The organism is Pseudomonas sp. BJa3, assembly GCF_026343815.1.
Classification (GTDB): domain Bacteria; phylum Pseudomonadota; class Gammaproteobacteria; order Pseudomonadales; family Pseudomonadaceae; genus Aquipseudomonas; species Aquipseudomonas soli.
Genome location: NZ_JAOXMC010000019.1, coordinates 57,672 through 115,342, shown reverse-complemented (window position 1 = coordinate 115,342; position 57,671 = coordinate 57,672). Strand labels below are relative to the sequence as shown.

Sequence of the window (57,671 nt, the reverse complement as noted above, 5' to 3'; positions counted from 1 at the left end):
CTGCAGGCGGCCAGCCTGAACAACGCCAAGGGCACCGTGCAGGCCAAGAGCGCGATCACCGCGCAGACCACCGGCCTGCTCGACAACCAGGGTGGCAAGCTGATCGCCCAGGACGGCGCGTTGACCGTGACCGCCGACACCCTCGACAACCGCGGCGGCATCCTCGCCAGCCTCAAGCAGGCGCTGGGCGTGCGCACCACCGGCGTGCTGCGCAACGGCAGCGACGCCACTGGCCAGCGCGGCATCCTCCAGGCGCTGAGCCTGGATGTGCAGAGCGCCAGCCTCGACAACCACGGCGGGCGCATCGCCGCGCTGGGCGGTGACGCGCTGATCCGCACCGGGCAACTGGACAACCGCGATGGCGGCATCTCCGCCAGTGGTCTGCTCAAGGTCACCGGCGCCAGCCTGCTCAACGGTGGCGACGCGCGCGGCGAGATGGTCGGCCAGCGTATCGACATCGGGTTGAGCGGCGCCCTGGACAACCGCTCCGGCATCATCGAAAGCGCCAGTACTCTCGCCATCACGGCTGCCAATCTGGACAACCAGAGCGGGCAACTGCGGGCACTGGGCACCAGCGGCACTACACGATTCCAGATCGGCGGGCTGCTGGACAACCGCAACGGGACCCTGGAAACCGCCAACACCGATCTTGCCCTGGTCATTGGCGATCTGCTGAATGCCGGGGGCAGCATCACTCACCTCGGCAGTGGCGATTTCGGTGTCAGCAGCCAGCAGGTCATGGCGGCGGGAGGCCGCCTGTTGACGCACGGCACCCTGAATCTCAGTGCCGACGACTGGGTCAACAGCAGCGTGCTGCAAGCCGGCACGCTCAACCTCGATGTCAAAAACTTCACCCAGACCTCCAGTGGGCAACTGCTGGCGACGAAGGCGTTGCTGGGCAAGGGCGGCAACTGGCTCAATGATGGGTTGATTGCCAGCGATGGCACGCTGAGCCTGACCTTGGGTGGTACCTATTCGGGCAACGGCCGACTGACCAGCCTGGGGAACATGACCCTGTCTGCGGCGCAGATGAGCCTGGGCACCGCCACAAGCATTGCCGGTGGCGACAGCATCGTTGTCAACGTCGGCAACCAGCTGAGCAACCTTGGGCGCTTGTCGGCGGTCAACGACCTGACGATCAACGCCGGCAGCCTGTCCAATTACGGGGCATTGGCCGCGTCGCGCAACCTGAACCTGATTGCCCAGTCCGTCCACAACGACCAGGCTGCCGATGGCAGTCGAGGCTTGCTGTTCAGTGGCCGGGACATGTCGATGCGCACGGCGGATTTCAGCAACCGTTATGCGGACGTCTACAGCCTGGGCAATCTGCTGGTCGCCGGCGTCAGCGCAGGCAGTACTGCGGCAACCTTCCTGAACAGCTCCGGGACAGTCGAAGCGGCCGGTGACATCAACCTGCAGGCAGCCAGCTTCGTCAACAAACGCGACAAGTTCAGCGCCAGCCAGCAGATCACCGACGGCTACATGACCATCTACTGCGTCCAGCATTGCAAAGGGTCGCGGTGGGTGAGGGGGCCGGTGCACATCTACAAGACCCAGGAAACCGTGGTGCTGGAAGATTCGCCAACGGCAACCCTGGCTGCCGGGCGTGACCTGACCATTGGTGGGGGCAGTGTTCTCAATTCTCGAAGCGTGATCTCGGCGGGCAATGATCTCACCATCACGGCCAGCAGCATTACCAATGAGGGCGAGCGTTCCAGGTCGGGAACCGTTGGCAGAGAGGTGGGGGCTGGAACCAAGGTTCCCACGGCGTACTTCTTCCAGTTGATCAACGAGGTAAACGCCTACAACCAGGCCCACCCTCGTTCTGGACCGTTCAATGAAGCAGCCTTCAAGGCCCTGGTCGCGAAGTTCGACCCCGGGATGTTTTATGGCATCAATGAAGCACTCACGCTCAAGGACGATAATCAATTCATTGCTCCGGCGCTGATCCAGGCTGCAGGCACGGCGAAGCTCACCGCGGCAGGCGACGTCAACAATATCGTTGTGCGCAGGGCGCCGGAGGCGACCAGCAGTCGTGCGTTCGATACCCAGGTAGCCAGCGCGACACAGCCCACGGTGGTCAACCTGAATGCGCAGTTGCCACCCGATCTGGCCCAGCGACAGGTAGACCCGACCACCCTGCCAGGCTTCAGCCTGCCGGCCGGGCAGAATGGCCTGTTCCGCTTGAGTGGCAAAGGCAGCGATGCGGCAACCGGGCCCACTCAGGGCTGGACATTGGGCAACGCCACCGTCGGCTCTCATGAGCGTCAGGGGCTGGCCAGCTCCCGGCCGGGCGTGATCCAGGCAGTGGATGCTGCCGCATCCAGGGTGAGCGAGCAGGCAATCGATCGCATTGCCCACCAGCGCGTCGAGTCGGCGGCCAAGGCCAGTGCCATCGGGGTCAACGCGCCTGTGGCCGAGGCAGTGGATAGCGGCGTTCGATCGCCAAACCCAGGTGCGCAGGCACTTGAACTGAGCGCGCAGGATACCGGAGTCAGTGCCCCGCCACGGATACCGGGCATCACCCGCCTGCCCGACAGCCAATATACGAGCAAGCCGCACAAGTACCTGATTGAAACCAATCCGGTGCTGACCGACCTCAAGCAGTTCATGAGCTCCGACTATCTGCTCGGCAATCTGGGCTATGACCCGGACAAGAGCTGGAAGCGCCTTGGTGACGGCTTCTACGAGCAGCGCCTGATCCAGCAGGCGGTGGTGGCGCGTACCGGCCAGCAGTTCATCGATGGCCAAACCTCTGGCGAGCAGTTGTACAAGCACCTGATGGACAATGCCATCCGCAGCAAGGATGCGCTTGGCCTGAGCGTTGGCGTCGGCCTGAGCTCTGCGCAAGTGGCGGCGTTGACGCACGACATCGTCTGGCTCGAAGAGCGTGAGATCAATGGTGAGCAGGTACTTGCACCTGTGCTGTACCTGGCCCATGCCAACGGCCGCCTGGCACCTGACGGTGCTTTGATCGCCGGGCAGGATGTTCAGCTGATTGCCGGGGAAAACCTCAACAACATTGGTACGCTGCGTGCCTCACGCAACCTCAGTGCCACTGCGGGCAAGGACCTGACGAACAGTGGCTTGATCCAGGCAGGTGGTCGCCTGGACCTGTTGGCCGGCAACAGCCTGGTCAACAGTGCCGGCGGCATCATCAGCGGGCGCGATGTGAGCCTGACCGCCGTCAATGGTGACCTGATCAATCAACGAGACCTGACGCGCACGGACAACGACTACGGTAGCGTGCGTGAGCAGAGGGACCATCTCGACAGCATCGCCCGCATCGAAGCCAGCAACAGCCTCAGCCTCAAGGCGGGCCAGGACATCAACAACGTCGGCAGCGTGATCCAGAGCGGCGGCGACTTGTCGCTCAGTGCCGGTCGTGATGTGAGCCTGCTGTCGGTCGAAGAACGTCAAGGCTTCTACACCGAGCGCCAGCGCAGCAACACGGTGCAGCAGCACGGCGCCACGGTGACCGCCGGCCGCGACCTGAGCATCGGCGCCGGCCGCGACCTCACCGCCGTGGCCAGCCAGATCGACGCGGGCCGCAATCTCACCCTGGCCGCAGGCGAAGACCTGAACCTGAGCTCCGCCGCCAACGAAGCCCACAGCTTCAGCCGCAGCAAAAAGGTCACCCAGTCCAATGACCAGGTCACCCAGGTGTCGACCACGGCCAAGGCCGGCGGCGATGTGTCGCTGTCCGCGCGCCAGGACATGGCCATCGTCGCCAGCCAGGTCAAGGGCAAGGGCGATGTCCACATCGACGCCGAGCGCGACCTGACCATCGCCTCCGACCAGAACGAGAGTGCTTCGTACTACCTGAAGAAGAGCAAGGGTTCGTTCGGTCGCGGTAGTTCCAAGCAGCAGGAGAGCTACCACAGCACCAACGTCGCCTCGGTGATCGAGGCCGGTGGCGACCTGACCGTCAACGTCAGCAAGAAGGACGATGGCGGCATATCCCTGGACGGCGGCCGCGATGTGACCGTGATCGGCAGCCAACTCAAGGCCGGCGGCGATGTCATGCTCGGTGCCACGGGCGATGTGGCGGTGTTGTCCGCTGTAGAGGAGCACGGCGAGTACAGCAAGAAGACCAAGTCCGGCTTCCTGGGCCTGTCGAAGAGCGGCAAGAGCCAGCTGCAGACCCGCGCCACACAGGTGGGCAGCGAGCTCGATGCCGGCAACGACATCGTTATCGCCGCAGGCAGCGATGTGCGCCTGCGCGCCAGCGAAGCGAATGCCGGCAAGGACGTCGAGCTGCGTGCGGGGTTGGTGGACAAGGAGGGTGACATCAATCTGGTGTCGGCCAACGATACCGCCTACAGCCACTCGGAGCAGTACAAGAAAAAGACTGGGCTCTCGGTGTCAGGGGGCTTCATCTCCGTGGGCTCGGCGAAGAAGGCCGGCCAAGAGGCGCAGAGCAGTACCAGTGTGGGCAGCCAGTTGACCGCCGTGCAGGATGCCAGCCTGACCGCCGAACGCGATATCAATGTGACCGGCAGTGGCATTGCGGCAGGGCGCAATGTCAGCCTTAACGCCGGGCGCGACGTGAACGTGGCAGCTGCGCAGAACGAGCACAGCGAGCACCAGTGGTCGAGCGAGAAACGCACAGGTTTCGGCGTCTCTGGCGATGACAATGGCGTCAGCCTGTTCCTCGGCAGCGAGCAGCAGAAGGCCAAGGATCGCCTGGAGCAGCAACTGGCCGCCGCCAGTCAGATCCAGGCAGGCCAGGACCTGGATGTTCGCGCCGGGCGTGACATCAACCAGACCGGTTCCGACTTCAAGGCCAAGCACGACATCAATCTCGAAGCCGGTCGCGACATCAACATCGATGCCGCCCGCGAGCGTCTGCTGGTGGAGCACGAGCGCGAGCAGAAGAGCCAGGGTATCGGGGTCACGATCAACCATAACCTGGGCAACACCAAGGACGCGATCGAGGGCGCGGGTAAAGGTGAGAACGGTGTCAGCCAGACTTCCAGCACCTTGCGCGCGGTCGACGCTGTCAGTCAGTTCTTCGCCGGGCCTACCGCCGATGTGAAACTGGGTACCACCAAGCAAGGCAGCCGCGAGCGGGTGGTCGAGGAAAGTCAGCGTGGTTCCACCCTGGATGCCGGGCACGACGTCAACGTCAAGGCCGGCAACGATGTCACCATCAAGGGCGGGCAGTTGCAGGCGGGGCGGGACATCAGCATCAGCGGTCGAGACATCAACCTTGATGTAGCCAAGGGCAGCTTCAGCCAGGAAAACCAGCAGACCAAGAGCTGGGGTGGGATCCATGGCGGGACCACTGGCGGGATCAAGCTGGGAGCGGGTGGCAGTTATGGCGTCGCTGATCAGGACAGCATGCAGGGTACTTCGTCAGCGAGCCAACTCAACGCTGGTCGTGACGTCAAGCTCGATGCCAGCCATGACGTGAACATCATCGGCGGGCAGGTCCGTGCCGGACGCGACATTGACGTCGCTGCTGCCAACGACGTCAACATCCGCTCGGCGCAGAACGACAGCAACAGCCAAAACACTCGTCATAACGGTGGTGGCGAGGCAGGGTTGGCGTTTGGCGAAGGCAAGGTCGGTTTCTACGCCAGTGTCGATATCGGCAAGGGCGACCTGAAGCGTGAAGCCGAGCAGCAGCAACAGGCGTTCCTGTATGCCGGGGACCAGCTGAAGTTCAGCAGTGGCAAGGACACCACCATCGCCGGAGCGCAATTGCGTGGCGATGAGGTGATCGGCCGTGTGGGAGGCGATCTAAAGGTTGCTTCCGTAGCGGATACCGGCAAGGTCGAGGGCAAGGAGTTCGACCTGAGTGCAACGGTCTCCGTAGGTGTCGGCGCCAGTGTCAGCGGTTCGGTGGGCTACGGACAGACGACTGGCAAGACCAACTGGGTCCAGGAGCAGACACGCATCACCGGGGGGAACAAGGTCGACATTCGCACCGAGCACCACACCCAACTCGATGGCGCGTTGATCGCCGCCGACAACGGCAACCTCAAGCTCGACACGGGTACGCTGGGTTACAGCGATATCGCCGGCAAGGACAAGGAGCACGGTTATTACCTCAACGTCGGCGGCAGTTGGTCGCAGCCAAGCGGCGGCAAGTCCGAAACCCACGGCAACCTCAGTGGCTGGGAGTATGAAAAGGACCGCGAGCAGATTGTCCGTGCCACGGTGGGTGCTGGCGAGGTTACCGTGCGCCAGGATGCAGAGACTGGCAAGGACTCGGTAGCCGGGCTGAATCGGGATCTGGACAAGGCTTACGAGATCACTCGGGACAGCGAGTCGCGTACTGATTTGTATGTGTCGGATACCTCTGTCAAGGCGGTATTGAACCCGAAGAAAACCCTGGAGCAGTGGCAGAAGAGTGCGGCCAAGTATGGTGAGAACAGTGAAGAGGCCTTGCAGCAACTGGGTGACCTGTTCCTGACTGTAAAAGCACTGGGCGCAGGGGTTGATGCCGATGCGGTGAGTCTTGCCGTGGGCATGGCTGCATTCACTCGTCAGTTGGGCAGTCGCAACGAAGAAACACGTAGCGCGGTGGTTAATACCGTTCTGGGCAGGATTACCCAGGGCTCATCGGGTAAAGAGTTCGACGCGGTTGCCCAGCGCCTGATCGACTTGGCAGGTAACGACCCACAAGCGGCCCTGAAGGTGTTGGCCGCCCTGGATTCCGCCAATCATCAAAAAGACGGGCGAACGAACTTCGTGCCCGTTGCTGCATTGGGGGCGGCCCTGGTTGCGGGGCTTGGTGTATCACTGAGCTTGAGTCAGGGCTCGCCAGAGCGCCAAGCGGATATGCGCGCCGCCGCATCGAGTATGTTCGATGCCATCGAGGCATCCACTACGGACATGAGCAAGAGAGCGGAGTTGATGGTAGTGCTCTCCGGTCTTGTCTTTGGGGGTACTGTCTTACCAATCCATGAGCTTGACCCGCGGGCGAAAATCTACGAAGGGATGCTGGCTGAGCAAAATCGCCAGAACCCGTCCAGTGGAGGGTTTGCAGAAGGCGGGCAGGTGACAGTGACTCCGCATACCGGCGGCAAACAGCTTGATGGACAGTCAGGTAGTGGAACCTATGTCACCCCGGAGCATCAGCAAAACCCAGGGCTGGTGTTCAATGAAAACGCTGGTAGTCAGGCACAGCATCCGTGGGTCACCAAGGGTGACGATGTTACGACGACGGTGATTGAGCAAGCTTTGAAGGGGGATGCTGTGGTGAGCGCGCAAGGTTTTGTTTCTTTGCCTGCAATTCAACGATATGTTGATCGGTTGCTGAAGGGTGAAAAAGCCCCCCCCATTAAAATGGATGGTAATGTGATCGTTGATGGAAACCACCGTTACATTGCTGCCCGGCTTCTGGGGCTGGTTCCGGAGATCGTGCCAGGGCATCTGCCTCCTAATAAGACTGGATTGACACGCCCAGTGAACGAGTTAAAGATTGATAAAGACGATTGGGGTAACCGATGATTACTATCAGTTTTGAGACCGGCGAATCAATGCCTTTGGACTTGGAAAAGCTCGAAGGGGCAGATTTGGCCGATATGAAGCTTCACAGAGCTATTTTTGATGCTAAGGATGCTAGTTCAGCAGATTTTACAGGGGCCGATCTTAGAAATGCATCGTTTATTGATGCTCGGTTGGAGGCTGTCGTTATGCAGAAGGCAGTATTGGCTAATGCGCTATTTGTCAGGGCTTATTTACGGAAAGCTGATTTTTTGGGGGTGCTGGCAGTTTACGCTAATTTCAGTGATGCATATTTGGTTTCCTCTTGCTTGAAGGATGGCAATCTGGGGAGCGCATGTTTCCGTGGTGCGAACCTGTGCGGCGCTGATTTTCGTGGAGCAAGGTTGGAAGGAGCGGAATTTGCCTCCGCGATTTTCGATAATGAAACTCTATGGCCAGAGGGGTTTGATGCTGAGGGTCAAGGTGCTATTCGAAAGTTAGATTTATGATGTGTACTAGTGGCAGAGTGACTGGAGTAAAGTCGCAGTCTGATCTGGGTTGTTGTCTGGCAGAGGTTGCAGCAAATCCTGATGACTCTAATAGTCAGTGAAGTGTTGAGTGCAGGCAGTAGTAAGAAAGGGTGCAGATATATTTGTTCTGCTCTGATTTCCGCATTTGCATGGCTAGTACAACGCGAAGCCTACAGAACATTATGGAAAAGGTAGAGTTGATTCATGCTTTGATTAAGGAGGGCAGGGCGGGTGATCTTCTCGCTTTCGTCGAGGGGGAGTCTCCGTACCTGACCGATGCTTCTCAGGGGGTGCCGGAATTACCTGGGCTGAGAAGAATCTGGGTGCTTGTTGTAACGCATCTCAGATTTGTCACGCGGTATGGAAAGGTGACGAAGCCTCAGATCGCTGATGGCCAAGTGCTGTCGCCCTATCCTGCAGAGTTCCAGGTGTGGTTGGCGGCAGGTGCACCGGGTATAGCATTCGAGGACTTGCAGGCCTATGTAAGAGAGCATCCACTTGATTGACAGATCTGTAATAGTTGAAGAAAAACGGTTGACGAAGGGAACGGATTTATTTGCCCTGCTCTAATTTCTGCTTTTGCATAGCCAAGGCGAAGGTGAAGCCTGGTGTTTAAGGTGTCGGTGGAGGCGCCGGGTACTGGAAACTGGGTGTGTCGAATTTCAGAAGAGGGGACAGATTTATTTGTTCTACTCTAATTTCTGCCTTTGCATGGCCGAGACGACGTTGAAGCCCGTTGCTTAAGGTGTTCGTGAGGAAATCACGTGCTGGAAGCCGGGGCGTCAAAATTAGAGTATGGAAAATAAATCTGTCCCCTTTTTGCTGAAAGTAGTGATGGCGATAAAGTCATCGGGATTGATATTCCGTTTCGTCCGGTCAACCCTGGCTTTCCGCCTAACCAAGCCGTGGTCGATGCCATGAACAGTGATCTCATCAAGGGTATGGTGAAATGCACGAGTACAGATTGTTCAGAGATCGCAATCAAGCTGTTAAAAGCTGCAGGTGGGGAGGGTAAAATCATAGAGGTACGTCCGCTTTCAATTGCTGGGCTGAACGTCTATGAAAATGGGCAGACCGAGCCGGATCAATGGTACCATCAAGTGTATACGGATGATCGTTATGTCTATGATCCTAGGCTTTCTAAACAGCCGATACCAAAAGGTGATTGGGAAAAGCATATTAAAGGACTAAATAGTGACGGAATAAAGATCTCTGAAAAGTTGAAAGGGCTCAGGTGATGGGTATAAGTGCAAAGCGTGAAGGGCGCCCAATTTTAGAAGTCATTGAGTGTTTGGGAGAGACGGAATGGCGTAAAGGGGCTGCCAGTGAGTATGTTGTAAAAACACATGCCGGGTTATTTATCAGGAGTCAGGTTCAATATCCTCCATCAATTTGTTTTCGCTTCGTTGATGAGGATGTTACGGCTGTTGCTGAGTTAATCAAGTGTGTGGATATCTATCAGGGGCTTTTGAAGTGGGCGATGATCGGCGAGGGCAGAGAGGATGGGCGCCATAGTTGGGTTATTGCACCTCAGCGTTTATTTGATGTGACGGAGCAGGCAAATCAGGAAGGTGAAACTGCGAAGCAGTTTCTGGCTAAAAATGATCCTGGTTTCGGAAAGCAGGCATATGAAGATATGGCGGGGCTTGCCGCGCACATGAAGCGTTTTTTTAAGATGGACTAAAGGCAAAGTAAGGCGAGTTAATTTGTGTTGCTATAATTTATGCTGTTTTATGGTTGGGGTGACGGCGAGACCTAGTGCTTAAATTGTGGGTGGAAAGTGTTGATTGCCCTGAAGTGGAACGTTGCAGATAAGCCGACGAGGGACAGATTTATTTTACCTGCTCTAATTTCGGTCCCTGCAGATGAAGGGGCCTAGCAGTCATGCAGGGGCGGTAAAGATTAGAGTGGTGAAAATAAATCTGTCCCGAATGGCACTGGGTGGTGGCTTCACGGCAAGGGCAGGGGAAGCTTCCCGATTAACCCGTTCGATACCAAAACGGTATATGAAAATCCAGCCGTTCGAGATGGGAAACATCCAGTCACTGATGGCTACAATGGTGCTGATCAGCGTGACATCATCACGCATACGGGGGGCAGCAGTTGGACGGCGTCGTCGTCAATGGAAGTTATGTAGCGCCGATTGACCAGCTCAACCCAGGCTTGATGCTGAGCATCTTTGCCGACGAAGAGATCGCCAAAAACACAGTGCCAACTATCAGTGACCAGACCCGCTTGGATGACAAGGCGGGAAAACTCGGCTCTGTGTTAAGGGCTAAAATAGCGAAGGATGGAGAATTCGCTAGCGAGGGTAAGATGGTGTCTCGCTTTGATAATCATGGGAGGGAGCCTGGTGCTGTAGATGTGAATGCTTATATGGGGTGGGTAGAGATATAATTCTGATGGGGCAAAAGGTTGAGTGTTTCTATAAGGCGGTTGGTGAGTATAGATCTGCATATGTTAATTTTGTTGGTAATAACTCTAGGGGTGCGGCAAAGTTTGGGTTTGTTGGGATAAATTCTGACGGAAAAATAACAGCAATACATGTTCAAGGTGGTGAGGATATTTGGAAGGCCCTGAGCGGTAGTGCTACGGGAAAGGTTGTAAGGGAAGTCCTGGAATGATAGCTGAAGCTCAGGTGGTAAAGTGGCCTTGCGAAACTGAAGGTGAGGTTGTACTACGTCTCGGACGATGGGGGGTTATATGTTTTGGGTATTGCAGTTTGTCCGCAGAAGTAGAAAGTGGCAAGGTCTACAAGGTTGACATTACGCCAAATGTCATGGGTGATTATGATGTGGTAAGGCTGGAAGGTGGAAGTGAGCATGGTTTTTATTCGCTAAATGGATATGCATATTTATTGAAGGGGAAGCTTTCTAAGGGTGGGCTTGAGATTGAGGGGGTTGTGTTTGATGATGATGTGTTTGAAAGTGAATTTTTTTATTTGGATGGTTGTGATGTTAGTTGGGTGGTGGATAGGTTGGATGTTGAGTTTTAAGAGCGGATTATGTAATTTTTTGGTGGAAAAGGGGGGCGGATTTATTTTTCAACTCTAATTTCTGTCTTTGCATGACCAAGACGACGTTGAAGCCCGCTGCTTAATATGTCGGTGAGGAAATCACGTGCTGGAAGCCGGGGCGTCAAAACTAGAGTATGGAAAATACATCTGTCCCCTTTATGTTTCTAGGGACGCGGGGAGGGAGATCGCTATCCAGCAGGTTGTGTGACTTATACGTTGCCAGACGGTAGAGCTGCAAATTGGGGCGTCGATGGTAAGTTTATTGGGTTTAGGTGAGTGAGGCCATGAACGGTTTAGTGTTTGAAAAAGTTGGTGATGTAAATAGTAATTTTCCTTATCTGTGCGTATACAAGGAGGGAGGTGGCGGGCCCTTTATGGAAATTTCCGTAAATTCAGCTGGGGAGTTAGCGTTTGTATTTTACTCAAGTTCTAATTATGTTTCACTTACTGTCGAAGAGTGGCGGGAGATTTGCGTGCGAGGAGAGAGGTTTCATCCGGAGGCATTAGAGAATGGTGATTAAATTAGCGAAGGATGAAAAATAGGGAGTGGCAGAAAAGGGCAGATTATTTGGCTGCTCTAATTTTTTCTTCTGCATGGCTAAGACGACGCCTAAGCCTGCTGCTTAGGGTATTGGTGAGGACTTCGAGCGCTGGGGCGGGTGTGTCGAAGTTGTAGCCTATAAAATAATATCGTCCGCTTTTTGATCTCAAATATTAATGGAGTCAAGTAATGCTTGCCGACCTAATGAAGATGTTGCCTCCGCCGGATTCTCCTGCTTACCCTAACCCCGACTGGACGAGGGTGGAAAATGATCATGGCATCCGTTTACCTGCTGACTACAAGGCTTTCATCGAGCGTTTCGGCGCGGGGTGCATCGACGATTTTTTGTGGGTAATCGATCCATTCTCCAGCAGTAGAGATCTGAATTTTGATAAAGGCGATTACTTTCGTGAATCTTATGCGGTGATGAAAGCTAAGTTTCCTAGCGACTATCCTAGGCCTGGCTACCCTGCTGAGGGGGCATTCTGGCCTTGGGGATTCACCAAAAATGGCGAGACTCTGGTGTGGATCGTCAAAGGCGAACCAGACTCTTGGTCCGTCGCGCTCCACAGTGTGGACCAGGGAGAGGAGGATCTAATTGCCTGTGGTTGTATTGAATTTTTATGCAAACTATTCAGAAGAGAGATTCACTCATGTATTTTGCCAGAGGGTTTTCCCAGTGCAGGGGTAGTCCCTTATCGTTTTGTGCCTTTCAAGTGAGAGTCAAGTGATTGCAGGTGATCCGGATAGGTTCGCCGTGCAGTTCCAGGTAATTGATGCGTGGAATGTGCAGGGTGACAGTTGGCGAAATGGTGTGCTTTGCGTGTATGCCGGTGGAGTACGTATTTTCGATGCTGTAGAAGCGTTGGAGTTGCGTTCAGCGCTGAGTTTCTTCTCCGGTATCCGATTGCCTGACTCTACTGCAGATCTAATGTATGAGGATCGAGAAGTTTTCGACAACGCCAGGGCCTACTTTTCGGGGGGGATCGGCGATCTGCTACCAGGAATCGCAGATTTTTCGGCTACTGAAGCTGAAGATTCTGGTTTCATGATGTATTTCAAAATGGAACGGGATGGCGATCGACTGGTTTGGTCACGGGATGATGGGAATACAGTAGAAGGTTTAAAGCTTGAGACAGGTACCGTGGCTGCTGTCATCGAACAGCTTAAAACGTGTAGGTTGTAGCGTTCAACCACGACAGCTTCGCACGTGACTTTGCTGTGACAGCCTCGCCGTTCTGGTTTTTTTGCATCTGGAGCAAGGATAAGAATCGGAATTTCCTTATTCCTTGTAGTCCATTTCCGAAGCATGCTTTTACCGCCTTTCAGCCCTTGCCCCAGGCCACCTCGGCTTCTAGTCTCGGCCAGCCGCTGCCAATTCAGTGGCCGGTTTTGACAGACCGTCGATTGTTGTCCTCGTGTGCATTCGCTCAATGGCGGCTGTACGTGTGGGCACCTAGTGTGCGCCGAGTGCCAACAATCTCGGTCTGTCAACCCGCGTACAGCTGCCACCCGACTGTTTGACAGCAGCTCAGCTGACAGCTCAACCCTCAACCATTGTTGGAGTACGAGCATGCTGAAGATTGTCCCCGATCCACCTTCCCCCCAAGACCACGCCCACTTCCTCGAAGACACCTTGGTACGCGCCATCGAGTACGCCTTCTGCGCCCTCACGGTGGCCAACCAGGCCGTGCAGCTCAAGCCCAGGTCGCCCGGCGCGATCCTGATGCTGGCCGCCGCCCACGAGATGGAGGCGGTGCGCACGTTGCTCGAATCCGCCCTGACCCAGGTGCAGCATTCGGCACAAGCGCCGAGCGAGCCCCGCACGCTGCACTAGCCGACGACGTTTTCAGGGAGGTCGAACATGACCACAGACAATGGCAAGACCCAGCTCACGCCGGGCAAGACCCGTTTCTACCAGGGCGAGGGCAAGGATGCCCAACCGCTGTTCTGCATCGAGCCTGGCATCCCATGCCAGCATGCCCGCGAACAGGCGTCGGAGCTGATGGACTACGTGCGGCACCTGACCTTGGTCGGGGTGATGGATGAAGACCCGCGAATGGTCTGGGCTGCGCACTATCTCAGCGCGTTGGCCAAGGCGTTGATGGATGATGCGGAGCTGGGGATGGCGCACTGACCGCAAGGCTCGCTTGCACCTGCGGGGTGGGATTGCCAGCAGTTCCCACTCCGTGGCCCTGGCGCACTCCATTCGAATGTGCTGAAAATTTTTTTCTGGCCCCGTCCGCTCTATCTCAATGGTCTTGGCTTGGCCTGCAAGAGAATCCCGAAAAAACTCAATGATGGCAAATTGACGCCAAAATGATGGCCAAATAGTATCCGCGCCAGTTTGCAGCGCTTGTGCAGCCACGCTCCGAGCCCCAACCGACTTGCTGAACCAGACGATTCGCCCGGCGCTTTCGCCCCTGGGCGTGCATTTGAATGCCTGACCCGCGAGATTTGACATGGACGTCCGCCTGTTTGCCTTCCTGGCCCGCCAACGCTCGGCCGTAGTTCAGCCCCGTGAGCACTTCTGCGGCTTGCCCAAGCGCGGCCTGGCGTTCCTGCTGGCCAACGCCATGTTCTGGCAGCCGCTGTGGGCACAGGCCGCCGAAGGCGTGGTGGTCAGCGGGCCGGGCACCAGCCTGGGTCAGGCGGGCAACGGCGTGCCGATCGTCAATATCGCCGCGCCCAACGGCAGCGGCCTGTCGCACAACCAGTTCAGCGACTACAACGTCGGCCAGCAGGGGCTGATCCTCAACAACGCCACCGAGCGTACCCAGGCCACCCAACTGGGCGGCATCATCCTCGGCAACCCGAATCTGCAGGGCACCGCGGCCAACGTCATCCTCAACGAGGTCAACGGCGCCAACGCCAGCCAGTTGCGCGGCTACACCGAAGTGGCCGGGCATGCGGCCAAGGTCATCGTCGCCAACCCTCACGGCATCACCTGCGATGGTTGTGGTTTCATCAACACGCCCCAGGTGACCCTGAGCACCGGCAAACCGCTGCTCGATGGCCATGGCGCGGTCAGTGGCTATCAGGTGGATGGCGGCAGCGTTGCGCTGGAAGGCGCCGGGCTCAATGCCGACAACGTCGAGCGCTTCGACATCATCACCCGTTCGGCACGCCTGAATGCGCAGTTGCGCGCCCGTGAGCTGAACGTCATCACCGGGCGCAACGATGTCGACGCCCAGACCCTGGCCGCGACCCCGCGCGCCGGCAATGCCGCCGACGCGCCGGCCCTGGCCATCGATTCCAGCGCCCTGGGCGGCATGTACGCCGGGGCCATTCGCCTGGTGGGCACCGAGGCGGGTGTCGGTGTGCGGCTGGCGGGTGATGTGGCAGCCAGTGGCGGCGATATCCGCCTGGACGCCAACGGCCAACTGACCATGACCCAGGCCAGCGCCAGTGGTGCGGTCAAGCTCCAGGCCGCAGGCATGGACCTGCAAGGGCCGGTACACGGCGCCGCCGAGGTGGAGGTGCGCAGCAGCGCTGACCTGACCTCGCGCCAGGCCATCACCGCCGGCAACCGGGTCAGCCTTCAGGCGGCTGGCACCTTGGCCAACCTCGGTGTGATCGAGGCAGGGGTGAATGCTGACGGCAGTCGCAACACCGTGGGTGATGTGAGTGTCGCCAGTGGGCAGTTGCTCAACACCGGCAAAAGCATCGTCGCCAGCCGCGACCTGGCCGTCCAGGTGCAAGGGCGCCTGGACAACCGCAGCGGTACCCTCAGTGCCGGGCAGGACAGCCACATCGCCGCCGCCAACCTGGACAACAGCGCCCAGGGCAGGGCGCTGGCGGGGCGCAACCATGTTGTGCAGGCCAGCCAGTCGCTGGGCAACCAGGGCGGGCTGGTCAGCGCCGGCCAGACCCAGAGCGTCACCACGCAGACCCTGGACAACCGCAATGGCGAGCTGTCGGCCCAGGCGCGCAACACCCTGCGCGCCAATCAGCTGGACAATCAGAACGGCAAGCTGAGTGCCGGCCAGGCGCTGGACATCGCCGTCACCGGGCAGCTGGACAACCGCAGCGGCACCCTCGCGGCCGGGCAGGACCTGCAACTGCAGGCCGCCAGTGTCGACAACCGCAATGCCGGGCGCATCGCCAGCGACGGCCAGGCCACGGCGCGCCTTGGCCAGCTCGACCAGCGTGGCGCTGGCCAACTGCATGGCGCCAAGGCGCTGACCCTGGACATGACGGACGGCCACCTGGACAACAGCGAAGGTGGCCTGCTCACCACCCCGGGCCAACTGACCCTGCAACGACTGGGGACGGTCAACAACCAGCGCGGCGAGATTTCCGCCGGCCAGGCCTATGCGCTGGTGGCGCGGCAGCTGGACAACAGCTCCGGCAAACTGCTCGGCGGCAACGACCTGCAGGTGCGCATCGCCGGACAACTGGCCAACACCGCCGGGCTGATCGCCGGCCACGAACTGACCTTGAACGCCGCGACCCTGCTCAGCCAGGACGGCACCCTGCAGGCCCGTGGTGGCCTGCAATTGCAGGTTGCCGGCCAACTGGACAACAGCCGTGGCCGGGTGCTGGCCGAACGGAACCTGGTGCTGCAGGCCGGTAGCCTGGTCAACCTGCAAGGGCAGGTCGCCGGCAACGGCAGCCTGCTGCTTACCAGCAACGGCCTGGATAACCGCCAGGGGCGCATCAGCGCCGCCCAGGGGCTGACACTGGATCTCTCGCGTGGCCACTGGAACAACGGGGGCGGCACGCTGCAAAGCCCGGGCGCCTTGCTGCTGCGCAACCTGGCCACGGTCGGCAACAGCCACGGTGAAATTTCCAGCCAGCAAGCCTTCGTGCTGGAGGCCGACAGCTTCGACAATCAGGACGGCAAGCTGCTCGCCGAGCAGGGGCTGACCCTGCGTATCGCCCAGTTACTGGACAACGCCCGTGGTCTGGTCTCGGCCGAAGGCCTCAACCTGCGGGCAGGCAGCCTGCTGAACACCGACGGCAAGCTGAAGGCGCGTGAGGCAACCCAGCTGCACCTGGATGGCGCGCTGGACAACCAGCGTGGCGAGATCAGCGCCGCCGACCTGCAATTGAGCGCGGCCAGCGTCGACAACCGAGCCGGGCGCCTGCAGGGCGACCGGCAGCTGACCATTGCCAGCACGGGCGCCGTGGATAATCGCGACGGTACCGTGGTGGCCGCCGAGCGCCTGCAACTGGGCAGCGCTGCGCTGACCAACGATCGCGGCCAGATCAGCAGCCAGGGCCAGGCCCAGGTCAGCAGCGCCGGCCTGGTCAACGCCGGCGGGCAGATTTACGCGGCACAGGGGCTCGAGTTGAACGCCGGGCAGGTGGACAACACCGACGCCGGGCGTATCCACGCCGGCCAGTCGCTGGTCGCCCGCATCAACGGCCTGCGCCAGGCAAATGGTGGCCAGCTGTCCAGCGGCGCGGACCTGCGCCTGGACCTGAACCACGGCCTGCTCGACAACCAGGGCGGCTTGATCAACGCGCCCGGCGTGCTGCTGTTGCAGCAGCTGGCCCGGGTCGACAACCGTGGCGGCGAGATTTCCAGCGACCAGGCTTATACCCTCACCGCCGAGGCCCTGGACAACCAGGGCGGCAAGCTGCTTTCGCAGCAGTCGCTGACCCTGCGTATCGCCCAGGCACTGGACAACGCCAAGGGGCGTATCTCCGGGCAGACGCTCGATTTCCAGGCGGCAAGCCTGGGTAACCACGCGGGTGTTATCGAGGCTCGCCAGGGCCTGGCCCTGTTGCTCGGCGGCGATCTGGACAACCGGCTCGGCCGCCTGGCCGCGCAAGGCGACATCAGCCTGCAGGCACGTGACCTGGACAACCGGGCCGGCGTGGTCAGCGGCGGCCAGGCCGTCGGTTTCAGCGGCCAGCGCCTGGACAACAGCGGCAAGGGGTTGGTCACCGGCAAGGGCCCGCTGTTGCTGACGGCCGACACCCTGGTCAATCGCCAGGACGGCAAGTTCACCAGCGGCGCGGCGTTGGCCCTCAAGGCCGGCCAGCTGGACAACAGCGAACGCGGGCATATCGGCGCCCACGGCGCGGTGCTCGCCGAAGTCGGGCGTCTTGACCAGCATGGCGGTGGCAAGCTGGCCAGTGACGCCGACCTGACCCTGGACCTGGCGGGCGGCCACCTGGACAACCAGGGCGGCCTGATCCGCGCCCCCGGCCAACTGCTGCTCAAGCGCTTGGGCAGCGTCGACAACCGGGGTGGCGAAATCTCCAGCAGCCGCGCCTTCGAGCTGAACGCGGCGAGCCTGGACAACGGTGATGGCAGCCTGCTCAGTGACCAGGCCCTGGCAGTGCGGATCGCCCAGGTGCTGCGCAACGTCAATGGCCTGGTCAGCAGCAGCCGGCTCGATGCCAGCGCGGCCAGCCTCGACAACCACGACGGCACCCTCGGTGGCGAGCATGGCCTGACCGTGCAGGTCACCGGCGCCTTGGCCAACGTCGGCGGCGAGCTGTCCAGCGGCGCGGTCGCGCGAATAGAGGCGGGCAGCCTGGACAACCGCGACGGCGGCATCATCGGCGACCAGGCGGCCCTGCTCACCGTGCAAGGGGCACTGGACAACCGCAACGGCACACTGCTGTCACAGAAGGACCTGCAGGTAAGCGCTGCCAGTCTGGACAACCGCGAAGGCGGCAACCTGGCCAGCGATGGGCGGATCCAGGCGCATATCGGCGGCCTGCTCGACAACCAGGGCGGCGAAGTCCGCGCCCTGGGCCTGATCGAGCTGGTACTCGGCCGCCTGGACAACCGCGCCGGGCTGATTTCCGGCAAGGACCTGCTCACCCTGCGCAGCGCCAGCGCCGACAACCAGCACGGCGTCATCCACGCCGACCGCCAGTTGCAACTGTTCGTCGATGCACTGGACAACCGCAAAGGTGTGCTGCGCAGCAACGCCGTACTGGCCTTCAAAGGCCCACGGCTGGACAACCGCGAAGGCCTGCTCAGTGCCACCGCGGCCCTAGACCTCGAGGCCGACGAGGTGGACAACGGTAAAGGGCGCATCGCCAGCCGCGGCAACCTTGATGCCCGCGTCGGCACGCTGCGCCAGCAGGGCGGCGAGTTGGTCGCCGAGGGCAGCCTGACCCTGCGCGGCGCCGCGCTCGACAACCGCGCCGGAGGGATAGTGGTCGGCAATGCCGGTGTCGACCTGCAGGTAACCGACATCGACAACAGGGGCGGCCGCCTGGCCAGCCAGACGCAGGTGCTGGTGCAGGCCGAGCAGCTGGATAACAGCGACGCTGGCCGGCTGATCGCCGACAACCGCCTGGCCCTGACCGTGGCGCGCCTGGTCAACCAGAACAAGGGCCTGGTGTCCGGTCGTGACGTCGAGCTGCGGGGGGCGCGCCTGGACAACCAGGGTGGCAGCCTGGGTGCCGGACATTCGTTGCTGGTAGTGCTGCAGGACCGTGGCCAACCGCTGCGCGATGCCGTCGTCGACAACCACAACGGCCTGATCGACAGTGCCGGCAGCCTGACCTTCGAAGGTGTCACGCTGCTCAACCAGGCGGGCAAGGTCACCAGCAAGGGCGACCTGAGCGTTACCAGTGCCACGGCGCTGGACAACCAGGGCGGCACCCTGGAGACCGACGGCCACCTGCAGCTGGCCGCCGCCAGCCTGGACAACCGCAACAAGGGCCGGATCACCGCCGAAGGCAACAGCACGGTGCGCACCGGCATCCTGGAAAACGGCCAGGGTGGCCTGCTCAGCAGTGGCCAGCGCCTGGACCTCGGCGCAACCAGCGTCGGCAACCAGGCCGGTGGCAGCATTGCCGGGCGTCAGGTCCTGGCCAGTGTCACCGGTCTCGACCAGCAGGGCGGTGAGCTGTTCAGCCTCGAGAGCCTCAGCCTCGACCTCAACCACGGCAAGCTGGACAACAGCGACGGCCTGATCCGCGGCCCCGGCCAGCTGCTGCTGAACAACCTCGGCGAAGTGCTCAACCGTGGCGGCCAGATCACCAGCAACCAGAACTACGAACTGGTTGCCGACAGCCTCGACAACAGCGCGGGCAAGTTGCTTGGCAGCCAGGGCCTGACCCTGCGCATCGCCCAGCAGCTGGACAACGTCGCCGGCATGGTCAGCGCCCGCCAGCTGGTGTTGCGCGCCAATGCCTTGAACAACGCCAAGGGCACGCTCAACAGCTTGGGCGACATCGACCTGAAGGTCCTCGGCCAGCTGGACAACCAGGCCGGCGTGGTCTCGGCCGAGGGCCTGTTGCTGCTCGAAGCTGCCACCGTGCTCAACGGCAAGGGCCAGCTATCTGCCAGGGCCGACCTGCGCGCACGCCTGGGTGAATTGCACAACCAGGCCGGCGAAGTCGAGGCCTCCGGCGTGCTGGACCTGACCGCCGACCAGCTCGACAACCGCGCCAAGGGCCTGCTGGCCGCCACCGGCCTGCTCGACGTCAAGGCCGCGACACTGGACAACCGCAACGGGGAAATCTCCGGCCAGGGCGCCGTCCACCTCGCGGGCCTGACGCTGGACAACAGCGACGGCGGCCTGGTGAAGGCCAAAGGCGCGTTGACGGTGGAGCACCAGGCGGTGCTCAACCGCCTCGGCCTGATCGCCGCTGATGGCGCGTTGACCCTGCACGGGAAACGCCTGGACAACACCCAGGGCGAGGTGCGCGGCGAGGCGGATGTCTCGGCGCTGTTCAGCGCCGAGCTGATAAACGACAAAGGCTCCCTTGCCAGCGAGGGCGCGCTGTCGCTCGATGCTGCCAGCATCAGCAATGCCGCAGGCCTGGTCTCCAGTGCCGGGGACCTCGTCGCTGCCAGCAAGGGCGCATTGAGCAACCAGGGTGGCAAGCTGCTCGGTGACGGCAAGATCACCTTGACTGGCACGCAGTTGGACAACAGCGAGGCAGGCCTGGTCAGTGCCAAGGGTGACTTGCTTGTCTCCGCCACGAGCCTCGACAACAAGGCCGGCGCACGCCTGACCAGCGGCAGCCTGCTGCGGATCGACACTGGCCTGCTGGACAACAGCGGTGGGCGCATCACCGCCGCAAAAACGCTGGTCGCCAATGTCGATGGCCTGCGCCAGCACGGCGGCACGCTGTTCGCCGACGGCAGCGTGGAGTTGGACCTGAACCACGGGCAACTCGACAACCAGGGCGGCCTGATCAACACCCCCGGCCAGTTGCTGCTCAAGCGCCTCGCCGCTGTCGACAACCGCGGTGGCGAGATCTCCAGCGCCAATGCATTTGCCCTGGCCGCCACGACCCTGGACAACAGCAACGGCAAGCTGCTCGGCCAGCAGGGCCTGACCCTGGTGGTCGAGCGCGCGCTGACCAGCCTCAAGGGCCAGATCGCCGCCGCCAGCCTGTCGGTCAAGGCGCAGCGCCTGGACAACAGCGGTGGGGCAGTGACCAGCCGCGGTGACCTGACCCTGGACATCGCCGGGCAACTGGTCAACCGCGAGGGCGGCCAGGTCAGCGCCAGCCGGCAACTGAACGTCACCAGCAACGGCCTGGACAACCAGGGCGGCAAACTGCTCGCCGCCACGCACCTGGCATTGATCAGTGACGGGGCGGTGGATAACGGCGACAACGGCCTGATCAACAGCCTCGACAGCTTGACCCTGGGTGCGACCGCGCTGCGCAACGCCGGCGGTGAAATCTCCGCCAAGGGCGCCGTGCAGGTCACTGCGCACAGCTTGAGCCAGCAGGGCGGCCGCCTGGTTGGCGAGAGCAGCCTGGCGCTGCTGCTGGGCATTGCCGGCGGCGACGTGGACAACCGTGCTGGCCTGATTCACACCAAGGGCCAGCTGACCCTGAGCAACCTGCGCGACCTGGACAACCGCCAGGGCGAGATCTCCAGCCCGCTGGGCTTCAACCTCGCTGCCCGCGCCGTGGACAACAGCGGCGGCCGGCTGATCAGCAGCCAACAGTTGTCCCTGGGTGCCGCGTCGCTGATCAACCAGGGCGGCCTGATCTCCGGCTGGCAGGGCTTGAGCGTCAATGCCGCGAGCCTGGACAACCGCAACAACGGCACCCTGTCCAGCCGCGACGGCGACCTGGCCGTCACCCTGGCAGGCGCCCTCGACAACCGTAACGCTGGCGCCTTGGTCAGCCTGGGTCAGCTGCGCATCAAGGCCGCGGGCCTGGACAACCGTGGCGGCTACCTGGCCAGTACCGGCGCCCAGCAGCTCGACCTGCGCGGTGGCAGCCTGGACAACAGCCAGGGCGGACGCGTGGATGCAGGTGGCGCGTTCAGCCTGCAGGCCAATGGCCTGAACAACCGCAGCGGCACCTTGGTCGGCCTGGATACGCTGACCCTCGACCTCGCCAGCCAGCTCGACAATGCCCAGGGCACCCTGCTGGCCAGCAGCGGCTTGCAGATCCGCGGCAACGCGGCCATCGCCAACCAGGGCGGCAGCCTGATCAGCCGCACCTACCTCGACCTCAATGGCGCCAGCCTCGACAACAGCGACAAAGGCACCCTGGCCGCCAACGCGGCGCTGAGCCTGAATGTCGGCGGGGAACTGCATAACGACCGCGACGGGCTGCTGCACAGCCAGGCTGGCGCCATCACCCTGAAGGCCGCGAGCCTCGGCAACCAGGCCGGCATCGTGCAGGCCAAGGGCGCCATCGACCTTAGCAGCGGCGGCGCCGTCGACAACCAGGGCGGCAAGCTGATCGCCCAGGACGGCAACCTGTTGCTCAAGGCGGCCAGTGTCGACAACCGGGGTGGCATCATCGCCAGCCTGCAGGGCGTGCTCGATGCCCAGGTCGGTGGCCTGCTGCGCAACGGCCAGGGCGGCACGCTGCAGGCGCGTCAGCTCAAGCTGATCGCCCTGGGCGGCCTGGACAATAGCGGTGGCCGCCTGGCCGCGCAGGCTGGCGCACTGGAGATTCGTACCGGCAACCTGAACAACCGAGGTGGCGGTCTGTACGGCCTGGGTCAGGTGAGCATTGACGCCAACGACCTGGACAACGGCGCCGGTGGTCAACTGGCCGGCCAGGCGCTGGACTTCACCCTGCGTGGCGCCTTCGACAACGTCGGCGGCATCGTCGAGAGCGATACCCGCATCGGCCTCAGCGCCGCCAGCCTGAACAACCAGGGCGGCCAGTTGCGCAGCCTGGGCAGCGCCGGCAACACCACGCTGCAACTGGGCGGCGTGCTGGACAACCGCAATGGCGTGCTGGAAGTCGCCAGCCAGGACTTCACCCTGCAGGCCGCCAGCTTCCTCAACGCCGGCGGGCGCCTGCTGCATGGCGGGGTCGGCGAGCTGCAGATCGGCATGGCCAACCTGGGCAACGCTGGCGGTGACATCGTTACCCTGGGCGGCCTGACCCTGAACGCCGCCAGTTGGACCAACAGCAGCGCGGTCCAGGCCGCGCGCCTGACCGTCAACGTCGGTGAGCTGAACCTGACTGGCGGCGGCCAGTTGCTGGCCAGCACCAGCCTGGTGGGCCGCGGCGGCAACTGGACCAACAACGGCCTGATCGCCAGCAACGGCACGCTCGACCTTGCGCTCACCGGCCAGTATGCCGGCAGCGGCCAGGCCACCAGCCTGGGCAACCTCGGCCTCAGCGCCGCCGGTGTGCAGGTGCTGGGCGGCGGGCGCATCGCCGGGGCCAGTGATGTGCAGGTCAGCAGTGGCGGTGCCTTCATCAACCAGGGGCGGATCACCTCGGGCCGCGACATGACCCTGAATGCCGGTAGTTTCGGCAACAGCGGCACGGTGGGCAGCGCCGGCAAGCTCGACCTGGTCAGCCAGGTGCTGCGCAACGAAGGCAGCGCCGCGGGCCAGAGCCTGATTTCCAGCGGCGGCGACATGCGCCTGCTGACCAACAGCTTCACCAATCGCTTCGCCACCGTGTACAGCCTCGGCGGGCTGATGGTGGCGGCCAATGCCGCGCAGGGGCGGGCGAGCCTGATCGAGAACGTTTCCGCCACGCTGCAGAGTGACGGGGCGATGGGCTTGCATGCCAATACCTTCAGCAACCGCCGTGACAACTTCGCGGTCAACGAGCGGCTGATTTCCGGGACCATCAAGTACCAGTGCCTGAACTGCAAGGGCCGGCATTACGATCTCAACTACTACGTGACCGAGGAGATCGAACGTATCACTACAGGCGACTCGCCTGCGGCATCGATCAATACCGGAGGCGCGCTGAGCGTTCAGGCCGGGGCATTCGAGAACAAGCACAGCTCTATCAGCGCGGCAACGTCGATCAACATCGCCGCGGATACGTTCAACAACGAAGGCGCCTCAACCGAGAGCCTGATCCGGACACGTATTTTCCGTAACCCGGAAGACAGCGAGAGAAGCGGGGTCTGGAGGGGGCTGGTCGGTACCGGCGGAGCGGTCGCCGAATACGCCAAGTACAACTCCAAGACCAAGTTCGAGTACATCTACAAACGCCGTGGCCGGGAGGATGTCGCTAAAGAGACCCTCGGTATGGGGGTGCAGGACACGGGCCAGGCCAACCCTTATTACCGGCCTAATTCTGGCTACGCATTACCGGCGCAACTGCTTGCCTATACCGAGATATCGAAGACTGAAACCCAGACCAACACCGGTGTTGCCGCCGGCGCGGTGATCCAGGCGGGGGGCCTGGTGTCGATCACGGCTACCAAGACCCTGAACAATGGCGTGACCCGCAGCAACACCGGCTATTCCAGCCTGGCGCTCAATGGCGCCGACACCCAGGCCGCCAGCCAGGTCAGGAACAACGTCGTCAAGATCAACGCACAGTTGCCGCCGGATCTTGCCCAGCGCCAGGTCAACCCGCTGACCTTGCCCGGCTTCACCTTGCCCACTGGTGGCACCGGGCTGTTCCGCCTGAGCGCCGAGGCCGCCAGCCAGGCCGGTGCCAGCACCGCCGCGCCGGCGCCGAGCAATTGGACCCTCGGCGGCGCCAGCATCGACCTGGCCCAGCGCCAGCAGCCGTTGCCGGTGGTCCAGGGCCGTACGGTGGACATCGCCGCGATCACCGCCATCCAGGGCACCGAGCGCCAGCTCGCGGCCAACCAGCGCCAGGGCCTTGGCCTGGATACCCGTGCCGATGTGGCCAGCGTTGCCGCGGCAGGCCAGGCCCAGGGGCCGGACAATCAGCCAGGGCGTACGCAGGTCAGCGCAGGCACCCAGCTGCAACCGACCCAGGTGAGCGGCCCCGGCCTCGGCGCACTGGAGATCACCCGGCCCGGCGCCGGCAATGCCGCTGTCCCGCTCGAGCGCGACACCGCCAGCCCGATCATCCAGCCCGGCACCGCTCCGGCGCTGCAGGACGTGCGCATGGCCGCGGCGCAGGCGGTGTCCAGCGCCACCACGGCGGTCAGCCCGCAGACCATCGCCCGGGTCCAGGGCCTGCCGGCCAACAGCCGCGCGCCGCAGCCGCACAAGTACCTGGTCGAGACCGACCCGGTGCTCACCGACCTCAAGCAGTTCATGAGCTCGGACTACCTGCTCGGCAACCTTGGCTACGACCCGGACCAGAGCTGGAAGCGCCTGGGCGACGGCTACTTCGAACAGCAACTGATCCAGCAGGCGGTCACCGCCCGCACCGGCAAGCGCTTCATCGATGGCCAGACCTCCGACGAGGCGTTGTATCGCCACCTGATGGACAACGCCGTGGCCAGCCGCGACCAACTGGGCCTGTCGGTGGGCGTCACCCTGACTTCCGCCCAGGTGGCGGCGCTCACCAAGGACATTGTCTGGCTCGAAAAGCATGAAGTGAACGGCGAGCAGGTGCTGGTGCCGGTGCTCTACCTGGCCCATGCCAACGATCGCCTGGCGCCGACCGGGGCGCTGATCGAAGGCAAGGACATCAACCTGGTCGCCGGCGAAAGCCTGAGGAACAGCGGCACCCTGCGCGCCAGCAACAACTTGTCGGCCATCGCCGGCAAGGACCTGGTCAACGCCGGCTTGATCCAGGCCGGTGGCCGGGTCGACCTGCTGGCCGGCGACACCTTGCTCAACGGTGCCGGCGGCATCATCAGCGGGCGTGATGTTGTCCTCAACACGATGTTTGGCGACCTGATCAACGAGCGCACCCAGACCATGCTGGGCGGTATGTTCTATACCGAAGGGCGTCTCGACAACGCCGCGCGGATCGAGGCCGGCCATGACCTGTCACTGGGCATCGGTCGCGATTTCCTCAACGTGGGCGGGAAGCTCCAGGCCGGCCGCGACGTCGACGTGCGCACCGGTCGCGATTTGCTGATCGGCTCAGCCGAGCAGACCTACAGCTACCAAAGCGGTCATAACAACCGCAGCAGTTCGGTACAGCAGTTCGGCTCGCAGATCAGCGCCGGGCGCGATATCGACATGAAGGCCGGCCATGACTTCGCCGCCATCGGTAGCGAGCTGGACGCCAAGCGCAATATCGCCATCAGCGCCGTCAACGACATGACCCTGTCCTCGGCGGCCAACGAGGAGCATTTCTACTCCAAGACCAAGAAGGTCACCCGCCAGAAAGACCACGTCCGCCAAGTCGGCACCCGTGTCACAGCCGCAGGCGACATTTCGCTGACCGCCGGCGAGGACCTCAAGCTGATTTCCAGCCGCGTCAGCGCCGGCGACGAAGCCTACCTCTATGCCGGTGACCAGCTGGAACTGCTGGCCGAGACCGACAGCGACTACTCGCTGTACGACAAGAAGAGCAAGGGTAGTTGGGGCAAGAAGAAGACCCGCCGCGACGAGGTCACCGACGTGCGCAATGTCGGCAGCGAGATCACCACCGGTGGCGATCTCACCCTCGAGAGTGGCGGCGACCAGCGTTACCAGGTGGCCAAGCTCACCAGCGGCGACGACCTGACCTTGGATAGCGGGGGTGACATCACCTTCGAAGGGGTCAAGGACCTGCATCAGGAAAGTCACGAGAAGAGCAAGTCCGACGCGGGCTGGTTCAGCATGAAGGGCAAGGGGCGTACCGACGAAACCTTGCGTCAGAGCGAACTGGTGGCCACAGGCGACGTGATGATCAAGGCTGTGGGCAGTATCCGCGCCGATGTTCGCCAGATCAATCAACAGACGGTGCACGAGTCCATCGATGCAATGGTCAAGGCCGATCCCAAGCTGGCCTGGCTCAAGGATCTCGAAGCGCAAGGTGGCGTCGACTGGCGTCAGGTCCAGGAGGTGCACACTAGATTCAAGTACGCCAACTCCGGATTGGGCCCAGCGGCGCAATTGGCGATTGCGATCCTGATGGCTGCGGTCATGGGTCCGGTCGGATTCGGTCTGACGGGCGTTCCCCTGGCAGGTGCCACCAGTTTGGCTACAACCGGTGCGGTCAGCACCATTAATAACAAAGGCGATCTGGGCGCGGCACTCAAGGAAACCTTGAGCAAGGAGAGCTTGAAGAGCGCGGCGACAGCCATGGCTGTCGCAGGAGCACTGCAGTACGCTGATAAAAATTGGTTCAAGGCCAGTGAGGCAGCCAACAAAGGTGCTGTCAGCATTGAGGGTGGAAAGGCACTGCCAGCAGTTTCCACACCCGACAATGTACTGACTTGGAGCCATGCATCCGATGTCGCGCTCCGCGCCGGTGGCCGCGCGGTGATCAGTGGCAGCATCTCCACAGCCATCAATGGCGGCAGCCTCAAGGACAACCTGCTGGCTTCACTTGCCGGCGAAGCCAGCACAGTGGCCATGGCCACTGGCTTCAAGTGGGTGGGGGACCAGACGCTCAGCTTCGAGAGCGGTAGTTTGCCGAAGGTCATCTCCCACGCCATCGTGGGCGGTCTGATTGCCGAAGCCACTGGTGGCGACTTCAAGACCGGCGCGGCCGCTGCCGGGCTCAACGAGGCGATGGTCAATGCGCTCTCGTCGGCTGCGCAGGGCAACGAACCCTTGCATTTGATGTTGTCGCAACTGACCGGGCTGGTGGCTGCTGCTGCGGTGAACGGCGAGCTGGACAAGGGCGTGCAAATCGCGCAGTCGGCCACCCAGTACAACCATGACCTGCATCGCAAGAATGGCGAGGCCTATGCCAAGGGCATCCTGAACGCATGCGCTCAGGTGCCTACCGCTTGCCCTGAGGGTAGTGGCAAGGTGAGCCAGCAAGAGCTTGTGGATGCCCTCGAGTCGACGGCGCAACACGGCAAGGGGAAGGATAAGCTCAATCCACTGGCCGTGGAATTGGTCGATACCTTCATAGAACGGTTTCCGGACAAGGATTCGTTGTTTACGCCAACGGCATCGGAAGCCGAGCGGCTGGATACGCTCGAGAAGGCTGAGCTGGCTGGTTTGGTGCTTTCTGGCGTAGGGGCTGTTCGCGGGTTGGCACGGGGTGGTAGCGGACTCATCGAGTCTATAAAATCCTGGTTTGGCGCTAGCGGTGCAAAAGGAACAGGTAGCGCGGTCGAAGAAACGGCTGGCTCGATTAAGAATGTCAATCCAGGCTTTCCTGAAGCTGGTCGAACTCATAACTGCGTGAATTGTTCAATTGCGACTGATGCAACTCTGGCTGGAAATCCAGCTTCGGCGCTTCCGATAAAATCAACAGATGGCGTTTCAATTACAGTACTGGAAAAGCAGTTTGGTACAAGATTTGTATCGGTCTCATCTGCGGATAATATTTCTCAGAAAATGATTGGTATTGGCTCAGGTGCGCGAGGTATTGTGTATGGGTCGTATGGACCTGGTCAGCCTGGACATGTGTTCAATGTCGTAAACCAGAATGGTACTATCAGATTCTTAGATGGGCAGACGGGCAAGGTTGCTGATCTCAGTAAGTTCACATCGTTTAAGTTTTTGAGGACCAACTAGTGATAAGTTTTGAAGAATCCCTGGAGATGGTTGTTAATCATTTGAGTAAGTCTCCAGTTCCGCTGGTTATAACATATTCTGAAGGGTTTCCTGATGGGTGGCTATTTTGCTTCAACTCTAAACAGTATGTTGAGACAGGTGATTTTTCATTTCAACTGGTTGGGAATGGGCCGATTTTTGTTGATAAAGATACTGGCGAACTGCATTTTTTTGGCACGGCATTGCCGCCAAAGGAGTATGTGGAAGAGTACTCTCTGAGGAAACGTGATAAGAAATAATATAGGTAATTGGTGCAAAAGGGGCTGTACTTCCCAAAGGTTTTTCAAGTGCAGATGATTTTGCACGATTTGGCGCGGATGCTCGAGATGGTTTGGCCCGTGCTGGCTATGGCAATGTAGAGCCAATTCTTCAAGGAAGTGCTGTAACTGGCCAGAGCTTTAAAACTGGGCAAGCATTTGACGTTGGTAGGGTGAGTGATTTTGATATTGCCTTGGCTGGCTCAGAGCTTCTACAACGTGCCCGATCCTTGGGGATAGGTTTGAGGAGTGGCGGAACCCGTACAGGGCCGTTGAGTTCGAGAGACTTGCAGGCACTTGGTCTAAAGGATTTGTCGAGTAAGCTTAGCGCCCAGGCTGGGCGTGAAGTTAATTTCATGATTTATGACTCTGCGGCAACAGCCTCGAGTCGTGCACCGAGTGTGAGCTTACCAAAATGACTGTTGCGTATGATTTATATGGGGCGAAAGATTTAGGTCTTCTCTCGGCGAAAGTTAATGTAGAACGAGTTTTGGGGGGAATTTTCGAGGAAAGAGATAGCTCTTACCAGGGAGGTATTTATTATATGTTGGGTGGGGGTGATGCAGAGAGCTTTGTTATAAAGCTGAATGTTGATCCTTTTGATGGTGGTGCGGTAGAGCAAGATTATCCGGGCTATAAGGTCCTGCTTTATATAAATGCTACGGATCGCTCATCTGCTTTAGAGGAAGTCATGAGGCAGGCGGGGTTTAAGCTGCTTAGACATGAAGTGTTTTAAGGGGTTTCATGGTTATTTGGTAAAGAACTGAGGTAGTAGTGGGTGGGATGCTCAGGAATTCAAATGACTGATCAAAGGCTTGAACCGCTTAAGATCGGTTTTGCGTAGAATCCGTTTCGGATGAGGACGTACTTGAAGAATTTTGGACTTTCTGGCTTTGCATGGCACAAGACGACGTTGAAGTCCGTTGCTTAAGGTATCGGCGAGGAAGTCATGCGCTGGAAGCTGGGCGCAGAAAAGGGGACAGATGTCTTTGATCTTAAAGTCTTCTACGAGCACGAGATCAAGCGTGCGCTGAACGATCCGACAAAAACGGTAGGGCCGACCACTGTCTCCTTCATACGCAGCAATCCTAACGTGTTGAGGCCCGACGCCCTGGAGGTTACCTACACCATCAACGGGCGCAAGACGACGCGAATGTTTGACAACGAACCCAATACACCACCGGTAAAAAAATGATGATTACTGAAGACCTATCCATTGTTAAGGAGCTTTTCTCGATACTCGATCAAGGTATTGTTGATGGCTATGACGCGTTTCAGTACGAGGTCAAAGTAGGAGAGAGCTGGGTTGAAACACAGCTCACGGCAGAGCGAAATGGCATTGAGATCACGGATGTTGAAACGGACTTCAATAGCGCGGTGATCTTCAAACTGGTGAAACAATTGCGGCAAAGCGCCGCCCAGCGAGGCGATCACTGGACCGCGTTCACCCTTTCCTACCGACGGGGGGGGGCAGGTCAAGACCTTTTTCAGCTACGACCAGAGTAACTCGCCCGACTCGCAGGTGTGATCAGGATGGCGGTTTGAATTACCTTCCCTGAGCGCAACATTCTTGTTTGCCCAAGCGGGACCGATTCGTCGCTTGGGTAGAAAGGGGACAGATTAATTTGTTCCAACTCTAATTTTGCCGTTGCAGGGTCAAGATGGCGGTGACGTCTGGTGCTCGGCCTTGGTAAGGACGTCTAGCGCGGGAAGAGGGCTCGTCAAAATTAGTGCGTGGAAATAAATCAGTCTCCTTTGTGGGACACAGAGGACCCGAGGCAAAGAACATCATGGAATTTCCCGTACTCATCCATTTACTTGGTTGCTATTTTCATCAAGATTGGCCGGAAGAATACACTGACAGTAGTGAAGCTTTAGCCGACATGCTGAAGCATGAACCGCAAGCCACTCTGTTAGCAGGAGCGCAGGAGATAGAGGTCCTCTTGGCATCCAAGCTTTCCATCGATGATCTCGAACATCTAGTAACATGCAAAGTTGGATGCTTTTTCGCTCCGGACTCCGAGAGTGTCAGCCTGGCGGAATGGCTGAGCAGCATCAGACATGCCTTTCTTTACGGCCAGGCTTGATGCTTTTCGATTTCCTGATGGGGTCTCTTGTAGCCATACGTGACCCACATGGAGTTCAATATTTCATGCAAGTGAAGTAGTCGTGCCAAGGAGCGCGTTGAAAACATGATTTTGACGATTTGTTTTGAGCAAGACCTTATAAGTCAAAGGTTGCTGGAGCTGCGATATCTCCCCTGCCTTTGTAGAGTTTCGGAGACTTTTAAGATCGAGTTTTTCGATCCTTTGCCAGTCGTCAGCGGAACGGTAACGGAGTGGGACAGGACGGCTCTTGAACAGCGGGTTATCCCAGGGACAGGTGGAGAGTACTCTCACTATGCGCTCTCAGAAATCAGCCTGGCGTCGCTGGAGGGAGATCGTTATCTGATAGTCGATCTGAAAATGTTTCATCGGTATTTTGGTTGGTGTGAGGTCCTAAAGGACGGCGCTTATGTAACGCCGGGAAATTTTTGGGATGAAGAATGAGTTGGGTGCGGTGCAAATGTACATCAAGTGAAATTTAATCGAGGGGGTAAGTCTTGGCCTAAAATATGCTTTTGAGGACCTTGGCAAAGGGGATGAGTATGAGTGAGGTGGCGCTGCCTTATGTTAGTCTGATGGAAGAGTATTTATCGGACAAATGTACCTTGGGCCAGTTTGTTGAGGTGTTTTTTGGGCGGTTCAAGAATGAGTCGCGGGTGTTGCCCGAGGATGTCTATCTTGTGCTGGACGAATTGTTCGGCAATCTTGACGCTTTTACAGAAAATGAGGATTTATTGCGCGGCGATCCCGATTATTATCTCAGCGCGGAGCAGGTGGATCATTGCATTCGGTGCGCTTGCGAATCTCTTAAGAAGTGAATATTTTGCAAATACTCCTCATAGGCCGAAAGGGGGACTGTCGTGTACGAAGTCATGTTGGAACACGTGCCGGATGTGGCGTTGCAAGCTGTCCTCAAGGTGATCGTGGCTTCGGCGAAAACGCATTCTGATCTTTCGCTGTCGGCAGACTCCGAGGTTCAAGGAGGGGAGAGCCTGGAGGCGGTGACGCAGCGATTGCACGGTAGTGGTGAGTCGGTATGTCTGAGCCTGCGGCTCTGGGAATTCAATGTATCCAGTAAGGTGAGCCTGCCGTTGGTGCTGCTACGAGTCATCAAGTGGGAAGATCGCCTCGATATTGAACTCTCCTTCAACAGTACGCCTTCTGACGACCTGCGCGATATCATGCAGGCGCTGCATGCATATGTGTCGGGCTTGGCGGGTCGTTTCTCGATACCTGTATTTTATGGCGGGATGGAGCCCGCGATTGATAAGGATACGCGGTACTTTACTAACGAAACGCTTGGCCCCCTTTAAACTGGTCGGGCGGCACAAGGCCGCTCCTTGCAGGCTTATTCTTCTGCCTGGCGTGACAGATACACCGGCGGCACCTGGTCTACCAGCCAGACACCGTTGTCCGCTTGATAGAACACTGCTCCCGCTGCGCACATGGCCTGGGTATCGACCGTGAGCAGCACCGGCTGGCCATAGCGCTTACCCACAGTCAACGCAGTCTGCGGATCCTCGCTCAGGTGCACATGGTGACGGCTGCCCGGGATCAGGCCCTGTGTTTCGATGGAGGCCAGGAAACGGCTGGCGGTGCCGTGATAGAGCACGGCGGGTGGCGCCTTGGCGACGTGGCGCACTTCGACCTGGCTGCTGCTGTGGCCTTGGGCGGCGCGGATGCGGCGGCCATCGTCGGAGAGGGTGAAACGGCGCTTGTCATTGGTCTCGACCACTTCACGCAAGGCGTGCAGGTCGAAGGCGTGACCTTGCCTGCCGGCGCCGTGGATCAGCGCGTCGACATCGGCCCAGCCGTCGCGGTCGAGGGACAATTCGATGGATTCGGGGGCGTGGCGCAGTACGTAGCTGAGGAACTTGCTGAGGGTGTCGCGTTGTTTCTGGTTCACTGGAAAGATCCTTTTCCATGGCTTCTGGTCGTTTGGGTCGGGGGCATTCTCCGGATTCGGGGTCGAGTTCTCAAGTGTGTAGAGTACCTGTGGGAGCGGACTCCCACAGGTATGTCGCTGATATCAGCCCTGACGCAATGCGTCGAGCAGCGTCTTCAGTTTGTCGCGGCCCTCGGCATCCAGCCCGAACACCGGCCGCCGTGGCTCGCCTACCGGCAACCCGGTCATCTCAAGGCCAGCCTTGATGGTCGCCGGCAAGCCGCCCTTGAGAATGAAGTCGAGCAACGGCAACTGGCGGTAGAACAGCGCCTTGGCCTGTTCCAGCTCACCGTTCTGCACCGCCTGGTACAGCCGCAGGTTCAGTTCGGGAATCAGGTTGGCCGCCGCCGTGCACCAGCCCGTGGCACCGGCAACGAAGGCTTCCAGCGCCAGCGGGTTGCAGCCGTTGTAGAACGGCACCTGGCCTTCGCCGAGCAGTTGCAGCTTGTGCATGCGCTGGATGTCGCCAGTGCTTTCCTTGACCATGGTCACGTTGTCCACCTCGCGCACGATGCGCAGGATCAGCTCCACCGGCATGTCGGTGCCGCTGGTGGCCGGGTTGTTGTAGAGCATGATCGGCAAATCGATGGCCGCGCCGATGGCGCGGTAGTGCTGGACGATCTCGGCTTCGCTGAGTTTCCAGTAGGCCGCCGGCAGCACCATCACCGCGTCGGCGCCGTGCTGCTGGGCAAAGCGGGCGCGGCGCACGGCGCCGGCGGTGGTCAGGTCGGAGACGCTGACGATGCTTGGCACGCGCTTGGCAATGCGCTCCAGGCTGTACTGGGCGACCTGCTGCCATTCGCTGTCGCTCAGATAAGCGCCTTCTCCGGTGCTGCCCAGCGGGGCGATGGCGTGGGAGCCGTCTGCGATCAGGCGGTCGATGGACTGGCCCAGCGCGGGCAGGTCGAGCTGTTCGCCGTCGGCGCTGAACGGGGTGATGGTGTAGCCGATGATGCCGTGGAATTGATTAGTCATTGTGCAAGGCTCCGCAAGCAAGGCGTAAAGGGATCAGTTCAGGCAATCGGCGTGGCTGCGCAGGGCCTGCCGGGCGTAGTAGTTGAAGGCGGCGCCGTGGCGCTTGGGCCGGTCGATCCAGTCGTGGGCGTCGCGGCCCAGCTCCGGGGCGATCGGCTTGATGGTGCCGGCGGCCATCGCCAACAGTTGCAGGCGCGCGGCACGTTCGATCAGCTGGGCGTAGACGCAGGCCTGCTCGATGCTGGTGCCGGTGGACAGCTGGCCGTGGTGCGAGAGCAGGATGGCGCGCTTGTCGCCCAGGGCGGCGCTGATGATCTCGCCTTCCTCGTTACCCACCGGCACGCCCGGCCAGGCTTCGAGGAATGCGCAGTCTTCGTAGAGCGGGCAGAGGTCCATGTGCGAGACCTGCAGCGGCACTTCCAGCATCGACAGCGCGGCGACGTGGGTAGGGTGGGTGTGGATGATGCAGTTGACGTCGGGGCGGGCGCGGTACACCCAGCTGTGGAAGCGGTTGGCCGGGTTGGGCATGCCTTCGCCCTCCAGCACTTCGAGGTCTTCGTTGACCAGCAGCAGGTTGCTGGCGGTGATTTCGTCGAAGCCCAGGCCCAGTTGTTGGGTGTAGAAGGTGCCCGGTTGCGCGCCACGGGCGCTGATCTGCCCGGCCAGGCCCGAGTCGTGGCCGTTATCGAAGAGAATTCGGCAGGTCAGGGCCAGCTTTTCGCGCACAGTCCACGTATTATCGGCAAGCGAGCCTTGCATCTGTGTCAGTGCCTTTTGCACCAGCTGGTCTTTGCTGAGGGTAAGGGTATTGGCCATGGGGATCTTTCCTCTGTGGCGTGATGACGGATGTCAGGGCTGGCTCGCCCCCGAGCTTTGGACGGTGAGGGGGCGAACCATCAGATGACACAAATAATCCTATATGACACAAAGTGTCATGCGCAAGTGCGTTTGTTCGGGAAACCCGCTTCACATGTCTATCCGACTGAAACTGCTGAGAAAGAAACTGGGCATCACCCTTGAGCAGCTGGCCGAGAAATCCGGCATGACCAAGAGCTACCTGTCCAAGGTCGAGCGTGGCCTCAACACGCCGTCGATCGCTGCGGCGCTGAAGCTGGCGCGGGCGTTGAACGTCAATGTCGAGGAACTGTTCGACGGCGAGCACGACGGCCAGGCGCGCTACAGCCTGGTGCGCCGCGGCGAGCGCCAGGCGCTGGTGGGCGGTGGCGAGGGGCCGGGCTATGCGGTGCTGACCTCGCAGGTCGGCCAGCGCAGCCTGTTGCCGTTTCTGATCCAGCCGCCGACCGAGTTCAGCGACCCGACCTTCAAGGAACACGAGGGTGAGGAGTTCCTGTTCGTCCACGAGGGGCAGGTGGAGGTCGACTTCATGAGCGAGCGGGTGCTGCTGGAGGCCGGCGACGCCTTGCATTTCAATGCCCAGACCCCGCACCGCCTGCGTTCGGTCGGCGAGCGCCAGGCGCAGTTGCTGGTGGTGGTGCAGGGCGGCGAAGGATGAGGGCGGGGCGATGATCGAGGTCTCGCGGTTCTGGCGTGATCCGGCATTGCCCTTCGTCGAGGCCCGTCTGGTCGGGGATGGCCGCCAGGTGTGCTACACCGCGCATTCCCACGCGAGCTTTTCCATCGGCGTGATCACCGGCGGGCGCAGCACTTACCTGACCGGTGATGCACGGCATGAGGTGGCCGTGGGGACCACGGTGCTCATGAACCCAGGGGTGGTGCACACCTGCAACCCCCTCCAGGGCGAGCCTTGGTCCTACCTGATGCTGTTCGTTGATTTGCCGTGGTTACAGGCCCGAGGGTTCGAACTGCCGGCAGCGACATTGAGCACGTCGCCTGCGCTGTACGGGCGGTTGCTCGACCTGTTCGCCGGGCTGCTCGACAGCGAGGCGCAGGACAAGGCCGAGCGGCTGGCGACGTTCTTCGTAGAGCTGCCAGGTTATCTCGAGGGCGGTGCTGCGTGTCACCCACAGTCGCATCCACGCCTGGAGATGGCCGCCGCGTTCATTCGCACCCACCGTCTGGATCCGCTGACCCTGGAGGACATCTGCGCTGCGGCAGGCTTGTCACGGGCCTACCTGACCCGGGCATTCGGCAAGCGCTTCGGGCTATCGCCGCACGCCTACCTGCTCGACCAGCGGGTGCAGCATGCCCGGGCGCAGTTGCGCGCCGGCAGGGCCATCGCCGAGGTGGCGCTGGAAGCCGGATTTGCCGACCAGGCGCATCTGCAGCGAGCTTTCAAGCGGCACCTGGCGACCACGCCGGGGCACTATCGCAAAGGCTGAATAGCACCTGGGAGCGGGCTTGCCCCGCGATAGGGCCCGAACCGTCAACCTCATACCATCAGGTACACCGCGCTTGCCACCAGCAACCCTGCCAGCACCCGATTGAGCAGACGCATCCGCCACGGCTCGGCCAGGTACTGGCGGATCACGCTGCCGGCCCAGGCCCAACTGGCCACGGAGACGAAACAGATCGGCCCGTAGATCCAGGTGAACAGCCACAGCAGCTGCTGCTCGCCGCCGGTATAGGCGCCGATGCCAGCCACGGCCGCCAGCCAGGCCTTGGGGCTCAGCCACTGCATGACCGCGCCGTGCCAGGCGCTTGGCGCCCGCTTGCCATCCTCGGCGCCCAGTGCGCCGTCGTCGCTGGCCAGCTTCCAAGCCATGTACAGCAGGAACAGCACACCGCCCCAATGCAACAGCTGCCCCAGTAACGGCCAGCGCAGCAGCAGCTCATGCACGCCCAGCCCCACCAGCACCAGCAGCAGGCAGAAGCCCAGGGTGGCGCCGGCCGCATGCCCGATGCTGGCCCGCAGGCCATGGCGCGCGCCGCTGCCGAGGGCGACGATGTTGACCGGGCCGGGGGAGATGGAGGCGGCCAGGGCGAAGGCCGCCATGGACAGTGTCAGGCTCATCGGGGGATTCCTTGTGGCGAGGATAGTGCGGCTATCCTGCCCGAGGCCGCGGCGCGGGTATTGAACAAAAATGCCCAAGGGGCCTATCAGCTGGAGGGTGTGTTGGCGCTGTCCTGGGTCTGCTGGGCTTGCTGCTGGGCGGGTGACTGGGCGTCACCCTTGGCGATCTGCTCGGCCTGCTGGCGTTGCAGCGCCCATTGGTCGCTGCGTTCCTTGAGGCGGTCGGCGCCGCCTTCGGCAAAGGCCGAGGTGGCCGAGATCGTTGCCAGCAGGGCGAGTGCACAGGTTAGGGTTTTCATCACTGGGGTCTCCATCGATTGACCTGAAAAACGGCCGCCAGGCGGCCGGGTTGAGGCAAGGATGGCGTGCGCAGATTTTCCCAGGATTAACAGCTTGATCAGTTGGCCAGCAGTTGCTCGTGCACCCATCCGTGGTCCGTGAGCACCATGGCGCGGGTTTCCTCCAGCGGCTTGGCAGCACTGGCGGCCGCCTGGCCGAGGCCTGCGATGCCGGCCTGGACCGCCGCGTCGCTGGCCCAGGTCGGCAGTTCGTTCACCTGGTAGCTGTAGCTCACCTGCGACTGCTTGCGCCCATCCTGTTCGGTAGGCTTGCCGACGCTGTTGATGGCGGTGACCTGGGCCTTGCCGAAGCACAGCCCGCCGGTGCTGGTGCCGTTCGCTTTGCGCCTTGCATCGGCCTTGTAGTAGCGGCGGCCCTCGTCGGTGAGGTCGTAGGCGTAGTAGATGTCGGTGCGTGCCGGCTGCCACAGCCGCTCAGGGACTTCGGTACGGGCAACTTCCCGTTCGCTGACCACGCCGACCTGGGCCAGGGCGTGCAGGGCCTGGTTGGTGCCTTCGACATCGAAGTCACGGGTGCGGGTGGGGAAGGCACTGATCACGAAACAGTGCGGGTACTGGCTGTCGAGGTAGGCTTGGGCAGCCTGGCGCAGGTCGGCTTCGCGGGGCTGCTGGTTGTCCGAGCAGCCGACCAGGGTCGCCAGCAACGCCAGCGGTATGATCTTCCTGTCCATTGTAAGGCTTCCTTGTATTGCCAATTGCTGGGTGGAGCGCAGGCCAGGATTAGAACCCGCGGGCCAGAGCGGCCGCAATCGTGGCACGACGACATATCGCCCGTGCTGTGCGCTGTTTGGCAAAGCCTGCCTTTGGCACCGACTGGCGGCCAACCGGCAAACGGTGGGTGTTCAGCCATACTCTGCTGGTTCCGCCCCGGCGCCGTCGGACCCGTCGCTTACTGCGCCTCCCGGGTATCGATGCTCACCACCACCGACATCCCTGGCCGCAGGTGCCTGGCCTCGGGCTGGTCGCCATCGACGGTGATCCGCACCGGGATGCGCTGGGCGATCTTGACGAAGTTGCCGGTGGCGTTGTCGGCCTGCAACAAGGCGAACTCGGAGCCAGTGGCCGGCGAGATCTGCTGCACGTGACCACGCAGTTTCAGATGATCGAGCGCATCGACGGTGAAGGTCGCCGGCTGGCCGATGCGCACGTTGGCCATCTGCGTCTCCTTCAGGTTGGCGATCACCCACAGGGTGTCCGGCACCAGTGCCATCAACTGCGCACCGGGGTTGACGTAGGCGCCCAGGCGGGTGCCGATCTGCCCCAGCTGGCCGTCACGTGGCGCCTTGACCCGGGTGTTGTCCAGGTCGATGCGGGCCAGCTCCACAGCGGCCTTGGCGTTTTCCACCGAAGCTTCCAGCGCAGCGCGATTGACGACCACCGTTTCGCGGTCCTGGCGGGCGATTTCCAGTGCGGCCCTGGCCTGGGCCAGGCTGGCGACGGCGGCGGCCTGACTGGCGCGGCTCAGGTCCAGTTCACGGCGTGATACCGAGCCGTCGCTTACCAGCGCCTGGTTGCGTTGCAGGTCGGCGCGGGCCTTGTCGGCCTGGGCGGCGGCGTCGGCGATCGCGGCCTGGCGCTGGGCAATGGTGGCCTCGGCGCTGTTGCGCTGCTGCAGGTTGTTGGCCAGCGCCGCCTGTTGCTGCTTGAGCTGGGCAACGGCCTGGGCCAGGCGTTGGGTGTAGATGCGGTCGTCCAGGCGCACCAGCAGGTCGCCCTGTTTGACGAACTGGAAGTCGTGCACCGGCACCTCGACGATGTAGCCGCCCAGCTGAGGGCCGATGATCGTCACCTGGCCGCGCACCAGCGCGTTCTCGGTGCTTTCGATGGCGCTGCTGAATGGCGGCAGGCGCCAGGCGTAGAGCACCAGCAGGATGCCGGCCAGGGCCACGGCGGCGAAGCTCAGCGATGACAGCAGGCGTACCCGCCGGGTACGCGCCGGGCTGGTCGGCTCGCTCGGGGGCGCGCTGCCTTCCGGGGTTTCGGCGATGGCGGTGGTGGTGGTCGTTGGCGTTTCCTGGGTCATCGGTTGGAGGCACCGCTGGTGGAGTGGGTATAGCGCAGGTACAAGCTGCGGATGAAGATCCAGATCATGGTCAGGATAGCGATGGCGCCGATCAGCATGAACACATCGTTGTAGGCCAGCACATTGGCCTCGCGGGTCGCGGCGTTGGCCAGCAGGCGCATGCCGGCCTCGTTGCGCAGCGCAGGGTCGGCCAGCACCCCGGCATAACCGGCGCCACCCCCCTGGACCCGGGCGCTGACCAGGGGTTCCAGGGCACTCAGGCGGTCCATCAGCTGGCTGGAGTGGAATTTCTCCCGCACCGTCTGGAAGGTGCCCAGCAGCGCAGAGCCGATCAGGCCGCCGAGGTTGTTGCAGATGCCGAACAGCACCGAGAAGCTCACCAGGTTGCGCGGGTTGGCGCGCACATGGCTGATGCCCAGCGCCATCGACGGGCCGACGAAGAAGGTGCTGCCGAAGGCCAGCAGGAACTGGCTGAGGTACATCTGTGCCGGGCGGGTCAGGTTGGTGGAGCCGCTGTCCATGAACGCGCCGGTGGCCATTGCGGCCAGGGAGATGAACAGCGGCAGTACCAGGTGCGTGGGGTTGATGGTCAACGCGCTGGTGGCAAGGCCGGTGATCGCGCCCAGCAGCATCACCGCGTACAGCGCGCGCATCTGCTCGTTGCCCATGTTCAGCGCCTGGAGGAAACCCACCGCGCCGGTGGACTGCTCGGAAATCACCATGCGGATCAGGATCACGCACAGCGCCAGGCGAATGATCGCGCCACTGCCCAGCCAGCGGGTCATCAGCAACGGGTTGCTGCGGTTGTGCTCGATGGCCAGGCCCGAGAGGATCAGGGCAATGGCGCCGGCCAGGGCGACGCCGATCCACGGCGCGTCCAGCCACCAGTCGATGCGCCCCAGCGACAGCGCCGCGCAGAGCAGGGCGGTGCCGCTGGCCATCAGGGTGAAGGTGAGAAAGTCCAGTGGCTCGAAGGTCTTGAAGCGATCGCCGGGCGGCAGCTTGAGCAACAACACGCAGCCCAGCGCTGCAAGGGCCAGGCCCAGCTCGAATAGGTACAGCCCGCGCCACTCGGCGATCTGCAGCAGATCTTCGGAAAACACCCGGGCCAAAGGGACGGCCAACTGCGAGGCGCCCAGCCCGAGGACCATCGCCTTGAGCCGCCACTGCGCGGGGAAGGCCTGGATCATGTAGTAAAGCCCCAGCGAACTCAGCGCGGCACCGACCATGCCATGGGCGGCACGCACGGCGATGGCCGAATTGAGGTCGTTGACGAACAGGTGGGCGAGGGTGACCAGTGCGTAGAGCACCAGGAACACTTCGGTGAAGGCACGCAGGCCGAACTCCTGGCGAAACTTCACCAGCAACAGGTTCATCGACACGTTGGTCATCACGTAGGCCGCCGGCAGCCACGCCATCTCCGCGCTGGTGGCACCAAGGGCGCCCTGCAGAAATGGCAAGTTGGCCACCACCAGGGCGTTGCCCAGGCCGCCGGTGATGGCCACCAGCAGGCCGACCACGCCGAAGGCCAGGCGCTTGGCCGGGGCGTGCAGTGGCGTCGAGGGCGAACCGGGCAGGCTGGGCTTTTCGTGTGGCAGCCACTGGCGGGGGGCGTACTTGTCCATCGGGTTGTCCGTTACCGCGGGTGTTCAGACTCTACGTGAATGGCCAGGGGGATGAAAACAGGGCTCAGGCGTCGATCGGCAGGCGCATGGCGCACCGCTGGTCCAGGCCATGGGCCAGCTCGCTGGCGAGAATTGCGCGCAGGCGGGCGTCCAAGCGTGCCGCAGGGATGGGTTCGAAGCCGTAGCGCGCGTAGAACGGGGCATTCCAGGGGACATCGTCGAAGGTGGTCAGGGTCAGCCAGGCCAGGCCCTTCAGGCGAGCGGCAGCCCGTGCCTGGTCCAGCAGGCGCCGGCCCAAGCCTTGGCCCTGGGCCTCTTGCCGCACGGACAGCTCATGGATGTGCAAGGCGTCGTCGGCAATGCTGGCGCAGAGAAAACCCAGTACCTGACCCTGGTCATCCACTGCGACCCAGCTGCAACCTTCGCTCACGAATGCCAGGTGTTCGGCTTCATTCATCACGTCGCTGTCGGCCAGCCAGGCGAGATGCGGCAACTGCCGGAATGCCTGGGCGGCGGAGCGCTCCAAGGCAGGAAGCGCTGGAACATCATCGGTGAGAGTAGGGCGGACAGGCATGGGGGACACAAGACCTTCAGGCACGGGCGTTGACGCGCAGTAACGTGCAGTTTGCCAGATAGACGCGGGAAGGTGTTGCAATGTAATTGTTATAACGTAACATTTGCATTCTTCCTCCCAGGCAGGACCCTCACCGTGATCCGCAGAAACCCCTCCGGCCATCTTCCGCAAATCTCCGAATCGGCCTATATCGATCACACCGCCATCATCTGCGGCAAGGTGATCATCCACGACAACGTGTTCGTTGGCCCTTATGCGGTCATCCGCGCCGACGAGGTGGACGCCAGCGGCGACATGCAGCCAATCGTCATCGGTGCCAACTCCAATATCCAGGATGGCGTGGTGATCCATTCCAAATCCGGCGCGGCGGTGCGCATCGGCCAGTACAGCTCGATCGCCCACCGCTCCATCGTCCACGGTCCGTGCGAAGTCGGCGACCGGGTGTTCATCGGCTTCAACAGCGTGCTGTTCAACTGCAAGGTCGGTGATGGCAGCGTGGTGCGGCACAACTCGGTGGTCGACGGCCGCGACTTGCCGCCGCGCTTCTACGTGCCGCCCACCGAGCACATCGGCCCGCATACCGACCTGGAGCGCTACCCGCCGGTCAGCGTGTCTGCCTCGGAGTTCTCCGAGGATGTAGCGCGCACCAATATCGACCTGGTCCAGGGCTACAAGGCCTTGCAGAACGAGTTCTGAGCATGGACACGCTATTGGTGCGCAATGCGCGGCTGGTCAACGAGGGGCGTGAATTCGAAGCCGACCTGCTGGTGCGCCATGGGCGCATAGAACGGATCGCCGGCAGCCTCGACAACGCCCGGGCGGCACTGGAGATCGATGCCAAGGGCGCCTGGTTGCTGCCAGGGATGATCGACGACCAGGTGCATTTTCGCGAGCCGGGGGCGCCGCACAAGGGCAGTATTGCCAGCGAGTCGCGGGCGGCGGTGGCCGGGGGCATCACCAGCTACATGGACATGCCCAACACCAACCCGCCGACGTTGACCCTGGAGGCGCTGGCCGACAAGAAGCGCCGGGCGGCGGCAGGCTCACGGGCCAACTATGGTTTTCACTTCGGGGTGAGCCGCGACAACCTCGACACCATTGCCGCCCTCGACCCCCGCGAAGTGGCCGGGATCAAGGTGTTCATGGGCGCGTCCACTGGCGACATGCTGGTGGATGATCCGCAGGTGCTGGAAAAACTCTTTGTCTATGCGCCGACCATCGTCCTGGCCCATTGCGAGCACACGCCCAGCATTGTGCAGAACGAGGGGTGGTGGCGGGCGCGCCACGGCGAATTCATCCCTCCGGCCGCGCACCCGCTGATCCGCGATGCCGACGCCTGCTACCGCTCCTCGAGCCTGGCCGTGCAGCTGGCCCGGCGCTTCGGCACGCGCCTGCATGTGCTGCACCTGACCACGGTGCGCGAGCTGGCGTTGTTCACGCCCGGCCCGGTGAGCGGCAAGCGCATCACCGCTGAGGTGTGCCTGCACCACCTGCTGTTCGACGACAGCGACTACGCCAGCCTCGGCCACTTGATCAAGTGCAATCCGGCGATCAAGACCGGCACCGACCGCGATGCCCTGCGCAACGCCCTGGCCCGCGACCGTATCGATGTGATCGGTACCGACCACGCGCCGCATACGCTGGAAGAAAAGCGGCGGGTGTATACCCGCGCACCGTCAGGCCTGCCGCTGGTGCAGCACGCCCTGCCGGCGGCGCTGGAGCTGGTCAGCGAAGGGGTGCTGAGCATGGCCCAGGTGGTGACCAAGACCAGCCACGCGGTGGCCGAGCTGTTCGCCATTCGCGAACGCGGTTTCCTGCGCGAGGGGTACTGGGCGGACTTCGCCATCGTCGAGCGCCTGGCCAGGCCACGGGCCGTGGCGGACGACCCGATCCTGGCGCGCTGCGGCTGGACGCCGTTCCAGCAGCGCGCCTTCCGCCATGTGGTACGTAGCACGGTGGTGTCGGGGCAACTGGCCTGGCACCAGGGCCAGGTGTGCGACCCGTGCCAGGGATTGCCCTTGATGTTCGATCGTTGATTTGAGCCGGGGGCCGCTGCGCAGCCCCTGTGGGAGCTGGCTTGCCAGCGAAAGGGGCGCGGCGCGCGCCCAGCATTTCGGAACCTTGCCATGACTGAAGAGCAATTGTTGCAACAACCTGCAGCCGCCTACATGAACGAGCCGCAGCGGCAATTCTTCCGTAACCTGCTGCTGGCCCAGCGCGGCGAGCTGCAGGGCCGTATCGAACAGGAGTTCCGCGCCCTGCGTGAGCAGGAGGTGCACAGCGACCTCGCCGACATCGGCAGCGCCGAAGAAGAGCGCCACTGGCAACTGCGCTCGCTGGAGCGGGAGAAGAAACTGCTGGACAAGATCGACCAGGCGCTGGAGCGCCTGGCCCGGGGCGACTACGGCTGGTGCGAGGAAACCGGTGAGCCGATCGGTCTGCGCCGCCTGCTACTGCGGCCCACCGCGACCTTGTGCGTCGAGGCCAAGGAGCGCCAGGAACTGCGCGAGCGGCATGTGCGTGACGACGTCTAGTCAGAGGCCAGCCCCTGAACCTGCAATTGCCAGCGCACCGAGCTGACGCCTTTCTCCAGGCTTACCCGGCCGACCAGGCGCTCCAACTGGGTTGGTGCCTGCGGCGTGCCGAGCAGTTCGGCGCGTACCTCCAGCCGTGTTGGGTCGGCCAGGTCTTCGCTGTGCAGCGACTGCAAGCGCAGGCCCGGGTCGCTGAGGCTGTGCAGCATCAGGCTGCGTACCTGGATCTCGTCCTCGGCGCGGCAGACGATGCGCACCTCGTAGCGCTGCTCGACTTCGCTGGCCGGCAGCACGTCCTGGCGGTCGAGGCGCTGGGCGAGGTCGCGCAGCAGGATGTTGGCGCACAGCACCACCAGGCTGCCCAGCGACGCCTCCAGCAACAGCCCGAGGCTGCACAGCACGCCAACCGCGGCGGTGCACCAGAGGGTGGCGGCGGTATTCAGGCCACGCACGTTGAAGCCGTCGCGCATGATCACGCCGCCGCCGAGAAAGCCGATGCCCGACACCACGTAGGCGGCGATGCGCGAGGCATCGGTGGGCGCCATGCCTGGCACGGCCTGGGTCATCAGCACGAACAGGCAGGCACCGGTGCTGACCAGGGCGTTGGTGCGCAGGCCCGTCAGGCGCTGGCGCAGTTGACGCTCGGCGCCGATCAGGGCACCGAGCAGCAGGGCCACGCTGACGCGCAGCAGGAAGATTTTCCAATCCATAGCGAACTCCGTTCTGCGGGCGATGGCCCGCATGGGCGCCGACTTGAGACGGCGCGATTGCAAACGAGGAATGCGCAGGACCACGCGCCTTGCCGGAGGCAGGGCTGGGAAACTAAGGAGGAATGTTCAGCCAGGGAGGGCCGAAGGGAACCACCGTCTACCGAGTACGGCGAGACAGTGGCAGGAACGCTGCCGGACTAGCTCGCCGTGTGGGCCTGTCGCAATCGACTGGGGCTACTGTCCAATGCAGGGGTCTCCTGGGTGAGGGATGCTTGAATGCGCGGCGGACCATACGCCTCGACCCGCGCGGGGTCAAGGCATGAATCATGACAATCCTGTTACGGCAGGCGCTGGCAGACGTAGGCCTGGGTGCGGTAAGGGAAGGCGATGCGCTCACGGCCCTTGAGGTCCGGATGGTTGTTGATCAGCGCTTGCAGCTGGCCCATGACCTCGTCTTGTTCGGGCTGGGGCAGGGCGGCGATGAAGCTCACCGAGCGCAGGCGTTCGAGGATCACGGTCTGTGGATCACCCTCATGGGCATGGGGCAGGGTGGTCAGCTGCGGGGTGCTGAAGCGGCTGCCGGCGAGGGCTTCGCGCCAGCGCCCGGTGTGAAAACGTGGCGTGTCACCCTCGTAGGGGGTGATGATTTCGGTGATCCGCGCCACCCAGTCCACTGTTTCGTCGCGCACGTTCCAGATCAGTCCCAGGCGGCCGCCGGGGGCCAGCACACGGTGCATTTCCGCCAGGGCGGCGGCATCGGCGAACCAGTGGAAGGCCTGGGCGCAGACCAGCACCTGCTGGCTGGCCTCGGCCAGCGGGATGTGCTGTGCGGTGCCCTCGAGCACGGGGATGTCGGGCAGCCGTTCGTGGAAGCGTGCGCGCATGGCGGCCACCGGTTCCACTGCCGTCAGGTGCGGTGCCAGCGCGCTGAGCAGGCGGGTGAACTTGCCGGTGCCGGCGCCCAGGTCGAGCACCGGGGTGTCGGCACCGATGCCCAGGGTGTCGCGTAACCAGTGCTGCAAGGCGACGGGGTAGTCCGGCCGCCCTTGCTCGTAGTTGCCCGACTGGCGGGTGTAGCCGGTGCTGGCCGAGGTGTGTACATCCTTCATGGAAAATCCCTCTGAATGACCTGGCGGCAATGGTACGCTTGCGCCTTTCGTTGCCAACCCCCCCCCGGACCGATACATGTTGTTCAATCTCGCCGTGCTGTTCGGCACCCTGGTGGCCATGGAGGGCGTCGGCACGCTGGCCCACAAGTACGTCATGCACGGCTGGGGCTGGTGGCTGCACCGCTCGCATCACGAGCCGCAACTGGGCATGCTGGAAACCAACGACCTCTACCTGCTGGCGCTCGGGCTTATCGCCGCTGCCCTGGTGATGCTGGGCAAGGCCGGGCACGCGCCGCTGCAATGGGTTGGTGGCGGCGTGGCGGGCTATGAGCTGGCCTACGTGCTGGCCCATGACGGATTCTTCCACCGCCATTGGCCGAGGGCGCCGAAACCGGTCAACCGCTACCTCAAGCGTCTGTACCGGGCTCATCGCCTGCACCATGCGGTGAAGGGCCGCCAGGGCAGCGTGTCGTTCGGATTCTTCTATGCGCCGCCGTTGCGGGTGTTGAAGCAGCAGCTGAAACGGCGACGGGGTTGATTGCTTGGCGCCTCATTTGCCTGTTGGACCGGATACGGCTCAACCGTGCCGCTCGAGGGGCTGCGACGATGACGTTCTGCTGGCCGACCCGGCTCATTGCACCGGCAGGAAATTCATCAACAGCAGGCTTTGCGCGTAGTTCAGGCCGATCCGTCGATAGCGCTCGTCAAGCATCTGCGCCAGCAGGTCGAGGCGGGCGACGACCTTGCCGAACTCCACCGCGAAGCTGAGGTTGCTGCCTTGCTCGGAGATTTCGTTGGAAAACAGCAGGAGCACGCCATTGGCATCCTGGCGCTGGCCGAGCATCCAGGTGGCCTTCTCGATGTTGCGCGCGGCATTGTGGATGAACAACGGGTCGAGGGTGTCGGTCATGTAGAACTCGGTGCGCCCGCCATGGGCGGTGACCAGCATGCTGCCGATGGCATAGATGAACGCGCCTACCCGGTCGCCGCGAAACTCCGGGCTCAGGGCGTAGCTCAAGGCCGCCAGGTCGCGGCGCTCGCCCAACTGCGCCAGGGACTGGCGCTGTTCGATGGCGATGCGGATCTGCCGTGCCGCGGTGGTGGCGTCGAGGTAGCCCGATTGTCGCCACTGGTTGGGGTTGCGCAGGTACAGCTTGTTCATCAGCAGATACAGGCTTTGCAGGTTGTCGCGCATGGCCAGGGTGGCCATGCGGTCGACGCTGGTCTGGAACAGCTCGTCGGGCTTGCCGTTGCCGAACTGGGTGAGCATGTCACGGCCCTGCTGCTGGGTGCAGGCAACCAGGCACGCCAGGCTGCCGGCCATCAGCAGTAGGCGAGGAAACGGAAAGCGTCTTCGTACGGCCATCGGCACCGGTTGGAAAAGGCGGTCCCACCGGGGATCGGTGGGACCTGGCCATGCATAGAGCGCACAAACGCGAAAAAGTGCGATATCGGCCTGCGCCGGCGGCCGGCCAAGGTCGATCAGGCTACATCGACCAGCACGATTTCGCTGTCTTCCAGCGCCGTCACCTTGAGCAGCGTTTCCTGCTCGATCGCCACCCCGTCACGGGCCTTGGCTTGCAAGCCGTTCACTTCAATCCGTCCCTTGGCAGGTACCAGGTAGCCGCGGCGGCCCTCATCGAGGCGGTACTCGGCGCTTTCACCGGCGCGCAGGGTCGCGGCCACCAGGCGCGCGTCGGTGCGGATGCGCAGGCTGTCGTCATCGCCTTCGCGGCCGCTGGCCAGGGTCACGAAGCCTTCGCCACGTTCGCCCTTGGGGAAGGGGCGGCTACCCCAGGAGGGCGCATCACCGACCTTTTCCGGGATGATCCAGATCTGGAAGATCCGCGTGTCGACCTTCTCCAGGTTGTACTCGCTGTGGACGATGCCGCTGCCAGCGCTCATGACCTGCACGTCGCCAGCTTCAGTGCGGCCCTTGTTGCCCAGGCTGTCCTGATGGGTGATGGCGCCTTCGCGAACGTAGGTGATGATCTCCATGTCACGGTGCGGGTGCGGCGGGAAGCCAGCACCGGCCGCGATCAGGTCGTCGTTCCACACGCGCAGGTTGCCCCAGTGCATGCGTGCCGGGTCATGGTACTCGGCGAAGGAGAAGTGATGATGGGCGTCGAGCCAGCCGTGGTTGGCGTGGCCAAGGCTTTCGAAGGGTCGCAGTTGCAGCATGGTGGCGCTCCTATGAGTCGGTGGAATGAGGTCATGATGCGTGTTTAAAATATCGATAAAAAGCGTAAATATCGGCTAAATACAATCGTTAAATTCGATAATTTAGTTTGCGACTCTGCATGCGCTTCATCGCCTAATCCACTGATCCATAAGCATTCACTGGCACTTTTGCGCGGATGAGGCGAACATGCCGGCTGTTCTGATTTTCAACGGAGTGACCGTGCCGCACGAGCATCCCCGGGCCCCGGCCGACCTGACCCCTCCCGCCCAGTTGCCCTGGTTGCGTCGCCTGGTCGCGCGCCTGTTGGGCCGCGGTTTGTCGCGCCTGCAGGCGCAGCATCGCGACTCCTGGTTCCTCGGCCACGCCACGGGGCAGCGCAACGGCCATGCCGATGGCTTGCGTGAGGGCTACGAGCAAGGCCGGGTCGATGGCTATGAGGCCGGGCGCCAGGTCCTGGTGATCCGCGATACCCGCCCGGACCAGGCTGCGACGCCGGGACGTGATGACAACCTGTTCGACGACTGGCGCCTGCCGGTGACCGCCGAGCTGAAAAGGCGCTTCAAGGCTGATGTCGCCAAGCGGTTGCCTGGCGAGGCACAACCGAGCGCGGCGCAATGGAAGTTGATTTTCAGCGACACGCCCTCGACCTGCGTGGTGGCCGGCGCCGGCGCCGGCAAGTCGACGTCTTTGGTGCTGCGCATCCTGCTGCTGCGCCACTACCTGGGCTTCGAGCTCGATGCCCTGACCGTGGTGACCTTCACCCGCGAGTCGCGCCGTGACTTCATCCAGCGCCTGCTGCAGGTGTTCGCCCTGTGGCAGCTCGAATTGTCGCCTGCCCAGGGGCGAGAGCTGGTGCGTACATTCCATTCGCGCATCCTGCCGTTGGTGCGCAGCCTGCCGGGTTTTGCCCAGGTGCGGGCGTTCGAGACCCTGGGCAACGAAATGCCCGCAGGCGGTGAGGCGAATGCTGACAGCAACCCGTTCGACCTGCGCCTGAACGATGCCCAACGCCAGCAGCTCAACCAGTGCTACAGCGACCTGCTGGGCCAGAGCCCGCGTTTCGTCCAGCTGGTCGGCGCGTTGCGCCAGGAGGCGCTGCTGCTCAAGCCGCTGGACCCGGACCACCCGGATGTGCAGAAGCGTGTACAGGTAACCCAGCTGGCCGCCCAGCGCGACGAGGAATTGTGCGATGTGATCGAGGACCTGTGGTTTACCGCCGGTGCCTGGCCAATCAAGGGTATCGAGCCGTGCCGGGACACGGTGCAGATCCGCGGCAGCCGCTTTCATGTCCATGGCCGTCTGGAAGGGCTGGACGCCTGGGTGGTATTGGGCTTCGACCCGTCTGAAAGCGCCCAGTACCAGCGGCCGGGCGCCAAGCTGGCGGTGCGCGCGGAATGGGCGGTAAAGCGCACCCTATTTCAAGCTTTTTGCGATAAGCCATTGATATGGCTTGATAATTATGCGGCGGCAAAACGACTTGCGACGTCCTTGGCGGGTGATGCCGTGGCCGGTCCGGGCTTCGAGTACAAGGTCAAGGGCGAGCTGGCTCCGGCGCCCTTGCTCGACGCCTTCGTCAGCGCCGCCAGCTTCATTGAGAACCTCGGCCTGGACGTCAACACCGCCGTGGCCGCCATGAACTTCCCGTCCGGCGACAGCGACGCGGCATTCTTCGAGGCCCTCGCGCTGTTCTGGAAAGCACTGGAAGCACACCTGCTGGCGCAGTCGCCGCCGGTGATGACCTACAACCGCATGTTTGCCCTGTTTGGCGAGAACAATCCGGAGAACCTCGGGTTGCTCCCCGATCCCTTGCTACGCCCATTGGCGCATCTGATGATCGACGAGTTCCAGGACGTCTCGCCGCAGATCGTCAGTTGGCTGCGTGCCTGCCTCGCCGAAATCCGTCGCCGTGGGCCGGCCATGCACAGCGGGCGGGTGGCGCAACATTCATCGCTGATGTGCGTGGGCGATGACTGGCAGTCGATCTACGGCTGGCGCGGCAGCTCGCCGAAATACTTCATGGAGTTCACCAAGGCCTTCCCGTCACCGGCCAACACGCGGGTGATGCTGGTGGAAAACTACCGCAGCCAGCAGTACATCATCGAGGCCGCCGAGCATCTGGTCAAAGGCGCCTCGGCCATCACCGGCAAGAAGGCCAGGGCCAGTGGGCTGGCGGCCGAACTGCCGCTGTCGCCGGTGAAGGTCTTCGACCGGGACGAGGCCGCGCTGGCCGAAACGGTGATCGAGCATTACCAGCGCGGTGAAACGGTACTAATGCTGTTTCGAAAAACAAGCGATAAGTTATTGATTGAAAAGCATTTGTCGCAAATAGCTAAAGTGGATTCTAGCTTGCCGCCCAGCCAGCGCCGCCTGCGCCAGTTGACCTATCACAGCGCCAAGGGACTACAGGCTGACGCGGTTTTCATGCTTGGCGATTGCCAATACCTGACCAGCTCGCCCTATAAGAACCAGGTCTATCGCCTGGCCGGCCTGGGCAAACCAGCAGACGCCCAGGCATTCGATACGGCGCAGAAAGAAGAGGTACAGCGCCTGGCCTACGTGGCGGTGACGCGGGCGGTCCGGCAATGCTATTGGCACGTGGAGAAAGCCAGCGGCGAGGCTGCCGGGCAGGCACGTGCGTCGAGCCAAGTCCTGGGGCAGGAGGCCTTTTTCGAAGACCTGCGCGGCCAGTAGGCTCAGTTGTTGGGGTCGCGGCGGCGGGTCAGGCGCAGGTAGAGAGCATCTTCTTCCTCTTCAAGGCCCAGGGCCATGCGGTTCATCCCCTCGACGTAACCCTCGCTGGCGATGGGTTCACGCAGGGGCTGGCCATCCTCGCCCAGCGGGCTGCGACCCAAGGCCTGGGTCAGCGCTTCGATCACCGGTGCTTCGAGCGCGCCGTCGAGGTCGTTGCCCTCAAGGTAGTCCATGCCGGTGTCCCAGCGTTTTCTGAGCATCTCGAACCGGGCTCTGTTCTCCTGGCGCAGCAGGCGTCGCCAACTTGGTTGCCGGGCGATCCACTGGCGGCGAGCCTCGGCGTCCCGGTCCCGGGCGTCGACTTCCTCCAACACCGCTTCCTCGGTCCACGGCGAGATTTCGGCCGTGTGGCGGTACAACATCGCCTGCTGGGGCTCGGGGAAGTCCAGGCGCCTGGCCAGGCCGGTACGCAGGGCCAAGCGTATCTCGATCAGGTCCAGGCCTTCACCGACGCCATTGTGCAGCACGTCGTCGGACAAGGTGTCAAAGCGATGCAGGGCTGGCAGCACGGGCCTGGCGCCACGCTCGGCCAGCGGCCGGGTGGCCCAGGCATCCCGAGCGCGCAGGGCATCTCGCCGAGCTACGCGGGCGTTGAACAGGTCCTGGGCCAAGGTGTTCACCTGGTCACGCCGGAACAGGCGCCGGAAGAACTGGAACAGTGGTGGGGTGGCGACCTCCGCGCCTGCGGACTCATCGTAGGCCATCACTTCGATCTGCAAGGTGCCGAAACCATCGGCGCCTGCATCGCCACAGCTCACCGGGAACTCATCGGCCACGTCGTCCAGGCGTGCACGAAGGCGAGTACTGGCGCTTGCGCGCTCGAGCAGTGCCCATACCTGGCGGGCAAATGCTCGGGGATGGCGATGGGCACTGGCCGACAGGCCCGCCTGTTCGACGACTTGGCGCAGGCTGGCATGCTCGTCTGCGTCGAATAGCGCTGCCCACATTGCCCGCTGTTGCTGGCTGGCGCTTTGCAACCAGTCGATTCGGCATGGTGACACGGTGCCGTCGATCCCCTCGACACGTTGTTCGACCGAAGCGCCGGCAATCTGCAGGCTTTCGCGGGTTGTCTCGTCCAACGGGTTGTCGTTGAACCGCCAGCGGTATGACGCACGCCTGGCCAACAGTTCACCCAGGAAGGGAGAGGACAACAGGGCGGGCAGCCCCGGTACCTGTTCGATGCCGTTATTGCTCAGGTCCACCACCCGCAGCATGCAAGGATTGCGCTGCATCAGGCTGCTCAACCCAGTAGGCCACAGGCGCAGTCGGCTGCTATCCAGGCGCAAGGTCGCGAGGTTGTCCAGGCCGGTCAGGTTGGGACTGGTGGCGAGGGGGTTGTTGCTCAGGAGCAAGTGGCGCAGTGGTCGCATCGAACTGAATAAATCCGCTGTGTCGGCATCCAGCGCAATACGATTGGCGCGTAGGTCCAGCGTTTCCAGCGGCAGTCCGGTGAGCATCCGCAGGTCAGGCAAGGTGAGCGTCAGCTGGTGATGTGGCATTTCCAGGATGCGAAGGTCCTGCAAGGTGGGGAGTACCTCATGGGCCACGGCGGGCAGCGCGCCCAGGCGCGTGCCACTCAAGCGAAGCTCCTGCAACCGTGGGGCGTGTCGCAATGCCTGCAGCACCGAGCTGGCGCTCAACTGGGAGCTGTTTCGCACATCGACGCGCCTGAGTGCCGGGAAGGCCTGCAGGAAGTCGGCGGGCATCTCGATCACATTGAGATTCTCCAGCGACAGCGTGGTGATATGGTCGAAGCGTGCCGTGAGTATCGGCAGGGCGTCGAGGGCGACATTGGAAAGACTCAGCATGTCGCCGTCCAGACGTTGCCAGGCCCGCACGAGCAGGTCTGCGGTCCTGGCGTAGCCCGCACCGACTTCGTCACCCCAGTCTTGGGTGCCTCTGTCGGTCCAGGCGTGCAGCTGTTCGCGCAGCGAGGACAGCTGGATGCGCAGCGCCTGTATCTGTTCGGCCACACCTGCGCGGACGCGCAGGGTGGCCAGTAACTGGCGCACCTCGCGACCATTGAGCCCCGGGTACAGGGCATGCAGCTCGCGCTCTGCCCGCGTGGCGAACAAACCGGGGCTCAGTGGATAGCCGTAACGCCCGTCGCTCAGGCGCAAAGGTGAGTGCCAGCCCGGTTGTGACGGTTGCTGACCGAGCATGCGTGCGGTCGCTGGGCGGTTGGCCAGGGCTGCGTGATAGCACTGTTCGGGCGTCCATTGCGGGTGTGCGGCCAACAGGCTGTCGCTGATCAGCCGGCTGTCGGCATTGGCCAGGCTGGGGCGATACAAGCCCAGGATCGCCCTGTCCAGCCGGCACCGGGCTTGCAACAGCCGCGCCTCTTCGGCCAACCGCAGGGGGACCCGCCCGCTGAGAAGGGCTTGCCGTTCGGCGCCGTTGGCGGTGGCCACCAGCTCTTCCAGTGCTTGCATGGGCAGTCCGGAGAACACGCGCCCGATCGTCAGCGCCGCAGCGCAACCCGGCGGGGCCGGGACTTGATGGAGGCTGTCGGCCTTGAGTCGCCGCAAGGCGTCCTCCAGTAGCGCGGGGGCGCGCCGGCCGTTGACGTGCATCTGCTCGAGCACGCCGCGCTCCAGGCCGGTGCTGTCGAGTGCCGCAATCAGCTCCTCGTCGGTCAGCCCGTCGCCAAGCGGTCCCAGCCGGCGCATCAGTTTGGCCCGCCCCCAGTCTTGTGGTCGCTCGTGCGCCATGCGCCAGGCACCGCTGCCATTGCCGTACAGCGCTGGCTGATAGGCGCGAGGGTCGGCAGGGTGTACAACGCGCCATTGTCCCTCGAGGCCGCGGCGGATTTCGTGGAGCGTACCGTCCAGGTCGACGAAATGCCGGTCATCATGGTGAAAGATGCCTTGCTCGTCGGGCTCAAGGCCCGCCGGTAACTCCACCGGGCTGCGGTAATGCTCGAGTTCAGGGTGCCATAGCAGTTCCTGGCCCTCCAGCCACAGGCTTTGCATCCAATCGACGAACCCACAGGCCTGGGCCAGCTTGGTAACACCGGCGATGGCGGTCACGCTGCCCAGGTTGATCAGAAGCGACTCGACCTGGTTCACCGCTTGCGCGTTGTCACCCTCGGACCAGGCTTCGAAGCCGTGGAAAATACTTGCCATGACCTGGCCTGCGCCCACGGCCAGCATGGCGACATCCAGTCCGGGAACGAACATGGCCGCCACGCCCAGCACATTCAGGCCACGCTCGCGCCACAAAGCCAGGCGCTCACGCCGGGCCTTGGCATCGACGTCCGCCGTTGGCACCGCGATGCAGCGGGCGTCCTCCCGCAGGCGGTGTACGTGGTCATTGAACAGCTTCGGCCATACGGGGAAGCCGACAGCGACTTCATGGATCGCCAGTGCGGGGAAGCGGATGGGAGCGGGCGGATCCTGCTGCTGTAGCAAGGGGGTGGCCGGCAGGCCTTGCCAGGGATGTAGGCCTGGCTCGGTTTCGGCGAAAGCGGGAGACGGCGTTTCCAGCGGGCGCATGCCGCTCGCAGTGGCTCCGAACAGTCTGGCCCTGAGCTTGCTCGCCATGCCTGGGCGGTCCTTAAGGGCAACATGCTCCAGGAAGCGTTCGCGATAGGCGGGCTCCAGCAAGCGACGACGCAAGTACCTGCCGAAGGCCAGCAGGTTGTCGAACTCCTGCACCGGTCGCGCATGGTCAAAAGGCAAGTAGGCGATACACGACGGCGTGGACTGGCCGCTCGATGTCAACAGCAACAGATCGTGCAACTGGGTATCGAGCATGCGCAACACCGCTACCCTGGCCGGTGCACCTCGGTAGCGCGGCATCGAACCGGTGCTACTGAGCTGTCGCACGGCCTGGAGGCCGTCGTCGGTCAGGTGTCCGCGCATCCGTGCGATCAACGCCTGTACGGTGAGCTCATGGCACCGGGCCTGACTCCACAGGGCGCACAACAGCGTTCTACGCTGACCGCCGTAGATATCCTGCAGGTGCTCCTGGTAGCGCCGGCCCAGGTCGAGCAGACGGCAATGGGTGACAAACGCGGCAGTGCTCAGGCCGGGTAGAGCACTGCTGTCGTCGGCACTGACTTGCAGGCTGCTGTAAGGGCCGACCTCGGCCACGCCCTCGAAATTGTGCAGGGCCGCTTCGAGCAGGCTGGTGAGACTGGCGGTGCCCGCCGGTTCCTCGATCGTGGCCGGAGTGCTTGGGGCATGATGGGACGCGTACGGGTCGGGGAATTCGCCACCCAGGCTCGACGTGAACGGCTGATGCCTGAACCGGGCCTGTGTCAGCGCCACCTGACTGCCCAGTCGTGCCTGCAGCAGCGGCTCGCAGAACTCGGTGATACCGCGCAAGTCTTGCAGTGCCTTGGCCAGAGCCAGGTGGCTCGTCGCGCGCTGCTTGATGGCCTGACGCAACTCGGCCTGGCGGGCGGCCGGGGCCTGGGCGAACCAGGGGGCTGGCTGCCCGTCTTGCTGGATATGCTCGCGGTGGGCGCGCCGCAGCAGTCTGCTGACGTGGTGGGGGTGCAGGTGCCTGGTCCAGCCCGGCAGGCTGCGCAGGATCTGTTCCTGGTGGTAGGGCGGTTCGCTGTGGTGCATGGTCGCATTCCAAAAGTGGGAGCGGCCATTCAAGGGCAGTTAGCGGCGCCTGGAGCGGTACATGATTGCTGCTGCCACCAGGGCAATGGCTGACACGCCCACGGTCTTTTGCCCCACAAAGGCTGTGCTGTACCCACCGTCGGTCATTGACGCCAATGGCCTAGGGTGTCTTCGCAGGTCGGCTGCTATGGTCTAGGCAAAGCCTGATCGTGGAGCTTCGCCATGCCAGCTTTCGCCATACTACGCATCGACCATGTCGTCCTGCGCGTCAGCGACCTGACCCGCAGCCTGGCTTTCTATCACGAGCTGCTCGGCTGCCCGGTGCGCAAGCGTCGGGACACACTGGGGATGATCCACCTTGGCGCCGGTGACGGCCTGATCGACCTGGTGGCGGTCGACGGCCCGCTGGGGCGCCAGGGCGGCGAGGCGCCCGGCCAGTGTGGGCATAATGTCGATCATGTCTGCCTGCGCATCGAGCCGTTCGAGGAACAGGCGCTGAGCGCGCTGTTGCACGAGGCCGGTGTCAGGGTGGAGGCTGCCGAGAAGCGTTACGGAGCCGAAGGTGAGGGCATGTCGCTGTACTGCTTCGACCCGGACGGCAACCGGATCGAGCTCAAAGGGCCGCCATTACCGGGTTGAAGCCTAGGCGTCCGCCGTCCCCAGCAGCAACCCAACCTGCTGGCGCCTGGGCAAGCGTTGCACCACCAGTTGGTGCGAGCGGCGCAGCAGGTCGCTCAGCTCGTCGCGGCCCATGGGATAGGGCGGCAGCATGCTGATCCACTTTGCCCGTGCCAGGTACGGGGCCGGGCGGATTCCGGGGCGGTCGCAATAACCCAGGAACAGCTCGTCGGCCACCTTGAACGACAGGCCCGCGCCGCCCAGGTCCTGCACGGCGAACATCTTGTTGCCGGCCACCGAGAACACACGGATGCCACCCCACTTGTAGTCTTCCTGAGCGCCCGGCAGGGCCAGGCACAGCGCCGCCACTTGCTCCTCGGTCATCCTTTTCTCAGACATAACGCTCTCCACAGGCCTCGAACGAGGTTGCCAGGTGATCGATCCATGCGCGTACTGCTGGAAGCAGGCCGCGCCGATGCGGATAGACCGCCTGCAGGTAGCCGCCAGGCAGCGACCAGTCTGGCAGCAGGCGCACCAGTTCGCCACGGGCCAGTTCCTCCTCGCAGAACATCGACGGCAGGGCGGTAAAGCCCAGGCCGGCGCGTACCGCGGCATTGCGCACGACGAAGTCGTCGATGGCCAGGCGCGGCTCCAGGGCGACTTCCTCCTGCCGCCCGTTGGGGCCATGCAGGCGAAAATGCACCAGCCGGTCAGCCTCGGCAGCGCCCAGCACCGGCAGGGTCGCCAGTTGTGCAGGCTCGCGGATATGGTCGGCAAACCCTGGTGCGGCCACCAGTTGCATCTGCGCCTGGCGCAGGCGTCGGGTGACCAAGGCTGGGTCCTCATCGCCCAGGTCGCGCACGCGCAGGGCCACGTCGATGCCTTCGGAGATCAGGTCGACCCGGCGGTTGAGCAGCACCATGTCCAGTTGCACCAAGGGGTACTGGGCGAGGAAGCGGCTGATGATATCTGGCAGGAATGCATGGGCCAGGGCCACGGGGCACGAGACGCGCAGCCGGCCGCGGGGCTCGCTGGACATGCTGGCCACCACTTCATCGGCCATCTCCGCCTCCAGCAGCATGGCCTGGCAATGGTTCAGGTAACGCTCGCCCACGGCGGTCAGCTTGAGTTGCCGGGTGGTGCGCTGCAGCAGACGCGTGCCAAGACGCTCTTCCAGCTCGGCGATGCGCCGCGACAGGCGCGACTTGGGAATGCCCAGCTGGCGCCCGGCAGCAGCGAAGCCACCGGCTTCGACCACCCGGGCGAAATAGAAGAGATGACCTGTTTTCCTAGAGAAACCATTGATCAAAACCAACATTTCCTTTATCGATCAACGGGCTAGAAAGGTTTTGCTTTTGACGAATGATCAAAATCAGGACTTTGATCAGGCTCATTGATTGATACAAGGATAGCCTACGAGGAGAGCCTGGTGGAGCTCTCCATATGCTGAAATCAACGCATTGGCTACGGACGCAACATCACCTTTTACAGGGGCCGGTCACCACAGCGGTCGAACGCATGTGCCAGGTGATCCAACCAAGCCCTGACAGCCGGCAACACTCCACGCCTGTGCGGGTAGACCGCCTGGAGCCACGCTGGGGCGCAATGCCAATCGGGGAGCATGCGAACGAGCTCTCCACTGGCCAGCTCGCTCTCGCAGTGCATTAACGGCAAAACCGTGAAGCCCAGGCCACCCAGCGCCGCTTCCTTACGCATGATGAAGTCTTCGACACCCAAACGGGCAGGCATGGCTATCTCGAAACGCTCGCCGGCCTGATTGAACAAGCGCATTCTGGCCAGGCGATCAGAGTCTAGAGCCCCCAGGAAGGGCAGAGCCATGAGTTCTTTGGGGTGAGAAACAGGGTGGGCGGCCAGGAAGTCTGGAGAAGCCACAACCTCTGTACGAGCCTCACGCAAGCGCTTGGTGACGAGATTTGGCTCCTCATCTTCGGCTTCGCGAACGCGCAGGGCGACATCAATACCTTCATTGATCAAATCGACTCGGCGATTGACCAACAGCAGATCGAGCTGGACTTGTGGGTACCGGGTGAGGAAATCACGAACCAGTGGATTTAAGAATTGATTTGCCAAACCGACCGGGCTGCTCACCCGCAGAGGGC

Annotated in this window: 45 protein-coding genes (2 of these 45 cut by a window edge); 28 read left to right on the top strand and 17 right to left on the bottom strand. The window is 62.4% G+C overall.

Features of this window, described 5'->3' with window-relative positions; genetic code table 11:
- The 20 genes from OH705_RS21885 to OH705_RS21790 form a co-directional block, all read left to right on the top strand.
- On the top strand, positions 1-7,461 hold part of the coding region annotated (locus tag OH705_RS21885) for a hemagglutinin repeat-containing protein (RefSeq protein WP_267302979.1) (this coding region is incomplete at its 5' end). 135 nt of the annotated region lie to the left of the window's left edge; 7,461 of 7,596 annotated nt are visible.
- A complete protein-coding gene (locus OH705_RS21880) occupies positions 7,458-7,946 on the top strand; it encodes a pentapeptide repeat-containing protein (RefSeq protein WP_267302978.1) in 489 nt (162 codons plus the stop codon). The genes OH705_RS21885 and OH705_RS21880, both read left to right, overlap by 4 nt.
- A gap of 203 nt (positions 7,947-8,149) precedes the next feature.
- Positions 8,150-8,473: a hypothetical protein gene (locus OH705_RS21875; protein WP_267302977.1), complete on the top strand. Its 324-nt coding sequence runs from the start codon at positions 8,150-8,152 to the stop codon at positions 8,471-8,473.
- A gap of 411 nt (positions 8,474-8,884) precedes the next feature.
- Positions 8,885-9,205: a hypothetical protein gene (locus OH705_RS21870; protein ID WP_267302976.1), complete on the top strand. Its 321-nt coding sequence runs from the start codon at positions 8,885-8,887 to the stop codon at positions 9,203-9,205.
- Entirely contained in the window at positions 9,205-9,651 is a 447-nt protein-coding gene (locus tag OH705_RS21865) for a hypothetical protein (protein ID WP_267302975.1), read from the top strand. Before OH705_RS21870 ends, OH705_RS21865 begins: the two co-directional genes overlap by 1 nt.
- Positions 9,652-10,070: 419 nt before the next feature.
- Positions 10,071-10,364: a hypothetical protein gene (locus tag OH705_RS21860; RefSeq protein WP_267302974.1), complete on the top strand. Its 294-nt coding sequence runs from the start codon at positions 10,071-10,073 to the stop codon at positions 10,362-10,364.
- A 223-nt stretch (positions 10,365-10,587) separates the two neighbouring features.
- Entirely contained in the window at positions 10,588-10,962 is a 375-nt protein-coding gene (locus OH705_RS21855) for a hypothetical protein (RefSeq protein WP_267302973.1), read from the top strand.
- Between the two features lie 751 nt (positions 10,963-11,713).
- Positions 11,714-12,244, top strand: coding sequence for an SMI1/KNR4 family protein (locus OH705_RS21850; protein WP_267302972.1), 531 nt, complete (start codon positions 11,714-11,716; stop codon positions 12,242-12,244).
- 7 nt (positions 12,245-12,251) lie between these two features.
- Positions 12,252-12,710, top strand: coding sequence for an Imm42 family immunity protein (locus OH705_RS21845; RefSeq protein ID WP_267302971.1), 459 nt, complete (start codon positions 12,252-12,254; stop codon positions 12,708-12,710).
- Between the two features lie 387 nt (positions 12,711-13,097).
- Positions 13,098-13,361, top strand: coding sequence for a hypothetical protein (locus OH705_RS21840; RefSeq protein ID WP_023631007.1), 264 nt, complete (start codon positions 13,098-13,100; stop codon positions 13,359-13,361).
- A gap of 27 nt (positions 13,362-13,388) precedes the next feature.
- The gene (locus tag OH705_RS21835) at positions 13,389-13,661 is read left to right on the top strand and encodes a DUF3077 domain-containing protein (protein ID WP_023631008.1); all 273 of its coding nucleotides are present in this window, start codon (positions 13,389-13,391) and stop codon (positions 13,659-13,661) included.
- 325 nt (positions 13,662-13,986) lie between these two features.
- Positions 13,987-28,239, top strand: a complete 14,253-nt coding sequence (locus OH705_RS21830) for a filamentous hemagglutinin N-terminal domain-containing protein (RefSeq protein WP_267302970.1) — start codon at positions 13,987-13,989, stop codon at positions 28,237-28,239.
- Positions 28,239-28,517 carry a YrhB domain-containing protein gene (locus OH705_RS21825; RefSeq protein ID WP_217869520.1) on the top strand — a complete coding sequence of 93 codons (279 nt, stop codon included), beginning with the start codon at positions 28,239-28,241 and terminating at the stop codon, positions 28,515-28,517. The genes OH705_RS21830 and OH705_RS21825 overlap by 1 nt, the downstream gene beginning before the upstream one ends.
- 433 nt (positions 28,518-28,950) lie before the next feature.
- The gene (locus OH705_RS21820; protein WP_267302969.1) at positions 28,951-29,271 is read left to right on the top strand and encodes a hypothetical protein; all 321 of its coding nucleotides are present in this window, start codon (positions 28,951-28,953) and stop codon (positions 29,269-29,271) included.
- A 213-nt stretch (positions 29,272-29,484) separates the two neighbouring features.
- Positions 29,485-29,730 carry a hypothetical protein gene (locus tag OH705_RS21815; protein WP_267302968.1) on the top strand — a complete coding sequence of 82 codons (246 nt, stop codon included), beginning with the start codon at positions 29,485-29,487 and terminating at the stop codon, positions 29,728-29,730.
- Positions 29,727-30,041 (top strand): hypothetical protein, encoded by a 315-nt coding sequence (locus tag OH705_RS21810; RefSeq protein ID WP_267302967.1) that lies wholly within the window; start codon positions 29,727-29,729, stop codon positions 30,039-30,041. Before OH705_RS21815 ends, OH705_RS21810 begins: the two co-directional genes overlap by 4 nt.
- 284 nt (positions 30,042-30,325) lie before the next feature.
- Positions 30,326-30,622: a contact-dependent growth inhibition system immunity protein gene (locus OH705_RS21805; protein WP_267302966.1), complete on the top strand. Its 297-nt coding sequence runs from the start codon at positions 30,326-30,328 to the stop codon at positions 30,620-30,622.
- 105 nt (positions 30,623-30,727) lie between these two features.
- The gene (locus OH705_RS21800; RefSeq protein WP_267302965.1) at positions 30,728-31,084 is read left to right on the top strand and encodes a hypothetical protein; all 357 of its coding nucleotides are present in this window, start codon (positions 30,728-30,730) and stop codon (positions 31,082-31,084) included.
- 98 nt (positions 31,085-31,182) lie between these two features.
- The gene (locus OH705_RS21795) at positions 31,183-31,458 is read left to right on the top strand and encodes a colicin immunity domain-containing protein (protein WP_267302964.1); all 276 of its coding nucleotides are present in this window, start codon (positions 31,183-31,185) and stop codon (positions 31,456-31,458) included.
- Positions 31,459-31,500: 42 nt separating this feature from the next.
- A complete protein-coding gene (locus OH705_RS21790) occupies positions 31,501-31,953 on the top strand; it encodes a hypothetical protein (RefSeq protein WP_267302963.1) in 453 nt (150 codons plus the stop codon).
- 35 nt (positions 31,954-31,988) lie between these two features.
- Here OH705_RS21790 and OH705_RS21785 read toward each other — a convergent pair whose 3' ends face one another.
- From OH705_RS21785 to OH705_RS21775, 3 genes are all read right to left on the bottom strand, one after another.
- A complete protein-coding gene (locus OH705_RS21785; RefSeq protein ID WP_267302962.1) occupies positions 31,989-32,546 on the bottom strand; it encodes an RNA 2'-phosphotransferase in 558 nt (185 codons plus the stop codon).
- A 123-nt stretch (positions 32,547-32,669) separates the two neighbouring features.
- Positions 32,670-33,560, bottom strand: coding sequence for a dihydrodipicolinate synthase family protein (locus OH705_RS21780; RefSeq protein ID WP_104443790.1), 891 nt, complete (start codon positions 33,558-33,560; stop codon positions 32,670-32,672).
- Between the two features lie 33 nt (positions 33,561-33,593).
- Positions 33,594-34,376: an aldolase gene (locus OH705_RS21775; RefSeq protein ID WP_046855471.1), complete on the bottom strand. Its 783-nt coding sequence runs from the start codon at positions 34,374-34,376 to the stop codon at positions 33,594-33,596.
- Between the two features lie 154 nt (positions 34,377-34,530).
- Between OH705_RS21775 and OH705_RS21770 the strand changes: the two genes are divergently transcribed.
- The gene (locus OH705_RS21770; protein WP_038706211.1) at positions 34,531-35,073 is read left to right on the top strand and encodes a helix-turn-helix domain-containing protein; all 543 of its coding nucleotides are present in this window, start codon (positions 34,531-34,533) and stop codon (positions 35,071-35,073) included.
- A gap of 10 nt (positions 35,074-35,083) precedes the next feature.
- Entirely contained in the window at positions 35,084-35,860 is a 777-nt protein-coding gene (locus tag OH705_RS21765) for a helix-turn-helix transcriptional regulator (protein WP_160291135.1), read from the top strand.
- 50 nt (positions 35,861-35,910) lie between these two features.
- Here the strand turns inward: OH705_RS21765 and OH705_RS21760 are convergent, their stop codons facing one another.
- From OH705_RS21760 to OH705_RS21735, 6 genes are all read right to left on the bottom strand, one after another.
- Positions 35,911-36,492 (bottom strand): LysE family translocator, encoded by a 582-nt coding sequence (locus OH705_RS21760; RefSeq protein WP_232888135.1) that lies wholly within the window; start codon positions 36,490-36,492, stop codon positions 35,911-35,913.
- Positions 36,493-36,578: 86 nt separating this feature from the next.
- Entirely contained in the window at positions 36,579-36,791 is a 213-nt protein-coding gene (locus OH705_RS21755) for a hypothetical protein (RefSeq protein ID WP_023632649.1), read from the bottom strand.
- 98 nt (positions 36,792-36,889) lie between these two features.
- Positions 36,890-37,522, bottom strand: coding sequence for a hypothetical protein (locus OH705_RS21750; protein ID WP_023632648.1), 633 nt, complete (start codon positions 37,520-37,522; stop codon positions 36,890-36,892).
- Positions 37,523-37,740: 218 nt separating this feature from the next.
- Positions 37,741-38,874, bottom strand: a complete 1,134-nt coding sequence (locus OH705_RS21745; RefSeq protein ID WP_267302961.1) for an HlyD family secretion protein — start codon at positions 38,872-38,874, stop codon at positions 37,741-37,743.
- Positions 38,871-40,499, bottom strand: a complete 1,629-nt coding sequence (locus OH705_RS21740) for an MFS transporter (protein WP_046855478.1) — start codon at positions 40,497-40,499, stop codon at positions 38,871-38,873. Before OH705_RS21740 ends, OH705_RS21745 begins: the two co-directional genes overlap by 4 nt.
- 64 nt (positions 40,500-40,563) lie before the next feature.
- Positions 40,564-41,073 (bottom strand): GNAT family N-acetyltransferase, encoded by a 510-nt coding sequence (locus tag OH705_RS21735; RefSeq protein ID WP_110604610.1) that lies wholly within the window; start codon positions 41,071-41,073, stop codon positions 40,564-40,566.
- 135 nt (positions 41,074-41,208) lie between these two features.
- On the opposite strand from OH705_RS21735, the gene OH705_RS21730 reads away from it, so the two are divergent.
- From OH705_RS21730 to dksA, 3 genes are all read left to right on the top strand, one after another.
- Positions 41,209-41,769 (top strand): carbonate dehydratase, encoded by a 561-nt coding sequence (locus OH705_RS21730; RefSeq protein WP_023631825.1) that lies wholly within the window; start codon positions 41,209-41,211, stop codon positions 41,767-41,769.
- Positions 41,770-41,771: 2 nt separating this feature from the next.
- A complete protein-coding gene (locus tag OH705_RS21725) occupies positions 41,772-43,109 on the top strand; it encodes a dihydroorotase (RefSeq protein WP_267302960.1) in 1,338 nt (445 codons plus the stop codon).
- Between the two features lie 90 nt (positions 43,110-43,199).
- Positions 43,200-43,607, top strand: a complete 408-nt coding sequence (gene dksA, locus OH705_RS21720) for an RNA polymerase-binding protein DksA (protein WP_023633185.1) — start codon at positions 43,200-43,202, stop codon at positions 43,605-43,607.
- Here dksA and OH705_RS21715 read toward each other — a convergent pair.
- The gene (locus OH705_RS21715; protein WP_038706204.1) at positions 43,604-44,317 is read right to left on the bottom strand and encodes an MgtC/SapB family protein; all 714 of its coding nucleotides are present in this window, start codon (positions 44,315-44,317) and stop codon (positions 43,604-43,606) included. The two genes, dksA and OH705_RS21715, sit on opposite strands and share 4 nt — an antisense overlap.
- A gap of 338 nt (positions 44,318-44,655) precedes the next feature.
- Positions 44,656-45,426 carry a class I SAM-dependent methyltransferase gene (locus OH705_RS21710; protein ID WP_110604613.1) on the bottom strand — a complete coding sequence of 257 codons (771 nt, stop codon included), beginning with the start codon at positions 45,424-45,426 and terminating at the stop codon, positions 44,656-44,658.
- 76 nt (positions 45,427-45,502) lie between these two features.
- Between OH705_RS21710 and OH705_RS21705 the strand changes: the two genes are divergently transcribed.
- Complete coding sequence (locus OH705_RS21705) at positions 45,503-45,964, top strand: sterol desaturase family protein (protein WP_094010000.1); 462 nt, start codon at positions 45,503-45,505, stop codon at positions 45,962-45,964.
- A gap of 93 nt (positions 45,965-46,057) precedes the next feature.
- Here the strand turns inward: OH705_RS21705 and OH705_RS21700 are convergent, their stop codons facing one another.
- Positions 46,058-46,792 (bottom strand): hypothetical protein, encoded by a 735-nt coding sequence (locus OH705_RS21700; protein ID WP_416383587.1) that lies wholly within the window; start codon positions 46,790-46,792, stop codon positions 46,058-46,060.
- A 116-nt stretch (positions 46,793-46,908) separates the two neighbouring features.
- Complete coding sequence (locus OH705_RS21695; protein WP_023631092.1) at positions 46,909-47,607, bottom strand: pirin family protein; 699 nt, start codon at positions 47,605-47,607, stop codon at positions 46,909-46,911.
- Positions 47,608-47,794: 187 nt separating this feature from the next.
- Here OH705_RS21695 and OH705_RS21690 point away from each other — a divergent pair, with 187 nt between their 5' ends.
- Positions 47,795-50,299, top strand: a complete 2,505-nt coding sequence (locus tag OH705_RS21690) for a UvrD-helicase domain-containing protein (RefSeq protein ID WP_038706203.1) — start codon at positions 47,795-47,797, stop codon at positions 50,297-50,299.
- A gap of 2 nt (positions 50,300-50,301) precedes the next feature.
- Here OH705_RS21690 and OH705_RS21685 read toward each other — a convergent pair whose 3' ends face one another.
- On the bottom strand, positions 50,302-54,933 hold the full coding sequence (locus OH705_RS21685) for a dermonecrotic toxin domain-containing protein (RefSeq protein ID WP_267302959.1): 4,632 nt from the start codon (positions 54,931-54,933) through the stop codon (positions 50,302-50,304).
- A gap of 222 nt (positions 54,934-55,155) precedes the next feature.
- On the opposite strand from OH705_RS21685, the gene OH705_RS21680 reads away from it, so the two are divergent.
- Entirely contained in the window at positions 55,156-55,572 is a 417-nt protein-coding gene (locus tag OH705_RS21680; RefSeq protein ID WP_038706200.1) for a VOC family protein, read from the top strand.
- 3 nt (positions 55,573-55,575) lie between these two features.
- On the opposite strand, the gene OH705_RS21675 is transcribed toward OH705_RS21680, so the two are convergent.
- The 3 genes from OH705_RS21675 to OH705_RS21665 form a co-directional block, all read right to left on the bottom strand.
- Positions 55,576-55,950, bottom strand: a complete 375-nt coding sequence (locus OH705_RS21675; protein WP_267302958.1) for an MmcQ/YjbR family DNA-binding protein — start codon at positions 55,948-55,950, stop codon at positions 55,576-55,578.
- Positions 55,943-56,869, bottom strand: a complete 927-nt coding sequence (locus OH705_RS21670) for a LysR substrate-binding domain-containing protein (RefSeq protein ID WP_267302957.1) — start codon at positions 56,867-56,869, stop codon at positions 55,943-55,945. Before OH705_RS21670 ends, OH705_RS21675 begins: the two co-directional genes overlap by 8 nt.
- A 167-nt stretch (positions 56,870-57,036) precedes the next feature.
- A protein-coding gene (locus OH705_RS21665; RefSeq protein WP_267302956.1) for a LysR substrate-binding domain-containing protein crosses the window boundary here: on the bottom strand, positions 57,037-57,671 show its 3' portion. Its footprint extends 289 nt past the window's final position; the window shows 635 of its 924 coding nt (coding positions 290-924); its start codon lies beyond the right edge, outside the window; its stop codon occupies positions 57,037-57,039.

Coding starts and splice junctions, on each gene's coding strand:
- OH705_RS21865 (WP_267302975.1), top strand. CDS start 9,205: ATGGGTATAAGTGCAAAGCGTGAAGGGCGCCCAATTTTAGAAGTCATT.
- OH705_RS21835 (WP_023631008.1), top strand. CDS start 13,389: ATGACCACAGACAATGGCAAGACCCAGCTCACGCCGGGCAAGACCCGT.
- dksA (WP_023633185.1), top strand. CDS start 43,200: ATGACTGAAGAGCAATTGTTGCAACAACCTGCAGCCGCCTACATGAAC.
- OH705_RS21875 (WP_267302977.1), top strand. CDS start 8,150: ATGGAAAAGGTAGAGTTGATTCATGCTTTGATTAAGGAGGGCAGGGCG.
- OH705_RS21750 (WP_023632648.1), bottom strand. CDS start 37,522: ATGGACAGGAAGATCATACCGCTGGCGTTGCTGGCGACCCTGGTCGGC.
- OH705_RS21740 (WP_046855478.1), bottom strand. CDS start 40,499: ATGGACAAGTACGCCCCCCGCCAGTGGCTGCCACACGAAAAGCCCAGC.
- OH705_RS21725 (WP_267302960.1), top strand. CDS start 41,772: ATGGACACGCTATTGGTGCGCAATGCGCGGCTGGTCAACGAGGGGCGT.
- OH705_RS21775 (WP_046855471.1), bottom strand. CDS start 34,376: ATGGCCAATACCCTTACCCTCAGCAAAGACCAGCTGGTGCAAAAGGCA.
- OH705_RS21705 (WP_094010000.1), top strand. CDS start 45,503: ATGTTGTTCAATCTCGCCGTGCTGTTCGGCACCCTGGTGGCCATGGAG.
- OH705_RS21680 (WP_038706200.1), top strand. CDS start 55,156: ATGCCAGCTTTCGCCATACTACGCATCGACCATGTCGTCCTGCGCGTC.
- OH705_RS21830 (WP_267302970.1), top strand. CDS start 13,987: ATGGACGTCCGCCTGTTTGCCTTCCTGGCCCGCCAACGCTCGGCCGTA.
- OH705_RS21745 (WP_267302961.1), bottom strand. CDS start 38,874: ATGACCCAGGAAACGCCAACGACCACCACCACCGCCATCGCCGAAACC.
- OH705_RS21770 (WP_038706211.1), top strand. CDS start 34,531: ATGTCTATCCGACTGAAACTGCTGAGAAAGAAACTGGGCATCACCCTT.
- OH705_RS21780 (WP_104443790.1), bottom strand. CDS start 33,560: ATGACTAATCAATTCCACGGCATCATCGGCTACACCATCACCCCGTTC.
- OH705_RS21700 (WP_416383587.1), bottom strand. CDS start 46,792: ATGGCCGTACGAAGACGCTTTCCGTTTCCTCGCCTACTGCTGATGGCC.
- OH705_RS21840 (WP_023631007.1), top strand. CDS start 13,098: ATGCTGAAGATTGTCCCCGATCCACCTTCCCCCCAAGACCACGCCCAC.
- OH705_RS21690 (WP_038706203.1), top strand. CDS start 47,795: ATGCCGGCTGTTCTGATTTTCAACGGAGTGACCGTGCCGCACGAGCAT.
- OH705_RS21855 (WP_267302973.1), top strand. CDS start 10,588: ATGATAGCTGAAGCTCAGGTGGTAAAGTGGCCTTGCGAAACTGAAGGT.
- OH705_RS21795 (WP_267302964.1), top strand. CDS start 31,183: ATGAGTGAGGTGGCGCTGCCTTATGTTAGTCTGATGGAAGAGTATTTA.
- OH705_RS21765 (WP_160291135.1), top strand. CDS start 35,084: ATGATCGAGGTCTCGCGGTTCTGGCGTGATCCGGCATTGCCCTTCGTC.
- OH705_RS21850 (WP_267302972.1), top strand. CDS start 11,714: ATGCTTGCCGACCTAATGAAGATGTTGCCTCCGCCGGATTCTCCTGCT.
- OH705_RS21760 (WP_232888135.1), bottom strand. CDS start 36,492: ATGAGCCTGACACTGTCCATGGCGGCCTTCGCCCTGGCCGCCTCCATC.
- OH705_RS21815 (WP_267302968.1), top strand. CDS start 29,485: ATGCGCTGGAAGCTGGGCGCAGAAAAGGGGACAGATGTCTTTGATCTT.
- OH705_RS21870 (WP_267302976.1), top strand. CDS start 8,885: ATGAACAGTGATCTCATCAAGGGTATGGTGAAATGCACGAGTACAGAT.
- OH705_RS21820 (WP_267302969.1), top strand. CDS start 28,951: ATGACTGTTGCGTATGATTTATATGGGGCGAAAGATTTAGGTCTTCTC.
- OH705_RS21715 (WP_038706204.1), bottom strand. CDS start 44,317: ATGGATTGGAAAATCTTCCTGCTGCGCGTCAGCGTGGCCCTGCTGCTC.
- OH705_RS21755 (WP_023632649.1), bottom strand. CDS start 36,791: ATGAAAACCCTAACCTGTGCACTCGCCCTGCTGGCAACGATCTCGGCC.
- OH705_RS21710 (WP_110604613.1), bottom strand. CDS start 45,426: ATGAAGGATGTACACACCTCGGCCAGCACCGGCTACACCCGCCAGTCG.
- OH705_RS21735 (WP_110604610.1), bottom strand. CDS start 41,073: ATGCCTGTCCGCCCTACTCTCACCGATGATGTTCCAGCGCTTCCTGCC.
- OH705_RS21675 (WP_267302958.1), bottom strand. CDS start 55,950: ATGTCTGAGAAAAGGATGACCGAGGAGCAAGTGGCGGCGCTGTGCCTG.
- OH705_RS21810 (WP_267302967.1), top strand. CDS start 29,727: ATGATGATTACTGAAGACCTATCCATTGTTAAGGAGCTTTTCTCGATA.
- OH705_RS21805 (WP_267302966.1), top strand. CDS start 30,326: ATGGAATTTCCCGTACTCATCCATTTACTTGGTTGCTATTTTCATCAA.
- OH705_RS21880 (WP_267302978.1), top strand. CDS start 7,458: ATGATTACTATCAGTTTTGAGACCGGCGAATCAATGCCTTTGGACTTG.
- OH705_RS21685 (WP_267302959.1), bottom strand. CDS start 54,933: ATGCACCACAGCGAACCGCCCTACCACCAGGAACAGATCCTGCGCAGC.
- OH705_RS21670 (WP_267302957.1), bottom strand. CDS start 56,869: ATGTTGGTTTTGATCAATGGTTTCTCTAGGAAAACAGGTCATCTCTTC.
- OH705_RS21695 (WP_023631092.1), bottom strand. CDS start 47,607: ATGCTGCAACTGCGACCCTTCGAAAGCCTTGGCCACGCCAACCACGGC.
- OH705_RS21800 (WP_267302965.1), top strand. CDS start 30,728: ATGATTTTGACGATTTGTTTTGAGCAAGACCTTATAAGTCAAAGGTTG.